Below are 53,963 nucleotides of genomic sequence, written 5' to 3' on the forward strand. Positions count from 1 at the left end.
CTGCCGAGGCATTCACCTCCTTTTCCCTGACATGGGATGAGCATATGGATATGCTCAAGGAAGTAGCCAACATCAACAGTGTTGAAGGGGTAACACATTTGGTTTTTCATACTTACACACATAACCCCAGGACGGATTTTCTGCCGCCCGGGACATCGTTCGGCTCAGGAATCGGTACGCCTTTCCTCCGCGGACAAACATGGTGGAAACACATGCCTGAGTTCAATGCATACCTGTCACGTTGCAGCTATTTGCTCGAACGGGGAAAACCTGTATCTGACGTGCTCTGGTACCTTGGCGATGAGATAAATCATAAGCCAGACCAAAATTATCCGTTTCCCGAAGGATTCAAATATGATTACTGTAACCCGGATGTCCTGTTGAACCGGCTCACAGTAAAGGACGGAATGCTGGTTACCCCCGAAGGCATCAGCTACCGGGTATTATGGATACCCGATGCACCACGCATGTTACCACAAACCCTGGAAAATATATATACGCTCATTAAGGATGGGGCAACAGTGATCGGCAATGCCCCAAAAGGAATCGTCACACTTACCGGTGGGAAAAACGCGCAAAAACGTTTTGATGCAGCGGTGAAAAAAATATGGGGTAAAACAGTTCCAAAAGGTGTACAAAAAATCGGCAAAGGGACCCTAGTGTCCGGAACAACGCTGGATGTTGCGTTAAATGAATTAAAAATAGAACCCGATGTTACTGGAGGTGATGCTTTATGGGTGCATCGTAAGATCGAAGGAGCCGACTGGTATTTCGTATGTGCGCCTCAGGGCAAGGGCTTTAACGGGACACTCGATTTCCGCACACAAGGCAGTGTGGAACTTTGGGATCCTGTAACAGGCAGCATAACGAAAATTGCCGGCAAAAACAACGGTAAAAGAACTTCCATTGCTCTTGATCTACCTAAATCAGGCTCATGTTTTTTGGTTTTCAAACCTTCCGGAGAATCGGGAAAAATTTCTGTTGCAAAGAAATCTGAAGGTATATCTACGGATATTCCGTTTAACCGTCCCTGGACACTGTCCTTCCCTTCCGGATGGGGAGCTCCTTCCTCAATCGATATCCATCAATTACAGGCATGGAAAGATCTTGATATAGCACCTGAAGCCAAGGCTTTTTCCGGTACAGTCACTTATACGACAACATTCGATGCAAAGGATATGGCTCCGGGAACAGTATTTTCACTCGACCTCGGCCGTGTTGAAATGATTGCCGTAGTTTCCCTCAATGGAAAACAACTCCGTACATTATGGGCACCGCCTTATCGCCTTGACCTGACTGAAAATATCCAGTCAGGGATCAATACCCTGTCGATAGAGGTGACCAGTACCTGGTTCAACCGCCTGGTATATGATGCGGGACAACCAGAAGCCACCCGTAAAACATGGACCATCAACGGTCCGTCAAAAGATGCCGGACTAAGGGACAGCGGATTGCTGGGACCTGTTAAACTTTATGTACAAAAATAATATTGAACGGATGGTAAAAATGCCAAATCTATGAGATGTCTGAAAAAATACCTTTGTATTTTCATTCTTTTCTTGAGCTTCAATCTCGTATTATCCGCTAAATTGCAGTTCATCAATAATCGTCCTGAATTTTTATTGGATGAAAAAAACATCATCACAGCTCCAAAAGAAGGATTGTGGTCAGTAGCTACTCAATGGAAAAATGACTGGATGAGCAGTTGGGTACATACAGATCCTTATGAATTATCTATATCGGGCGAATGGACTATATTAAAAGGGAAGATGGTATTTCCCGAAGGTGAATTATGGCTAAGAGATGCCTATCGCCAGGTGAGGACCGGATTAATACAATGTATCCGCCGTTATGAGTGGCAGGGAACAGATACCTTATCACATATTTCACTTTCTGCCAGATGGCAGGTAATGGGAGAAAACCTGAAGCCATTATTACCCGGAATACTGTATTACGGAAATGTAATGGGGGCCCGGGTAAATCCGGATATAATTCCGGTTTACAACAGTGTACCGGGTGAATTTGCCATTTTTGAAGAACACCGCTATCCGATGCCTTTCGCCATGCTTGAAAATGCGGAAAATAAGTATGCGGTTGCCATACATACAACGCCATCTCCCGTAAGAGGAGCTGTTTTAACCGATCAGTGGTGGTCAATGGGAATTGAAGCATACAAAGGATATAGTGAAATGGTATTGTATTCAGGGCCTATCGGATATAACCAGCGAAGAAGCGTAGCAAAAGCATTGCAACAACAACCCATGTTTTACGGGGATACCTATCTCAATCTTGAACCTCAAAGGATCATTGAAAAAGAGTTTTTCATTGAAGTATACCCTATAAACAAGGAAGGTAGCGGATTTCAACCAGCCATCTATACCTCCCTGGACATGCATCAGCCTTACGATGCAGAACGGTTTACCGATTTCAATAATATCATCAAAAGTAAATACCGTTTTGCTCAAAACCGTTGGATCGACACAAAAGAGGCAATAGGGTTCGGAATGTACGATCTGAGGAAAGGGAAGGATATCGTGATGGGATGGTGTGGACAAGCTGATTCTCCTGGTTTTGCCTTACAATTGCTGGAAGAAGATTTGGATGACGCCACTATAAGTAGTAAAATCCAGCAGTCGATGGATTTTCTTACTTCCTATCCTATCCGGGACGACGGAATTTTTTCTGTCGGATACCGGGTTTCCGAAAAGAAATTCCATGGTGGTGACCATGTTTCGTGCGGGCAGGCCATGTACAATTTTGCCAAAGCTATTGAAACCGCACGAAAAAGCAGAAAATACGACACAAGAAAATGGGAAACCTTTTTGAAGACTATTTGTGATCGGCAGGCTACCCGTATACTGGATAAAAATTGGCATCCAAACTCAACAGCTGAAGGTTTTTATGTAGCTCCTTTAGCCATAGCTTCCGAGTTGTTCAAAAACAATAAATACAAGCAGGCAGCCATTAAAGCCGGAGAAGTATTTGCTCAACGACATCTCACCATGAACGGCTGCTACTGGGGAGGAACACTTGATGCTACATGTGAGGATAAGGAAGGGGCATGGGCTGCTTTTCAAGGATTTCTGGAACTCTATGAACGGTTTTATGACCAGAAATATCTTTCCTGGGCAAAACATGCCATGGATGTTTGTCTGAGTTATGTCGTGGTCTGGGATATCCCATTACCTGCCGGACGTATGGCTGACTATAACTTTAAAACCACAGGATGGACAGTTGTTTCCCCTCAAAACCAACATATCGACGTATATGGTGTGTTATTTGCTCCTGAAATATATAAAATGGGCGTTCATCTGAACGACGAAAGATTAAAAAAATTGGCACCGGTGTTATTCCGCAGTTGTTATCAGCTTACCGATCCCTTCGGTAGCCAGGGAGAGCAATTACAGCAAACAAATTTTGCACAACGCGGAGATATGAGTAATGTTCACAAGCTAAGAGGAGGATATTCCGAGAACTGGACTGTATTCTGGATTACAGCACATTTTCTGAATGCAGCTGCCCGGTTCAAAGAAATAGGTGTGATATAAAAATTTCCACATACAACTCATACCTGATTTTATTTTTCGAAAGAATAATTTAAGAACATATTTTTACTGACCGGTTTACAGTAAAGCTCTCAATTTACATTATAAAAGTTCCGGTAAATATTCACACAATACATCTATTACGCCAACTATCTGCTTTTGTAAACATTCGATATACAATCAATTTTCAATACTTAATTATATAATATCTGATCATACAAAAAATTATTATCTTTAACTTTTTGCATTAGTAGATATCTAAAATAACATTCATTATGACCAATCGCCGCGATTTTCTAAAGAATTCAGCCTTAATAGGCGCCGCAGCAACCTTATCCGCAATACCTGTCTTAGGTAAAGATCCTAAAAGAAAAACACCTTCAGTTGCGGCAAAAGTCGATACATATAAAGTGAATCTACGTTCCGCCATGCATATACCCTCTATTCCTCCCCGGAAAATTACGATTCCGGATACCGGAGGATTTAAAGTCCTCAAGGGGGATTTTCATATACACACGCTTTTTTCCGACGGGCGGGTCATGCCGGGTGACCGTGTTGCAGAGGCCGTACAGAACGGACTTGATGTCATCTCCATTACCGATCATATAGAATACCGTCCATTTTTCAGCAAAGTCGGAAAATGGAAGCTGAATGACGAACAGGGGAATGATTATAACCTTTCCTATAATCTGGCCAAACCGGATGCAGACAGTAAAAATCTCCTGTTGGTACACGGCACGGAAATCACCAAACGTACCATGGCACCCGGTCATTTTAACGTACTCTTTGCCCAGGATATAAATCCTATAGCTGCAGCCGTGGATGATTGGCGGGAAATGCTCCGGGTAGCTGCCGGCCAGGGCGGTTTTTTGCTATGGAACCATCCGGGATGGGAAGCCCCTACAAGTGGCGGCCTTGAAAAAGGAGCGCCACTCAGGTTCACCGATGAACATGAAGAAGTATGCCGGCAAGGATTAATGCACGGTATTGAGATCTTCAACGGAACCGAATACTATCCGGTAGTTTCCGACTGGTGCAACGAAAGGAACCTGGCTATATTTGCCAACAGCGACATCCATCCGAGCGAATTGAACCGGTACGGCATTCTGAATCCTTACCGTCCGATCACCCTGGTACTGGCAAAAGAACGGACAGTAGAAAGTGTCCGGGAAGCCATGTTTGCCAGACGAACCATTGGTTGGGCCGCCAATATGCTTTGGGGTCGTGATCCCTGGCTTCCTGAACTGTTCAAAGCATCCGTCCAGATCAAAACTATCACGCCGGGAACGCTGGAACTGACCAATATGAGTTCATTGCCCATCACCGTATCGCTGGGCGGTATGATCTTCGATCTGCCGGAAAATGCCAAACAGCAGGTATACCGGGCGGAAGGAATTAAAACACTCACTGTTGCCAACTGGATGATCGGTATGAACCGGCCTCTGGAAGTACCACTTGGTGAAATATAAGTATATATTTATGTGATCTTTTTATGAAATATCCGACCCAATCATTAATTACCTATACTCCCACCCGATTTAACATATAAGCAAATGAAAAAAATATATTATTTACCGATCCTCCTATGCATATTCATATCTATCTGTTCCTGCAAAAGTGTAAAAAAATCCGGTCAGACTACTGATCAGAAAACAAAGGATGGATGGATCACGATCTTTGACGGAAAAACCTTCAACGGATGGCGCGGATACAACAGAAACGATATCCCTTCACTTTGGACCATCGACCCCGACGGTTCCATGAAAATAAACGGTGCCGGAGGAGGCGAAGGAACAAGCGGAGGCGGTGATATCCTGTATGATAAAAAAGTAAAGGATTTTGAATTCGAACTGGAGTGGAAGGTTGCAAAAGTGGGAGGAAACAGCGGTATCATGTACCTTGCCCAGGAAGTGAAAGGAGAACCCATGTATATTTCCGGGCCCGAATACCAGATCTTAGGAAACAACAATAATGAACCTAATGTGCATAAATCGGCTTCCTTATATGATATGATTGCCGCCAGACCACAAAATGCCAATCCCATAGGCGAATGGAACAAGGCAAAGATCAGGGTACACCATGGGAAAGTAACCCATTATCAGAATGATGTAGCGGTAGTAGAATATACGCTCTGGACACCACAATGGGAAGAATTACTGAGTAAAAGCAAATTCAGTAAAGAAAAGTGGCCGTTGGCTTACCAGTATCAAAGCAATCTGGGGGGAGACAATAAGGAAGGTTATATCGGCTTGCAGGACCATGGTAATGAAGTATGGTTCAGGAATATAAGACTTAAAGAACTTAAATAAATCAATTCCGAATTCAAAATTTAAAATTCAAGATTTAGGATATTTAATAATCTTGAATTCGGAATTTTGAATTTTAAATAAAAATAACATGGGATCAAAAATCACCAGAAGGGATTTCCTTCACAAAAACGCAATGATTGTCGGCGGACTTACGATTGTTCCAAGCAGTATACTGGGAAAAACGGTCGGTAAAACCGCTCCGTCCGATAAACTGAATATAGCAGGTATCGGAGTTGGAGGTAAAGGGTCGGTGAACCTTCGCCAAATGAACGCTGAAAATATTGTGGCCTTATGTGATGTCGACTGGGATTACGCCAGGAAGGTATTCGACACATACCCCAAAGCGGAAAAATTCCAGGATTATAGGGTGATGTTTGACAAGATGGGAAAGGGCATAGACGCCGTTATGATCGCTACTCCGGATCATACCCATGCTATTATTGCCGCAGAAGCCATGGCCATGGGTAAACATGTTTACTTGCAAAAACCTTTGACACATTCCGTTTATGAATCGCGACTACTGACCAGACTTGCTGAAAAATATCAGGTCTGTACCCAAATGGGGGATGAAGGAGCTTCGAGAAACGGATTCCGGCAGGTAGCCGACATCATCTGGTCGGGTATGATTGGTGAGGTAACCAGAGTAGAAACCTATACCAACCGTCCCATCTGGCCGCAAGGCTTACAAAGACCGACAGAAGAACAGGCGGTTCCCGAAACACTTAACTGGGAACTGTTCGTCGGACCGGCCAAAATGCGCCCGTATAACAAAGCCTACCATCCATGGAACTGGCGTGGCTGGTGGGACTTCGGAACTGGAGCATTAGGCGATATGGCGTGCCATATTATTCACCCGGTATTCCATGCGTTAAACCTGGGATCGCCTGACACCATCCAGGCCAGTTCGACAGCTGTTCTCCCCGACAGCGCTCCTCACGCAGAATGGGTACGCTATACATTCCCATCCCGGGGAAGCATAGGTAGCGCCAATGTTGCCCTTCCGGAACTGACGCTGGACTGGTATGACGGAGGTCTGAAACCGCCCCGTCCCAAAGGTTTACCGGAAAACAAAAAATTTGCTGATGGGGGAGTTATCTATTATGGTACCAAAGATACCCTGATAGCTACCGGAGGTATTTACCTGCTATCCGGAAAAGAAATAGATGTTCCCTCTCAACATAGGATCGTTGAAATTTCGCATGAAAAGGATTGGGTAAGAGCCTGTAAAGAAAAAGCCCGAAACCGGGTCAAACCTGTTTCCGATTTCAGCGAAGCAGGACCTTTAAATGAAATGATCGTTGCCGGTGTAGCTGCCGTTCGCCTGCAAAGCCTAGGTAAGGAATTACACTGGGATACTGCCGGTATGCAGTTCAAAAATATAAATCCCGGAGAAACCATAAAAATGGGTAATGAGTCGATTAATGCGCAGGCATTTGCACAGGAACTGATCAGACACACTTACCATAATGGATTCAAATTGATGGATATGCCCTGAGAATTAAGCACTCAGTGCTATTTATTGTTTTCTTAAGTCACATTGATCAAATGGATTACGTTCTGAAAATATGATATTAATTGTTTTATCTTACTTATTATAAGTGTTATAGCTTTTTCAGAAAACATAGGTTATAAAACCATTCAAATATGAACGGTATTAGTCTGGCATTCATTTCATTTTTCTTCCTTCATCAAAATACAGACACAAGATGCAAAGACCTACGGCCGCTTTTTGAAAAGTATGAAATTACGGTCAAAAATCAAGGAGCGCGTGGAACCTGTTCCATCTTCACCATCGTAGGATTGATTGAGTTTGAACGGGCCAATGTATTGGGTGACCCGACACCCCTGTCTGTAGAATACCTCAACTGGGCGGCCAATAAAACCGAAGGAAGGGATGCGGATGGTTCCTTTTTCCATTATGCTATAGACGGCATGTTAAAATATGGCATATGCGCCGACGATTATATGCCTTACGCCACCCGTTTCAGTGAAAAAGCAGAACCATCGGAAGTCGCCAGGAAGGATGCCGGCTCAAGGAAGACGGGACAAACAATCTGGATAAAAACATGGGATCCGAAAAACGGCATTACTGCCGGACAATTGCAGAAAATAAAAAAAGAACTGGATGGCAATCATCCGGTGGCTATTGGATTTCGCTGGCTGAAAGGTGAAGTGGAAAACAAGTACCTGGAAGGCGGTGAACTGGCGATGGTAACTGAAGAACAGGTTTTTGACGGACATAGCGTGTTGATTGTTGGTTATCATAATGACGAAAAAACACCCGGCGGCGGATACCTGATCTTTAAAAATTCCTATGGTGAATCATTTGGTGATAATGGCTACGGCCGTATTCCATACGCTTATGCCCTACTATACGCAAATGATGCCATGGCACTACACCTCAATTAAAAACTAACTTTACATTAAAATGTTCATAAAGTCAAAAAGTCGGAATGTTTATAAAGCTTGAATATCCCACATTACTTTTTAACTTTATAACTTTATGAACTTTTTTGCTTTTCATCTTTTAATTCATTACTCGCTGACGCTCATGAGACCTGCTAACGCCTAAGTTCTCAATTCTCAATTCTCAATTCTCAATTCTCAATTCTCAATTAATTAGTTCTTTGTTTTTACATAGGAAACCGAAAAGTAAAATGTAGTGCCCATACCCGCTTCTGAAGCAACCCATATCTCCCCTCCCATCAGATTGACCAGGTTTTTCGATATAGCCAGTCCCAATCCTGTTCCTCCATATTTTGCCGAAATATCGTCATTTGCCTGCCTGAAACGATCGAAAATAACTTTCAGCTGGTCTTCATTCATACCGACTCCGGTATCTTCCACATAAAAGAGGATTTTATCTTCTTTCCATCGATAACCGTATTTGATATAACCAAATTCCGTAAATTTAATGGCATTGTCGATCAGGTTGGATAATATCTGCTTGAGCCGGAAAGGATCCAGATATGCCGTAAAATCAAGTATAGCATCCGAATCATCGAAAATCAGGACAAGCCGTTTCCGGGAATCCTGTAAAACCGCATCATAAAAAACCCTCAGTTCCTGCATTAACTCGTTCACCCGGCATTCGGACCTCACAATCTGAAGCTGCCCTACTTCCAATTTGGAAATATCCAGGATATCATTAATCAGTTTTAACAAACGCTGGCTATTGCTATTGATAATACCGATGTATTCTTTCTGGCGATCTAGAGGAAGGTCTTTATCTGTAATGATGTTCAGGAGACCTATGATCCCGTTCATGGGTGTACGGATCTCGTGGGACATGTTGGCCAGAAAAGCCGACTTCAGTTTATCCGACTCCTCTGCCTTATCCCTGGCTTTCACTAATTCCGACGTCTTTTCTTCCACCATTGCCTCCAGGTTCTTCTTATAGGATTCCAGTTCATCGTTTACCTGCCGCAATGCTGAAAATGTTTCGTAAAGCTCCTGGTTTTGTGCGGATAATTCCTCATTCTGCGCCTCTATCTCTTCACGCGTTTCTTTCAATTCCTGATTCTGAACGCCTATCTCATCGTTCTTCTTTTGTATCAGAGCCGTACGTTCAGTCACCAGGTTTTCCAACAGTTGGTTCCTTTGCCGTAATATTTTCGTATATGCGTGAATCGCCAGATAAAGCAATATCCCGAAAGCAAGCAGACAGATCAGGTAAAACCACCAGGTCACCCAGAACGGCTTGGGTACAGAAAAATGAACGGATGTATACTCACTCCAAAGATCATTTTTTCCTTTCGTACGGAACATAAAGACATAATTTCCCGGAGGAAGGTTGTTGTATTGCGCTGTATATTCCTTACCTACCATAGGTATGCTGTCTTTGGTAGGGCCTTTCAGAAAATACTCATACAGGTTATCCGACTCATAGGTAAAAGATAAAGCCGTCATTTCGAAATGAATGGAATGATCGAAGGCTGGAAGGTCTTTAGAATCGATCCAAGAAACAGGAACATTATTTACATTGATGATCAAATCATTACGAGGTGGAATGGAATAATGGGGCATATTATGGTAGTCAAAAACGGAAAGCCCCTGATAAGTACCTATCCACAACAGGTTGTCACGGTCCAGCAGTAGTGAACCGATGCTGACCTCATTATGGGACAAACCGTCCTTTTCGGTAATTTCTATCTCAGGCTGACCGGTTGCCAGACAGATATATTTGGCTCCGTCATTTTTCCCTATCCACAAGTGGTCATCATCCATTCCCCGGCAGATGGAATTCACTGTACCCTGGACCAGGAAATGCAAACTATCGTTGCGGTATACGCCTAACCCATTCTCTGTTCCGACCCATAGATCGTCACCTGAAACATACAATCCCCACGCCGAATGATCCAATAGTAACTTCTGTTCAAAGGATTCACCGTTAAAAACACATATTCCGGCATGATTAGCTGCAATCACCTGTTCCTTATATTCGGTAAAAATGAATACCCCGGAGGAGATTTCCGCATCGTATTTCACCTTGGGAGCCTGGTAGTCCTTTAAATAATAAAGGATCCCGTTGTACGAATCAGAGACAAAGATCTCACCTTTCGATGAAATATATACGCATTCCACATACCCGATAGGTTCATTAAAGGTACGGGTATACACGGTAGACAATGTATGGGCGTCAATAATTTTCAGGTAAAGCGGATGGACAATCAGAATATTGCCATTGGATAGCTCCTGTACTGCAATGGATTGGTAATCGAAATGAAACGGAAATAACCGGTCGGATATCCTGACAACCTTACCCTGGTCAATATAACAGACATTACTTTCGGATGCAAACCAGATACGCCCTTTTTTGTCTTCAAATACATTGGATATATATCCGGTATATTCCGAAGGGTCGATCTTCCGGATACTTTTATTGCCCAGCTTCTGCAATCCCCCGACCATTCCGATCCAGGTGTTGTTCTCGTAATCGCAGAACAGGCTGTATAAAGTATAGCCTGCCAGCCCGTTTTCCCGGTTGTAGAGATCGGGAACATCTTTAAATGAATTGATCTGAAAAGCAAATCCGCTGGTGATCCCCCAGATAGATGCATCGGCAGCCTGCGTGATTTTCTTTATCCTGTGGTTCAGGTACGGATAACGTTTTTCTTTATCCAGTTTTACTCCCGGAACTAACTGGTCTGCAGCGATCCTGTACAAGTCATTACCTGCAGCTATCCAGAAAAAATGATCTTTATCCGCATATACATAATAGATCCCCGGAAAAGCGATGATCTCCATACATTCATAGTTCTCCTTCATGTAGTACAATCCACGTTCGGTAGCCAGATATACGGATGAAGAATCAGGATGCTGCGTTACAGAATAAACACGTTGAAAAGATGGGGACAACAAAGATCCGGCGTCCACACATCTTCCCTCGGCTGTCAGTAATCCGAATCCGGTCTCCCCATAAAACCATTTATTATCGGCCCGGTCAACAAAAATCGAATGGAATACGGTATCCGGGAAAATGGTATGTATAGTGTCGTTTTTTAACAGGGATATTCCTCCGTGTGTGGCAAAATAAATAACTCCTTCACGGTCTTGCTGGATATCCAATATCGTGTTGTGCGCCATTCCGTTATCAGTAGCATACAAACGGGTGGTCCTTCCGTTATAACGGACTGCCCCTGATTGGGTACCGGCCCAGATATAGCCCTGTTCATCCTGAAAAACAGACATGACATCTACCTGTGGCAACCCATCCTTAGTACCGTAATATTGAAAATTATAAAGGCCGGTCCCTTCTTTGCTCCAAAGAATGACAACCTGAACAACAAAAACAAGACAAAACAGGATTTTTTTTCCCGACATCCTACCACTTATTTACCTGGATGGATCTTTCCATGAATCACTCTATATGAAAGAATTTAACACAGATTTGAATCCATCATATCACTATAATTCAAAACTGTAAATATAGATATTTTTGATCAGTTACGTTCAAAGGAGGGAATGATTGATGAAACATGAACCATAGCGATCATTCCGGGTATTCCTTGTCCTTCGTTTTATAGGTTCATTTAAAATAATGCGCTACTTTTGCATCAAATTCAATTATCAACCAATAAATTATAAGCATTGATCATGGAAGAATTAAGCATGGAAAAATTATCTACCGTCAACTGGCAGGAGTTATTATCCGGATTTGCCCACAGCCTGATCTCCTTCGGCGGAAAATTACTGATTGCGGTATTGATCTTTGTGGTGGGCCGCTGGATCATCAAAAGGATTAACAAATTCGTAGGTAATATCATGACCAAAAAAGAGGTGGATAAATCCCTTTTTTCCTTTGTCAGGAGTTTGATCAGCATTACATTGAATTTTGTGCTCATCATTATCATCATCAGCATTCTGGGTATAGAAACCAGCTCGTTCATCGCGCTGTTCGCTTCCGCCGGTGTGGCCATAGGTTTGGCCCTCAGCGGTACCCTGCAGAATTTCGCAGGAGGCGTCATGCTCTTGTTGTTCAAACCATTTAAAGTGGGGGATTTTATCGAGGCACAGGGACAGGGCGGAACGGTAAAAGAAATACAGATCTTCAACACCATCCTGACTACCGGGGACAATAAAACGGTGATCATCCCCAACGGCGGATTGTCTACCGGAATGATGACCAACTACTCCACTACCGGCACACGGCGGGTGGAATGGACTTTCGGGATTGCCTACGGCGACAGCTATGATAAAGCCAGGTCCGTAATCGAGCGGTTACTAAAAAGCGACGAACGGATACTGAACGATCCGGCATATTTCATTGCCCTGACCTCACTGGGCGACAGCTCGGTAAATATAGTGGTCCGGGCATGGGTCAATTCCGGAGATTACTGGGGGGTATATTTCAATATGAACGAAAAGATATACGGTACTTTTGCCAAAGAAGGATTATCGATTCCTTTCCCGCAAATGGACGTACATCTATACAGTGAAAAATGATCCTTGTAAAGTAGAAAGGTTCATAAAGTTAGAAAGTAGAGACATTGATTATTGATGATTGTTTATTGATGATTGATTAGCTATTAGTTTATAGTTCATCATTACTCGCTGACGCTAAGTTCATCATTCATCATTCATCATTCATCATTAATTTTTCATTTTCAACTCTCCATTTTCCATTGGTTATTACCAACAATGCTCACTTATGCTACACAGTCATTGTCCCACAAAACAATCCTTTCATCAACAATTTTCATCCGTCCGTAAAAAACCGATCAGATTAGTAAAAAATTATTATGTATATTTGTTTCGATTATCATCTGTCGAGTACTTCGGCACTTAATTATTTTAATCAGAGAAAAAATAAACCATTCATACATTTTTATTCATCACTTAATTGTTAACCCTTATGAAAAATTTTTTATGTTTACTTCTGGCAGTTTTGGCTTTTAACCTGGTATCATGTAACGATGATGACAAAGATTGCCCCGAATGCGAAACGTGTACCGAATGTGCGGAGTGTCCTGAATGCCCGGATTGTCCTAAACCCACCACCGATGAAATCAATGAGCTGGCTTATGCCAATGAGAATGATTGGTACAATTATGACCTGAAAGGAAAGGTAAAACAGAGGACTGAATTATACTATGGTAATGCTACTTTCGATGCCGATGGAAGTCTTTTGGAAAAAGGGGATGTAACCCAACAACAGGTTATTGAGTTCAACAATCTGGGATTTATCACTGCAGAAAAATATTATGAACTGCGCCAGTTTAACGATGTAAATAATACAAAAAAGCTAGTCATATCTAGTGAAGAGACCTCCGCATTTAATGCCAAAGGACAGGTCACGGAAGAAATTTCTACTTCCTATCAATATTCATATAACGATCCTAATGAAGTACCTACCATTAGTTTCATAAATAAAAAAACATATACCTATACCGAAACCCAGGCTACCGAAATTGAATCTGATAGTTCTGACGGGGGGGTAACATGGACCGATCGACAAAAAACCGTTTATGAATTAGACGAATATGGCCGTACTGATTGGAATAACTCGACCAAATATCTACCAAAGTCAACGGAATGGAATGATACACCAAATGAAGGAAGAGAAAATAAAGTGACAAAAGATAACAAAGGGAATATAACTTCTTCTTTACAATATAGTTTTTATCCTGGACCATATCAATACTTTGATTATTATGAATATACTTATCTGTATTATTGATAAATACTGGCTGTTCCAAATGATATTTCATGCGAACAGAACCATCTGATACAAGAATTAATAAATGGCAGCCCGGTGAGGCTGCCATTTATCTTTTACACAATCCGGTCTACCGTTCGACAGACACCTTTCGTATGGTGATTTTTTGCTGATACCATCACCAACATCCTGAAACAAAAAAATAAATCGTATCTTTGCCGTGTAAACTAGGGGTGCCGAATAAAGGCTGAGATCATACCCTTTGACCTGACCGGGATAATGCCTGCGTAGGGAAGTTGGAATCCCCCACCCTTCTTCTGTTCCTCTGGTTTATTAAATGAATTATCAATTTAATCAATCAAAATGGAACAAACCGTATCTGCAGGAATCATCGATTCCTATTTCAAAAAACTCAAAAAAAACCTGGCTGTAGATACAGCCATTGTCGGAGGAGGACCTTCCGGAATAGTAGCCGGATATTATCTGGCCAAAAAAGGCTATCAGGTAGCCCTGTTCGAACAAAAGCTGGCTCCGGGAGGAGGAATGTGGGGCGGCGCCATGATGTTCAATGAAATCGTGGTCCGCAAAGACGCCCTTCATATACTGGATGAATTCGGGATAGCTTACCAGGCATATGAAGACGGCTTTTACACGCTGGATTCCGTACATGCCACCGCATCGTTGATCTACCATGCAACACAGGCCGGAGTTTCCATCTTCAACTGTGTGTCGTTCGAAGATGTGGTCTTTCAGAACGAACAGGTGGCCGGAGTGGTATTGAACTGGGCGCCGGTATCCCGGGAACGCATGCATGTGGATCCGTTGGTGGTCACGGCAAAAACAGTATTGGACGGAACAGGACACGATTGCATGGTTGCCCGCACCCTGGAAAGAAAGAACGATATCCGGCTCTTTACACCGACGGGAAAAGTGGTCGGGGAGCGTTCCCTTTCCGTGGATGAAGCGGAACGTACAACAGTAGAGAATACCAAAGAAATATTTCCCGGATTATTTGTTTCCGGAATGGCTGCAAACGGTGTCAGCGGCGGGTTCCGCATGGGGCCTATTTTCGGGGGAATGTTACTTTCCGGGAAAAAGGTGGCTGACCTCATCGCCGAAAAACTGAAATAACCGTGGAATCATTCGGAGTATATATCATTATGACCCGGCCGGTATTACCGTACACGGTCATTGCTGAAAAATGCGTCGCAAATAAGGTCAAAATGCTTCAATTGCGGGAGAAGCATCTTCCGGACAAGGAGTTATTACGTATCGCCCGGGATATCCGCCGGATCACCAGAGGTACCGGCACCCGGCTGGTGATCAACGACAGGCCGGATATAGCCGTCCTTTGTGATGCGGATTATTTACATCTGGGCCAGGACGACATCAGTATCGAAGATGCCCGGAAGATCGTCGGCGACATGAAAATAGGATTATCGACCCATTCTATCCAACAAGCGAAAAAAGCACTGGCTGAACGTCCTGATTACATAGGGTTCGGACCAGTCTATCCGACCAATGCGAAAGCCATACCCGATCAACCGACAGGTGTGGAACCGCTTAAGGAAGTACTGGGGTTTTCGAATGTTCCCGTTGTGGCCATAGGCGGAATATTTCCTGAAAACATGCAGGAAATACTGGATGCCGGAGCCGCAAATATTGCCATGGTCCGTTATTTCATGCAATCGGAGGATTTTCAAGAAAGGCTCTCCGGAATAAACCAACGACTCCGTCAGGAATAAAATAACCCTGCAATATATTTTTCCCGAAGGAAAAATATATTGCAGGGTTATTTACCACCCACTATCTATTGATTATTTTAAGTCGAAAAGTATGAATGTTCATAAAGTTTGAAAGTAGAACCAGGCAATTTTTTCGACATACTTTTTATTTTTTAATTCATTCATCATTCAAAGTTTTATTGGAGAAGTTAAAACGTTGGAAAGTTCATAAAGTCATAAAGTTGAAAATCAAAAAGTAGGAACGATGAACAATAAATGATGAACTGAAAAATTCATAGTTCAAAGTTCATTTTTCATTACTCGCTGACGCTAAGTTCATTATTCATTATTCATCATTCGTAGTTCATAGTTAATTACTTGCCTACGCTAAGTTTTCCATTTTCAATTCTCAATTCTCAATTCTCAATTATTTAATCCGTATACTGCGCGCAGGACCCAATAATCCGCATCGGAATCAATATCGAAAGGATACTCGACCAACTCATTAAGGTACAGGGACATTTGTCCGTTCTGTTCCCGGTATACGCCGTTTTTAATGCCCGAATGATCGACCATCAAGCCGAAACGGCCTTTGATACGATGGATATTTTCTTTCACTACCCGTTCATAAAATAAGATATCCCCATTCTTGTATTCAAAATTTTCCGGAAGGCTTTCCTGATCCTCTATTTCGAATGCCATTAAGCCGAATCTGGCATTGGAAGGGATCACTATGTGCGGTAATTTCCTGATAAATGCTTCATCACGATAATTATCGATGTAATCGGGAAGATAAGCTGCCGAGACATAGGGGATCCCGGTCATTCGATGGTTTCTTTTCAGATCCTCCGTTTCCAGTACCAATCCGGTATTGTATTTCAATAATTCATTTACTGAAAGGTCTTTTTGGATAAAGTCGTCGAGGGGTATGCCAAAATATTTAGCAATTTCAACCACTACTTCTATCTTTGGATCTGCCCTTAATTCCTCATAGGAAGATACGTTTCCCCGAGACAATTGAAAAATATCAGCAAAGGCTTGCTGGCTCAAACCCTTGACATTCCTGATCTTTTTAATATTTTTTCCAATCCTGCTCATAAAAAATATCTTTTTTATTTGGTATGTAAATTTTTTTAGCTATTTTTGCTAAAAATATGATGCAAATATAAGGCTTTTTATCAAAAAGCAAATATTACATCGAAAGGGTTTTATGAACAACACTTAAAATTTACGCCTATGTATTACAAAAAAATCGAATCATACATATCCCAGCTCGGATATACGATTACGTTCCAGGACGAAAAGGAAGGCATATTTTGTATTGAAAACGAGGCAGACGGTATAAAAAACCTGATCATCGGGGTAGCACCTCCCATCGTCGTAATGGAGCAGTTTATCTTTACTATGAAGAGCAATGATCAGGAGATCATGAAATCATTGCTTCAAAAAAACCGGGACATTGTACATGGTGCCTTTGTCCTCGATGAAACGGGCACCAAAGTTATTTTCCGGTATACCATGCAGGTGGAAAGCCTGGATATTAATGAACTGGAAGGCGCCCTGAATTCGCTGGGACTTTTACTGAGCGAATATTACGAACAGATCATCGAATTTAGCAGGAAGTAGAAAGTATAAAAGTTATAAAGTTGGAAAGTAAAGACAGAAGATTAAATTTTAAAATATAATACCATGAATATTTTTAAGAGGCTTTTAAGGATCGGGCAGGCCGAAATCCATTCGGCAGTAGATAAAATGGAGGACCCCATTAAAATGACCGAACAGGGGATCCGTGAAATGAAGGAAGACCTGGAAAAGACAGTAGAATCACTGGCTAAAGTAAAAGCAATGGCTATCCGGACCAAAAACGAAAAGAACAAAAAAGTGGTCGAAGCGCAGGATTACGAAAACAAGGCCGTTTTATTGTTGTCCAAGGCGCAAAAAGGCGAACTGGATATGGTTCAGGCAGAAAAACTGGCACGTGAAGCGCTGGCCATTAAAGAACGTTTATTCAATGAATGTGCGGATCTGGGCGGGCAACAACAGACACACGAAAAAGCTGTGGATGATATTCAGAAAAATGTGGACATCCTGAAATTCAACATCAATAAATGGGAAAATGAACTGAAAACACTCAGGGCCAGGGTAAAAGTAAGCCGTGCCACCAAAGAAGTCAACAAACAAATGGCCCAGATAGACAGCAACAGTACCATCAGTATGTTGGAGCGGATGAAAGAAAAGGTGGAAGAGGAAGAAGCACTGGCACAGGCTTATGGTGATCTTGCCAAAAATAACAAGTCTGTGGATGATGAAATCAACCATGCCATCGGCAGCGAAGCGGAAAAAGTAAACCAGGACCTGGATGAAATTAAAAAGAAACTGGGCATTATCTCCGGTGTTTAGTGCATCCGCATTTTGTAACTTTAACATATTTTTGTTCGTATCTAATTAAATGTTAATTTAGTATTTCGAAAAGTCAAAGGGGTAATTTGTTACAACCATAATTTAATGAATATGAATTCCAGAACATTGTGGACCATCATTATCAAAGTTTTAGGCATTGTACTGATTGTTCAGTTTATTCCTTATCTGGTACAATTCATCGCTGTATTACCTTTAAGTATAGCAAGACCTTTCTCTGAATTCATCCTGATGGCAGGCATATCTACATTGACTATAGTCGTTTATCTATTCCTGCTATGGCTTTCTTTTTTTAAAACATCATGGATCATTGATCGGCTCAGGTTGGAAAAAGGAATGGAAAACCAGAAAATAGAGTTCCCAACGGATCGAAAAGTAATACTATCCATTGTAATTATGGTTACCGGAGGATTTATCCTGGTCAGAAGTATACCCGGCCTGCTCGGATCGCTTTATCAATTTTCCCAGAATAGTAATGTACTTTTCCAACATAGAGTTTCTGCGAATGGAATCATTATCAAAGTCTCAGAAGCATTGATCGGTCTGTTATTGTTTGTGTACGGAACCCCCATAGGTAACTATATAGATAAAAAAACAAAAAATGAGATTACCGAAGAAGGAAACAACGTAGATACGAATCATGAATAATTTTATTTAACCATAGATATCGATTTTATGACCGAAATCCTGCATACACTTTTTAATCCCTTACCTAATGCGGTCATGACCGTTTTAATGGGGGTAATAGTTGTATATTGGTTGTTTGTGATGCTGGGCGGCGCAGGATTCGGCGATGTAGACCTGGGTATCGGTTTCGGCGATGTAGACGTAGATGCGGATGTGGAAATCCCGGATGTAGATGCAACAGCAGATTCCGACAGTGATGTCCCGTTGGAAAAATCGGAAGGTGCCATGTCCCGATTCCTCAATTACCTGAATATCGGAAAGGTGCCGTTCATGCTGGTACTCTCCACATTCAAATTCCTTACCTGGATGTGTACCCTCATCACGACCCAGTTCATTGCCATGGAATCATGGGGAGCAAAGTCTTTACTGATCCTGGTACCTATGTTTGCTATAGGAATAGTATTCACCAGATATGCCACTAAACCAATGGTTCGATTTTTCAAAAAAATAGGATACCAGGGCGAAGAGGAAATAGATTTTCTCGGACGCTCGGGTAAAATGCTGTCCACGATCAAAGAACAGAAGATCGGGTGTGCCGAATTCATCATCGATCGTAATCCGATGAAATTAAATGTAGTCAGTCATACAGGAGAGGAGATCTCTTATGGCGATACCGTAATGGTGACTGATGAATCGGATGACAGGAAGATTTATTATGTCACTAAGGAAATAACACTTTAGTAGAGTGATAAGTGATCAACATTAGTCGTGAATAATATGGACAAGTTAGTTACTGTTTTTTCCGCTCCCCATCTGCATGAGATCGGTATTCCTCAAAGCCTGCTCGAATCGGAAGGGATCAAATGTTTTATCAAAAACGAAATGATCGGAGCATTATACTCGGGTGTCATCGGCAACATCCAGCTACAGGTTTCTGCGGATGATGCGCCAAAAGCCATTGAGATACTGGCCAATGGAGGATTCAGTTACGAATAATGAATGGTAAATCATAAGATTGGGAACTCATCTGTTGTGGGGGTAGAGTATATGTAAAAAAGATTTTAGGGATATCATTTTGGCAGGGGTAGATAAATGGAAGGACGTAAGGTATCGTTTTCTCCAGGATGGGACAGCTTGTCCTTAAAATCGGGACGGGAAAACATTCCGTGGGAAAGAAATAGATTCCCGAGAAGAAAAATGTATCCGCAACATATTTAGTAAAGGAAAATTAATCACATAGTAAAAATCATAAATCAATAAACCAATAAAGTATGGGAAACATCATTGTCATTTTTGCAGGGAGCTTCTTATTTATTATCCTTGTTTTTCTGGCCATACTGGCCTCATTCTACAAAAAGATCCCCCAGGGGAAATCGATTGTCCGGACCGGGGTCGGCGGAACAAAAATAGCATTCAACAAAGGGATGTATGTGATCCCCATTTTCCATAAGATGGAAATCATGGATATCTCCGTTAAAAAACTGGAGATCGACCGTGCAAACCATGACGGGTTGATCTGTAAAGACAACATACGTGCCGATATCAAGGTGGCATTCTTTATCCGGGTGAATAAATCGGCCAATGATGTGATCAATGTCGCCCAGACCATTGGTTGTGAACGCGCCAGTGATGTGGCTACCCTTAAGAACCTGTTTGAAGCCAAGTTCTCCGAAGCATTGAAGACTGTAGGTAAAAAATTCGATTTCATTGAACTATACGAAGCACGCCGCGAGTTCCGGGATGAAATTATGAATATCATCGGTACCGACCTGAATGGTTATAACCTGGATGACTGTGCTATCGACTATCTGGAACAAACCGACCTGAAATACATGAGCCCTGAAAATATCCTGGACTCGGAAGGTATCAAAAAAATTACGGAACTGACCGCAGCGCAGAACATAAAATCCAATCTTATTCGTCGTGATGAAGAAAAGACCATCAAAAAACAGGATGTAGAAGCCCGTGAAGCCATTCTCGAACTGGAAAGGCAATTAGCTGAAAAAGAAGAGAAGCAAAGACGTGAAATCGACAATGTGAAAGCCCGCGAAGAGGCCGAAATCATCAAGGTACGTGAAGAGGAACGGCTAAAATCACAGACTGTACGTATTTCCACTGAAGAAAGCCTGGCCATACAGGAAGAAAATAAGTTGCGCCAGATCATTATCGCCGAAAAGAACAAGGAACGGACGGAAGCCGTGGAAAAAGAACGCGTAGAAAAAGACCGTGCTTTGGAACAAACGGAACGTGAAAGAATCGTAACATTGGCCGAGATCGATAAAGAAAAGGTCATCGAAATAGAGAAAAAGAACATCCAGGATGTAATCCGCGAAAGAGTAGAACTGGAAAAAGGCGTGGTAGAAGAAAAGCAGAATATGAAGGATATTGAGGCTTTCAGGGAAATAGACCGCCGGAAACAGGTAGGTATTACAGCAGCCAGCCAGGTCGCAGAAGAGCGATTGATAGGTACGGTGAAAGAAGCCGAAGCACAAAAGAAAGCTTCCGAAGAGAAAGCGGAACAAATGCGGATCGATGCTGAAGCCAAAGCCAAACAATTGTTGATCGATGCCGAAGCACGCAAAGAAGCGTCTGTAAAACAGGCCGAAGCCCGGAAGATACTCGCGGAAGCACAAGCCCGTGAAGAAGCGACCATGGGATTATCCGAAGCCGAAGTCATGCATGCCAAAGCGGAAGCAACTGAAAGACAAGGTCTGGTAGATGCTACCATCATTGAAAAGAAAGCAAAAGCAGAAGCCACAGGTATCGAAGCAAAAGCCGATGCTAAAAAGAAAGAAGGACTGGCAGAAGCACAGGTGATCAAGGAAAAAGCACTGGCAGAAGCCGCCGGTATCGAAGAAAAGGCCGAAGCCATGAAAAAACTGGACGGTGTCGGAAAAGACCACGAAGAATATAAGTTATTGCTCCAGAAAGAAAAAGAAGTGGAGCTGGCACAAATCCATGTACAGAAAGATATTGCGGAAGCACAGGCAGAAGTACTGGCAGAAGCCATGAAATCCGCGAAAATCGACATTGTTGGCGGCGAAACCATGTTCTTCGACAACATCATCAACCAGATTTCCAATGCCAAAGGATTTGACCGCCTGATCAATGAAAGCTCGAATGCCACACAGCTCAAAGATGCTTTACTGGGTGACGGCTCTGAAGGCAGCGATATATATGCCCGGATCAGGGGATTGGCTGAAAAACTCAATATTTCATCCGAAGATATCAAGAACTTAAGCGTTGCAGGTTTGATCCTGAAAATGCAGCAAAACTCGGACGAAGAAGATCAGGGTATACTCAGCAACCTGATGGGATTGGCCAAAAATTTAGGTATTTCAGGTAAGAAGTTGCCTAAATAATTAAAATTTACCCTGAAAGGAGCATAACTGTTCCCTTCAGGGTCTTAAAATTTATTAAGCTGTTTTTGTTATTAGCAAGTTGACGAATACATGCAAGACATAAAAAATAAACAACCGGCTGACAATCTGGATGCCGGCACCTATGAAATCATCCGTAAGCGGCTTTTTACACAAAGGGATGAGCTGACCAAACGGTTGAACCTATTGAATGACGCCCGTAAGGAAGTGTTTCGTTCCATTGAGTTTACTTTACTGGCCAACCAGCGGATCACCACGGAAAACAACTGCGTAGCACGGGGGATCATGGCTTTCGGCAATCTCTGTATCTTCGGTTATAACGTACATTTCGGCCTGCGGTCGGATATCCAGTTAAGCGATGTATTCAGCATTTATCAGTTTGAAAATAACCAGTTCATACCACAGTCGCTGGACCTGATCAACGACAAGGCCTTTATCAATGACTACCAGAACCTGTATAAATATTACCGGGATTCGATATTCTCCCGCTTCAGGAAAACTGAAAACTACCTGTATATGGTCTTCCAGACCAGTAAAAATACGGGGGACCTGAAAGCATTCAAATGGCTGATCAAAGGTAATCAACTGATATACCAGGATGACAGAAGTATTCATGAGGTAAAAAAAGCACAGCAGCATGAATGCCAATGGCAGAAAACGACCCTCGATGACCGCCGTTTAGGCGTCCACCCCCATATCTCCATTATGGATAAGGTATTTATCGAAGCGTTAGGTGGCGATATTACCTTTAAAATAGAAGACAATACACAGAGTGGAAAAGGCGTATATGAAGAAAAGGTAGAAAATAAGGACCAGCAGATCGACGATGCCGAATATTATTATGCCGACCTGGGAAATCTTATTTTACTGAGAATTAAACCCTATCAGGAGGAATTCCGGGCCTATGTGTTCAATACCAGGACAAAAGAGGTACTGAATATCCCTGCATTGAATGATGCCGGCGTACTTCTTCCCGATAATCACGGTATTATCTTTCCTAACGGTTATTATTTACAGAACGGGGAATACAAAATATTTGAAAATGAGCTGAACGGACTGGAATTTTTCCGTAAAGTAGCCTCTCCCAACGGAGAAGATTTTCTGTATATTTTTTACCAGAATGAACGGAATACCTACGTGGTCATGTCGTATAACATCATCCGGCAGCAGGTGGAAACCCCGATCATATGTAACGGGTTTACCCTGTTTGGTGACGGTACGCTCATCTATTTCCGCTCGGAAGCAGAGGCTACCCGGCATCATCAGGTGCAGATCTGGCAAACCCCTTATCAGGTCAGGCTAACGGAAAATCAGGAAAAAAAAGAAAACCAGCTGTACAAAATCGGGAATAAAGACATTGTAAAGGCAATGGCCGAATGCCAGGAAGTCATTCATCTGATCAATAAGGAAGATTCCTATGAAGACCTGTATGAAGATATCGTAAAAAAATCCAATGATATCATCGATGCCTATTTCTGGGTATCGGATAAAGGAACGTTTGCTCTTTCCGAACCGTTGCGGCAGATCAGGGAAATAGCAGATACAGCCATTGACGAGTTCGAAAAGGTACAGGCCCAGAAAAAGCATGCTACCCAGATATTGTCTGCAACTGAAGAAAAGGTAGAGGCCTTGCTATCGGATATCAAGCACGCCAAATCCAATACCTTGGAATCATTGGTCAAATCGTTGGCTGAAACCAGAAAGCTGCAAGGTGAGGTCATCGAGCTCCAACAGGTAAAATACATCGATCTACCCAAAACCGAGGCCTTAAAGGAAGAACTCGGAACGACCAATACCCGCCTTTCTGAAAAGACGGTCGAGTTCCTTCTCAGGGATGAAGCCCTGGTGCCTTATGAGGAGAAAGTCAGGAATGAGAAAAAGCAGGTAGAACAGGTAAAAAAAGTCATCGATGCCAACAAAATTGACGAAAACTGTAAGCTGATCTCGTCCGAACTGGAATTACTGATCGATATCCTGAACAGCCTGAAGATCGAAGACGCCACACAGACAACACGGATTATCGAAAAGATCTCATTGATTTTTTCTTCGCTCAACGAAGTACGGGCGCAACTCAAAAGGCAGACCGATGCATTAAAAAGCAGTGAAGCGGTAGCCGGATTCCATGCCCAACTGACATTGCTGGAGCAAACAGTGGTTAATTTCCTGGAACTCTCCTCTTCCCCTGAAAAATGCGATGAATATTTCTCCAAGATCAGTATCCAGGTAGAAGAACTGGAAAGCAAATATGCCGACTTCGATGATTTTATCATCAAAATATCGGATAAGCGCAATGAGATCACCAAGGCTTTTGACGGACGTAAAGCCCAGTTGATAGAACAGATCAACCGGCGTACTTCCTCATTGGAACAGATAGGGCTCAGGGTATTGAAAAATGTTGAAAATAAAGCCCAGTCATTCAAGACCCGGGAAGAGATACAGGCGTTTTTCTCCACCGACCTGATGATCGATAAGGTCAGGAAACTGGTGGAAGAGTTAAAAAGCCTGGGAGATGTATCAAAGGCCGAGAACCTCGAAAACAGCCTGAAAACATCATTGGAAGATGCATTACGTATACTCAGGGACCGCAATGAACTGTTTGCCGATGGAGAGCAGATCATCAGCCTGGGTAGTTACAAATTTTCCGTCAACCGCCAGCCACTCGATCTCACCATCGTAAGACGGGAGGATCGATTATTTTTCCATCTGATCGGAACCAGTTTCTACCATGAATTACCGGATGAAGATATCAGCCATTACCGTGAATTCTGGGAACAGGAGGTTATTTCGGAAAACCGTGAAGTATACCGTGCCGAATACCTGGCTTTTGAAGCTTTCCTCGAGAAACAGCAGTCGAAAAACTTCGATCTGAAAGGCTATATCACCCGGAAAGTGGAGCAAAGCTATTCGGAATCATACATGAAAGGTGTACATGATTTCGATGCCATGCGCATCTTTGAAGCGCTGGATCATGCCAGTCACCAATTAGGTGTTTTATCATACAGCCCCCAGTTGCGTGTTGCTGCGCAACTTTTCTGGAACAACCTGGAAAAAGAGGAAAAAGATAAGCTGATCAAACTGATCACCTCTGCCGGTAAGGTATTAAAAGCTTTTCCGGATTCAGGCAATTATCAGTATGTCATCAATCATATCAGTAGTTTATTTGCGGAATGGGACAACGGATTTGCTATAGATATTTCTGCCGATGAAGCAGCCAGGTATCTTTTCAGTGAGTTTTCCGGCTCCACTCTCTTTTCAAAAAGTGAACAGGCTGATCAGTTATATAAAGATTTTCTGCAATACTTAAAAAAGAACAAATTCCTACCGGATTTTGAAGCTGATATACATGATGTATCATTTGACCTGATCGAAAGGTTTTATCTGGTCCGCAACTGGCTGGCATCCTTTCTCGATATTTCTCCGGAACACGGCATTTACCGGAAGTATGCGGATGAAACCTCCTGTCTGCTTCTGTTCGAAGGAAAAGGATACCAGATACACAGCGGGCCGGACCAACTCATCATCCATGACCTGAAAGGCAACCATCCTGTCATTGAAAACGGCGAATACAATCAGGATTACCATGATTTTATCCGGAAACTGACCCGGTTCAAAAACATCAGTGTGCCCTCTTTCAGTAATTATACCCGGCTAAAGGAATCCATGATCGACCGGTTTCGGAAAGCGTTGAAGATTGATGAGTTGAAACCGCGGGTATTGACATCTTTCGTGCGAAATAAACTGATCAATGAAGTATACCTTCCGCTGATCGGCGCTAATTTAGCGAAGCAATTAGGCGTAGCTGGCGAAAATAAGCGCACGGCGCGCATGGGAATGTTGTTGCTGGTATCACCTCCGGGTTATGGTAAAACAACTTTAATGGAATATCTGGCCAAAACCATGGGATTGACTTTTGTAAAGATAAATGGTCCCACCATCGGGCATTCCATTACATCGATCGACCCTGTCGAAGCGAAAACTTCAGGTGCACGAGAGGAATTGAAAAAAATCAACCTCTCCTTTGAAATGGCTGATAATGTGATGTTGTATATCGATGATATCCAGCATTGTAATCCTGAGTTTTTGCAGAAATTCATTTCCCTTGCCGACGGACAACGAAAAATGGACGGTATCTTCGAAGGTGAAAGTAAAACCTATGACCTGCGTGGAAAGCGTTTCTGTGTCATCATGGCCGGAAACCCATATACCGAAAGCGGCGAAAAATTCAGGATTCCCGATATGCTGGCCAACCGCGCCGATGTATATAACCTTGGGGATGTCATCGGCGACTCCGAAAATTTATTCAAATTGAGCCTGCTGGAAAACTCGATCATTGAAAATCAATACCTGCAGAAGATCACCAATAAAAATTTCCCGGATTTTTATCAGTTGATGGAATATGTGGAAACAGGAAATGAAGCATTACTCAATCTGGAAGGTAATCATACCCAGCAGGATGTGGATGATTTTATTGCTGTGGCAAAAAGTTGCCTGCAGGTAAGGGAGATCGTACTACAGGTAAACCAGAACTATATTGGCAGTGCCGCCATGCAGGATGCCTACCGTACCGAACCATCATTCAAATTGCAGGGCTCGTACCGCGACATGAATAAAATGGTTAGCCGGATCATCCCCCTGATGAATCAGGAAGAGATCAACACGCTTATCCTGAATCATTATGAAAGCGAAGCTCAGACACTGACCTCAGATAGTGAGGCGAACCTGTTGAAATTAAAGGAAATTGCAGGTTTGTTGACTCCAAAGGAAAGTGAACGTTGGGAAAGTATCAGGGAAATATTCCGGAAAAACAATAAGTTGTCCGGCATTGGGCAGGATAATCCGATCGGACAGGTGGTAGCACAGCTGGCTCAATTCAACGAAGGATTGGATGGAATCAAAAACGTACTGAATTCAGAGAAAAAACGTTAAGTTTGAAAAAATCCATGTTCAAAGTTCCGGGCTCAAAGTTGAAACTTACATCCGGAACTTTGAACTTTTTAAATCAATACTTTAAATATTGCATAAACCGGTGTGGAAACAAAAGATATAATTCAATATATCCTTTACATGCTGACACTACTAACATAAATGTACCTACTGATTTTTTCATGGCAAATAAAATTTAAGTTAAAATGTATATGGTATATCAATTCCTGTGACCTAATTTTGTTTCATACATTATATATTATCTATTAACTCTTTATTTAGATATAACATAGTAAATGTAATTTTGTTTATTTTTCACACGGTTTTTTCCAGTCTTTGAAATAGCTATATTCGGCTTATATTATCCCCGACGGGAATTATAGTAGTTATTTATATTCAGGAAGCCACAGCGGTGGTGGTTGAGGGTATGTCCGGCTTGTATAAAATTCGAACAAGATAAACGGCTGGCTAAGAATGCTAAAGCTATCCCCAAAGTATTTTGAAGGTTTATTTCTTCGGGTACTTACCGATATTCATTTCAAATATTTGATCTCCCAAAAGATACACCGGCTTTTGAGAGGTTTAGTTGTCCGACCGGATATCATAAGTTCCGGCAGGAACTTCAAAACTGAAATAATCTGCTCCCTGTTCGATTATTTTTACAGATTTATGTTTTTTGAGTTTTTCGCCGTTAATCACAGTTGATTTAAGTGTCGATTTCCGAATTACGATTAACGCGACACTGTTGGGCGGCACAACTGCGTGAAGTGTAAACCGCCCCTCATCGGAAGACCATTGAGAAACAATACGTCCGTATGGTGATTCATATTCGCCTTTAGCAAAGGTCAGCCTGTTATCCGGATAGGGAGCGATCCTGATCTTCTTATATCCGGGAAGCAAAGGTGAAATTCCTGCTATGCGTTCATACATCCACTGTCCAATAGCCCCGTACGCGTAATGGTTGAATGAGTTCATACCCGCATCCCCGAACCCTTTGTCTCTGCTATAGCTGTTCCAGCGCTCCCACATGGTAGTGGCACCCTGATTTATTGAATAGAACCATGAAGGGTAGCTTTCCTGAAAAAGTATGGTATACATCAGATCGGCACGGCCTATCTGATCGAGAACCGGAGCGAGTAATGGAGTTCCCAGGAATCCGGTCCTGAGATGGTTGTCGGCTTTTTCGATCAACCCGACCAGATTTTGTTCGGCACCCTTCCGGATTAACGGATCGGTCAAAAGATCAAAACCTAAAGCCATAAGGTATCCGGTTTGCGTTTCTGATACAACAATCTTACCTGCAGCGTCGAAAAAATGCGATTCGAATGCCGAACGTAGCTTCCTGTATGTCCGGCCAAGCTCTTCATGATCTGCCTTATATCCGAGAACTTCAGCCGCCTGCATGGTCAATCGCATCGAATATGCGCAAAAAGCCGTAGCGATCATATCGAGAGGTGTTTCTCCAAAATTCCCCAGCGAAGAAAAAGGCTGAAGCCAGTCCCCAAATCCTTTCAGTTCGATAATTTCTCCTTTCTGATGGGCCAGATAGAAGTCCACCCAACGTTTCATGGCTTCATAATTCTCTTCAAGAACTTTCACCTCTCCTGTCCGTATATAAGTTTCCCATGGAATAATGGCAATCGCATCGCCCCATCCAGGACTTACGCGATCTTTAGCCACATTCGGAACTACGATCGGGATCCTTCCGTCAGAAGCCTGCTCTTCCCTGACACTTTGCAGCCAGCTTGTCCAGAACGAATGAACATCGGCAAGAAAATATGATGTCGGAGCAAATATCTGTGCATCGCCCGTCCATCCCATACGCTCATCACGTTGCGGACAATCGGTTGGGATGTCGAAAAAGTTACCCCGCAAACCCCATTCAATATTTCTTTGCAATTGGTTGAGTTGGGCATCGGATGAGCTAAAGTCCCCGTTCTTATTGAAATCGGAATATTGTACAAGACCTGTCACCCAATCATTTCCAGGAGTCGAACCAGACGCGAAACCTGTCAGTTCCACATATCTGAATCCATGAAATGTAAATTTCGGAATATATTCAATCCAGCCATCTTTTGAAGCAATATAATAGTCCGTGGAGTGAGCCGAACGATAGCTTTCCGTATAAAGCTCACCGTTGTCCTGAAGCATCTCGGCAAAACGTATGATGAGTGTATCTCCCTTTTTCATAGGCGCTTTGACTTTTGGTACGCCGACCATATTCTGTCCGACATCGAATATTATTCCCATGCCGGATTTTGTGATCTTCTGTGCAGGCAATTCATGCTTTACCTTCACCTGATGATGACGCTTGGGTTGAAGTGCTACGGACGCATCGACAGACTCAACAACTACATTTTTCCACATAGTGTCGTCAAAACCGGCTCTGCTCCAGCCGTCAAATTCCAGTGCCTGATCATATATTTCCCCATCATAGATCTCCGAAGAACGTATAGGCCCTCTGTTGGTCGATTTCCACATGCCGTCGGAACAGATCATCTTCTTCAGTCCGTTGTTTAACGTAACTTCCAGTTGACAGATCATTTTAGGAGGTTGTTTTTCAATATACTGAGATTTCGACCAACCAATACGTGTAGTATTCCATCCGGGAGCTACTATTATTCCGATCGCATTCCGCCCCTTATCAAGCATTCCGGTCACATCGTATGTAAGCGTCTCAATCCTTTTTAAATATGGCGTATAGCCAGGAGCCATGACTGCCTCGCCTACTTTTTGACCATTGATCTGCGCTTCGAAAACGCCTTTGGCTGTTATATGTAGCCGGGCAGAAATGACTTCAGAATCGAAACCAACTTCCCGGCGGATATACTGAGCCGGATATATTTTTGTGCCGAATTTTGTGGTATCAGGCGCATTGTCGAACGGGTCGCCTATCCACCGGGCCTCCCAGTAGTCATTATTGAGCAACCCCATCTCAAAATGTGCGACTTCGCTCCATGATGAGACATTTCCCGCCTGATCCCAATACCGCACCTGCCAGTATATCCGTTGTCGCGAATTGAGAGGTTTGCCTGCATAGGTAATCCATACAGAACGATCCGATTTAACTTTCTGCGTACTCCACAAGTCCGGGTTATTGGGTAACAATGTAGCCTCGCTTGCCGCAACGATCTCATAAGCAGATTGTGCTTTGACTTCCTTACAAACCGGTAATTTCCATGAAAATCCAGGACGTGCATCGTAGAACCCTATCGGGTTTTCAAAGCCCTCTCCTATTCTAAGAGAATGCGCTGAAGGAAGGGGTTCCGAGCCAAAAACGGAGTTCAATGGATATAGAAATACCATTATCACCACAATTCTTATGATCGTTTTTGCAGATTTCATTGAGTTTTAGAATTAGTTCAATCTCCAAAGATATAAATTTACTGCTCTCAGAAGTTGTTTCGGTTAACCAGAAACATATAAAATGACCTTAAATGAATATTTCGTCAATAATCAAATAACTTCTGAGCAATTATAAGATAATATAGTTCAATATTCGCTTTTGTATCAAATCTGAATCTAGAACTCTGAAAACTAAATAGTTCACAAAAGACAATGACTCAACTAGGTTAATCTTGAATCTTGAATTACGAATTTCTATTCATGACCGGATCATCGTATTGTATCTGTAACTTGATTAACTCTTCTTTCATCTTTCTGATAATACTTTCTTTCCCGGGCTGGTGGTAAAGATTGTTCATTTCATGCGGATCCTCCTGCAGGTCATATAATTCCCATTCATCAATATCATCATAAAAATGGATCAGCTTGTAACGGCTGTCCCTTACCCCGTAATGGCGTTTCACTGCATGTTCCGAAGGAAATTCATAGTAATGGTAATACAATGAATTACGCCATTCAGGTTGCTTTCCTTTAAGCAGTGGAAGAAGCGAAATCCCCTGTATATCTTCAGGTATCTCTATTCCTGCCAGTTCCAAAAATGTCGGGGCATAATCGATATTCTGTACCATCTGTTCTATTTTTCCTTTCTTACCACCAGGCAAACGCATCATCAAAGGGGTACGAAATGATTCTTCATACATGAAGCGTTTGTCAAACCAACCATGTTCTCCCATGTAAAATCCCTGGTCCGAAGTATATACGATCAATGTATTTTCAAGTAACCCGTTTTCCTCCAGATAATCGAGCATACGTCCTATGTTCCTGTCAACAGATGTGATCACACTCAGGTAATCTTTCATATATCGCTGGTATTTCCATTCAGCCAGTTCTTTTCCTTCCGGTTTCCGGTCTTTGAAATCACTGATAATAGGATCATAATATCTGTCCCAGGCAGCTTTTTGTTTTTCATTCATCCGCCCCGGACCCGTTTTCGACGGATGGTACATATTCCTACCGGCAGCTTCCAGGCCGGATGAAGTATGTATCTCATGCTCCTTATCTGCCATTTTCAGGTCGTATATCACGTCCATATCGTTAAAAATACTCATCTTTTGCTCTGCCGCGGCAACACGCCCATCATAGCTATCATAGAAATTATCCGGCACAGGAAAAACGATGTCGTCGAATCTGCCCAGATCGCAGGTGTCCGGCATCCAGGTACGGTGTGGTGCTTTATGGTGAAGCAACAGGCAAAAAGGTTGCTCCTTATTTCTTTTGTTGTCGAGCCATTCAATGGCAATATCAGTAGTGATATTGGTAGCATAACCATCCATTTGTATCTTTTCACCATGATCGATAAAAACAGGATTATAATAATCTCCCTGTCCCGGAAGGATCTTCCAATAATCAAAGCCGACAGGATCGGAAGACAGGTGCCATTTCCCAATCATGGCAGTCTGGTATCCGTTCTTCTGTAACAATTTAGGAAAAGTCTGCTGACTTCCGTCAAATCGATGCCGGTTATCGATAAAACCGTTTTTATGGCTGTGTTTCCCGGTAAGCATACATGCCCGGCTGGGTCCACTGATGGAATTAGCTACAAAGCTGTTGGTAAATACAACCCCTTCCTTCCCTATACGATCAATATGAGGCGTATTTATAAAACGTTGATCATAAGCACTGATGGTTTGATAAGAATGGTCATCTGTCATGATATACAGAATATTTAAGGGTTTTGCCGCTTTTTTATCCTGTACACAAGATGTTGCCAGAGCTGATAATCCAGCAAAAAATAATATTTTCTCCTTCATGTTTTTTAATAATCTCATGTAAATGTAAAATAAATCATTCAAGATTTAAAATTCAAGATTCAAAATTGAGTAAAAGCGGAATCTTAAATAGTGTACAGCTAAATCAGGTACTTATTATTTATCATTCTTTTATCTATCCGATTGTTTTTATATTTTTGCCCGAAATTTAACAAGAAATAATGTCTACATTTTTCCAACAATTCAAAAACGAAGACTGGATCTCCACTATTATGGGACTTTTACTGGTATTACTGATCATTCTCCTACCAGGCTACATTCCCAAGTTTCCAAAAACTTTACTTTCCGGGACATCATGGCTCTCATTGGGTGGATTATTCCTGATATCCATCCTGTTTTCTGCCGTAGGGATCAAATTGCTGGGCGAAAGCCTGAAAGGGTTTATCGTGGCATTTATCGGAATTTTTGCCATAGCAGCTTTCTCCCAATTCATATGCAGTCTGGAACCATTCAAAACAGCGGGTCTTGAGTCTGTTTTCTTTTCGGTTGCTTTTGGCTTACTGATACGGAATACGATCGGATTACCCAAATGGTTGTCACCGGCTGTTAGAAGCGAGTACTATATAAAGATCGGGCTGGTGCTGCTGGGAACATCGGTACTTTTTGCCGAGATCTTAAAAGCCGGCGCCCTGGGAATCATACAGGGAACAGTAGTGGTCTTCACTGTCTGGTATTTCACTTTCTGGCTGGCCAGGAAACTAAAGGTAGACAAGGAAATGGGCGTAATGCTGGCCAGTGCGGTTTCCATCTGCGGGGTTTCCGCCGCCATCGCTACCTGCGGAGCGATCAAAGGAGACAGTAAAAAGTTATCGTTTGTGGTATCTATTGTCCTGGTAGTAGCCATTCCCATGATGTACCTGATGCCGATCCTTGCCAAATGGATGGGACTATCCCAGGAAGTTGCAGGAGCCTGGCTGGGTGGTACTATCGATACAACGGGAGCTGTGGTGGCATCGGGCAAATTCCTGGGCGAAGTAGCGGAAACTTATAGCGTGATCATCAAATCCTCCCAGAATGTTTTGTTGGGAGTGGCCGCTTTTATTATCTCCATATACTGGTCATTACGCGGCACCAATCAGAAAGAGCGTCCTACACCTAAAGTGCTTTGGGACCGTTTTCCTAAATTTGTGATCGGATTTGTCCTGGCATCCCTTATTTTTAGTTTCTTTTTCCCGGTGGAACAGGCAAAAGAATTAGGTTCACTGGCAAAAGGGATGAGAGAGGTGATGTTTTCCATCGCTTTCGTGTGCATCGGCCTTGAAACCGATTTCCGGTTCATTTTTAAACGGGAAAACTATAAGAACATCAAAACATTCCTGATTGCGCAAGGATTTAATATCATTGTTACATTGATCATGGCCATGATACTGTTCGGCTGGATTGCCGGGTAAATAATAAATAATCAGTAATACAAACTGATCAATGTAAATATAAAAATCAAAAATCGTTGAAAGTACACGATTATAGGCTTTATTGAATTAACATATTATCTACTTACCGGATTTAATTAAAAAACCATCACTAAGAAGTACAGCATTGCTATTAATATAATATAATCCAATACCATTGATGTATTGGAATTACAAAGGGATTGAATAAGATTTTACCGAAATAGATCCTTAATGAAAGTTTTATTATTAAATTCCATTTCATTTTTATATTTTTGGGGCAGCATCATTAATATAATAAAAATGAAATACTCATGTATTTCATCAATACTTATGGCATATTACGTGCTGCCTCTTAAAGGTAACAATCCATAATAGAAGAAAAGTTGTGTCCTGTAAAATCCGGAGGTTTAGATATACAATAAAAAGAAAAGCTTTTTCTTTCTTTATACGTCTTTACTTTCACCTGTAAATGTTGAATATTATCATATCTGACAATCATAAAAATAATTGCATACAGATGAATAAATATTGGTACCTGATCATTTTGATAATAATTTTATACCCATTGCGCATAAACGGGCAGAAGACCTATTTTATATCGAACAGCGGAATGAGATTCGAAGCTGAAATAATTAATGCCGGAGATATTTCAAATGGAAAATTTTGTAGAGTTAAATCTGGAGAAAAAACAATCATGGAATATACGCCATATCAGGTAAATGAATATATGTTAGAATATGGTCAAATATATAAATCATATCCAATTGTATTAAAAGATACCGCTTCAAGATATTTCATAGAAATATTGTCCCAGGGTAAAATCAATCTATATTATTTGAAAATCAAAAGAGGAGTAACGAAATTTTACATAAATGAGAATGACAGTTCAGAGTTAACCGAAATACCTCAAAAAGATATTCACACTTTTTTAAGTGATTATATTAATATTAAGGATTGTCCACAAGCACTTGATAATTCCTCGTATCTTAAATATAAAAAGGGAAACCTTGAGAGATTTTTCCAAGATTATAATAATTGCAATATTCGTCCGTTTCCAAAATTCCATTATGGTATAATGGTCGGTGTAGCAGCAACTCGCCTATCGACCATAAAAGTGAGTGGCAATTATTCAACACCAAAATATAATGATTGGAGTATTTCCGTTGGCATTTTTATAGATGCTCCAATGGGTTTCACTAATTTCTCTTTTCACCCTGAAATATATTATAAACGAACAAGTATTTCAAAAATATTCGAAAATGAAAATACAAAAAATGATATTGTAATTGATTATTCTTCAATAAATATCCCATTATTATTCAGGTATAGTTTTTTGAATAACAAAACGTTCCCATATATTCAAGTTGGCCCAATTTATTCCCGCACGATAAAAAATAAAAGTATTTTATATGAATATGCACAAACTAGCGATGAGACCTTTACGAATTCTGTAAAGTTAAAACAAGAAAATTTAGGTGGTTTTTCAATAGGCTGTGGAATAATTTCAAATATAGGCTCTAAATACAAATGGTTTGGTGAAATGCGCTACAGTAAACTTTATAATTTGAATGTAAAAGATGGAAGCAAAATAACACTTTTCGATCAACTCAATCAACTCAATAATTTTAATGAAATTATTATGGGTATAGGCTTTATGTTTTAAGTAATGTAAATGAATCATTTACATTAGTATTATATATCTCGTAAAGAGAACAAATTTCCAGAATAATTCTTATTGATACGACACCAAAAGTGATGATAGATAAAAAACAACCTGAATAAAAACATACAATAATCATTTATCAAATTGCCAAATATTATGTTGCGTAAAATTTTAAACTACGCAACATAATATTTTAATTTTCGACTTCAGGTTAAGCTATCTGACAGATCTAAAACTCAAATTCTGCTACCTTGACCAATCCGCTTGCGGATCTTTTCATTTCTTTTGACATCTGGAGGCATACCACTTTTCTTTCTTCCCGGTTACCCGAGTAATGGGTAAATATCTCCAGCATAATGGTAGAAGGTCCTTCCGCCTTTACCTGACTATCGCCGAAATAGTTGACAAACACTTCATATGTTCCTTTCACTGCCTTTTTCAGCAGGAATTGTTCCGGTCCGTATCCCTGTGTGATATCCTGGCTGATACGTCCGCCAATGGCTGTTTGCCGGTGGCTGTAATAGCAGGTTTCCCCGTTCGGGTCTTTCACATGCAGGTCAATATCCGTATTGTTCATGTTCCAGTTCATCACTACCCGTATGTCAACAGGCATTGCCTTGATCAGCCGGCCATCTATGCCGGATATATCCAACCGGTTTTTTGCTGCCAGCCGGTTCAGTTCGGTCACCACCACTTCTTCTATCCCTGCGCTACGTGTATTGATATTTCTGTTATAGGATTGCGTCAATACGGAATATAATGCTTCCAGCGCTTCCTGGTTTTTTCCGCCATCAGCCAGGGCAAGGGCATGATCACGATAGCTTTGCGGTTCCATGGGACGCCATTGGATCACCTTTTTACAAACAAAGGCCTCGAGGTCATATGCTCCGTATTCTTTAAAACGATAACCCAGCAACCGGAACAATGATGCATTCTCTATATCCAGGTCAGCAATGGAGGTCAATATCCTGAATGCTTTTTCACGGTCATTCAGGCTGAAAAACCAGTCTGCCATATCAAAATAAAAAGTGGGCGTATGGATGTATTCCGGACGGATCTTTAGATATATCGCATAATCAGCCTCAACTTTTCCGGTCAGTGTTTTTGTGTATTCCTTGTCCTGTTTGAGCGGCACCAGACGGATCTGCGGCTGTGAAAATTTTGATTCCCGGGTCAACTCCTTCTCTTTTTTATCTGCACGTCTTTCGGATTGCATGACAGATGCAGCCTGTACACTGCGTTGTCTGGCAAGAACAGGTGCTGACACCTCTTCCATTGCTTCATATTCAACCACGTCCAATATCAACATATCATCTGATACACTCATCACAACAGGAGGTGATGACGGTGGGGCAATATTTTTATCCGGCTGCGGATATTTCGGTTTTTGTTGTGTGAAATCTTTCTCCCACCACTGTTTCAGGTTTTCCGCCGCATTAACGGCCGCACTGAGAAGGCTTCCTTCCCTTGCGGATATTTCATCGTCCTGCATTTTCTTCCAACGCAGATATTCACTATGTAATTCTGCAGGAGGGACAATATTATAGGTAATATAATCCTGTAATGTTTCCAGAACAATTAATGATGTATTCCGCGTCACGATCCCGAATTGCTGTCCGATCGCCGTCAGTTCCTCTTTATTCTTTTCATAACACAGATCCAGTTCATTGATCTTTTTCTGTGCCCAGACACGGTATACATTACCCTGTGTCAATGCATCCCCGGATTGAAGTTTGACCTTCATCCTTGTTTCCACCTTACTCCCATAACCAAATAATAGTGTGATCTCGGCCTGACGGGCATCCAAAATTCCGGCTACGGAAAAATGGCCATGAACAGGTGTAGCTACAGACGGATAAACTTCCCTTACGGAAGCAGGTTTCTCAATTCCAAGGAAATGAAGGGTCTCATTTATGACAGCATTTCTCATTTCCTCCTGCGACAGTGCATTCAGGTTGATAAATTTCCCCCTGGTCTGTGCGGCAATCCATTTCAAGGTGCTGTAATCCGCTTTCGGAGAAGATACAATGCAATGAATAGGACGGCCGGTATTGGATCTTCTTAAGTCGAGTTCCATCGGGCGTTCAGGCTGGATCTTACGCCTGGTGAATCCAGGGATAAGGAAATCCCCATCACTAAGTGTAGACAGGCCGTCTGAAAACAACAAAAATTCGCCGGAAGAGATCTTATCCAGGTCAATTGCGCTGTAATCTGTTCCTCCGTCATAATCCAATGATTCTATTTTTTTCTGCAATCCGGACCAATCCCCATTACTGATCTTATAGGTTCCTCCATCAATAAAACGGTTGTTCAGTAAAAAAAGGGAGATCGTCAGATCCTTTTTTTCCCGGATAATGAGGTCCAACAATTCCAGTTCACTCTGGATATCCCTCTGTAATCCGCTCAATGAAGCATCCCAGACGATACCCAGATGATCACTCCATACTTTTTTCCTGATCTCCGTTTTGGGGAATCCTGAGGCCATGAAGTAATAACTGCCCGATGCGGATTGCATGACTACCTGCGGGATATCCGACATAACAGGCAATGAAAAAGCAAGGGACCGTGAAGGCTGGTAATTTTTCCTGCTGAAAGTAGCGACAAAGTTATTGCCCTGCTCATCAAAAACCAAACCGCCGGACAATCCCCCATCCGTCTTTGGCTTTGCCTTGCTCTGCCATACGATCGCTTTCAGAGAGAACTGATCAATCGCTTCCCGGTAATCCATAGGCAAACGATAGTGTAATGAACCGTTTTCCACAGCCAGTTCCTGCTCATAAGCAATGGAGATCGTCCGTATACCGTTGGAGGGGATCGGATAGATACGGGTCCGGAAATTATTCCCTTCCACCCGCTCAAGTAATCCGGGATCTACACGCCTCTGCTCTATTTCTTCAAATACCTGAGTCGCTTTAGCTTTTTCTACCGGAACGGCCTCCCTCATCTTTCCGTTGATATCAAGGGCATAATGACTCACTGTAACACCATCCGGAAGAGGGAACAACAATTCACCCTCCAGGATTTTCCCTGTCCGGTTTTTAAAGGTCATGGTAAACTTTGTGGAAGCAATGTTACCGGTAACATCCACCCGGACATCCAGTGACTGCAGGTAAACTTCCTTGTTCTCCTTTTTCCCGTTTACATTCAATATGGGCATCTGTGCGTTTATAGACGATGTGGCCATCAAAGCGCCTATCATCAGTCCGAAAAAATAATGGTTCATGGCTTTCATTTTATGGTTTATCTTATAGATTCATTTAAAGATAGAATTCCATAAATCTGTCTGATTTTTTATATTTTTCCTCAAATAGCGCTTTTTATAGCTGATTGTTTGTATTTATAAATGGTAAAACATACTTTTGCATACTGATCAGTATGTTTTATTGAAATAAAAAACATGACTTCTAAAAGTGAAGATACACGCGAACATATACTGACCGTTGCTTTTGATATGTTCATGCAGAAGGGCTATAAGGGAGTAACCATGAGTGATCTGGAAAGAATGACCGGTTTGACCAAAGGGGCTTTTTATCACTATTTTAAAGATAAAGCGAAAATATTTTCCGCTGCCCTCTCGGAGAAATTCGGAAAAATGGAATTCCGTCCTGATAGTCAATGGTTGAAGGACGTTTCTTTGCATGACTTTATAGAAGCCTATGTTACCTATCTCGGAAAAGTGATCCATTATTTTCATCATCTGCAGATCAATTACGCCGACCTGCAGTTTTCCAATATTGTTTTGGATGCCATCAGATTTATTCCTGATTTTAAAGAAAACGTAAAAAGGCGTTCCTCGGAAGAAATCACGATGTGGGAACGTGTTATTTTCAGGGCAAAGGAGAATAATGAGATCAAAAGCGATCTGGAAACCACAGTGTTATCATATACTTTCTTAAGTCTTTCCCATTCCGTACAAAAGAGCATTCAGACCGGAAAATCGGGAGAGCATGCCCTGAGTATTATCCGTCTGCAATTTGAACAATTGTACCACCTGATAAAAACATCCTGAACAAACATACCATTTAGCATGTTAATGCTTATATCTATCTGAATAAAGTCAACATTAAAACATATAGTATATCACCTATTCGCCAATCACACCACATGAAATGTTCATGCACTGAGGTGCACCAACCATATTGATGATGTATGAACATTCCATCTGACCTTAAAAATAAAATTATAAACAGATGAAAATATCCCGCGTCGCATTTTTCCTGATATTCATTTCAACCGTTGCCTATCCCTGGGAAATATCATCCCCCGAAAATGATACATATCCGAATGAAAAGCGCCTGTTCCATGTAGAAAGAAGCCTGAACAGGAATATCGTCTGTTATGATATCAATATTAGTGAAAGCGGGGAACTGAATACATTGGAACCTATGACGGTTTACTGGATCGACCGGGAAAAATATCCGGGTCAGTCGACCGGATTAAATTATATCCAAAAAAAACTGGCTTTTGGATATGAAATAGACCTGAATTCGGAAAACGGGGTAACTATCAAGTTAAATGCGATAAAAAACAGGAAAGTTTATATCGAAAAGGATGAATTTTCCAAATATTACTGTAAAACGAACATCAATAACCAATTATCCATTTTAAACAAAATATACGTCAAAGTACGTCCTTCTAATTCCCTGGACGTCGAATACATCGATTTATCCGGGATCAATCCGGATAATGGAAGCTCTGTGTCGGAGCGAATTTATAAAAAATGAGATCGTTGAAACATTGGTTATTTCTCTTAGGTGTATTCTGGATACCTATTTTATCGGCACAGGTAACTAACCGTATTCAAGGTGTGGTTACTGATGCTGTTACCGGTGAAGTATTACCCTATGCCAATGTAGCCGTACTACCGGGAGATCTTTTCCTGGGAACCATTACCGGAAAAAACGGATCGTACCTGCTCGAATATACCGCCCAGGCAGAAAGTATTGTTTTTTCCTTTGTCGGTTATGAATCACAGACTGTAAAAATAGCTTCCATCCAAACCGGAAAACTGAATATCCAATTGAAACCGTTATCCACTGAAATTGAGGAAGCGGTGGTCTCTGCCAGACGGATACGTTACAAGAGAAGAGGAAATCCGGCTGTAGAACTAATGCGCAAAGTTGTTGCCAACAAAGATAACAACCGCATGGAATCACGTGACCATTATGCGTATGAGCGGTATGAAAAAGTTCAATTATCGCTCAATGAACTGAATGACAGCATTAAAAATGGAATGTTATTCAGGAAATTTCCATTCCTGACCAGCTACCTGGATACTTCAAAAACAGGACTCCTTTCATTACCTGTATTTTTGAGGGAAAATATTTCCGAACATTATTTCCGGAAATCACCCAGATCCTCCAAAGAAATCCTGAAGGGTTCCCGTATGGCTGACTTTAATGAACTGATCGAAAAAGAATCCATTGGTGTTTTTCTGGATGGCCTGGTTGGAAAATCGAATATCTATGATTCTAAGATCATGATCCTGGAAAATGAATATATCAGTCCGGTATCCTCATTAGCGATCACTTTTTATCATTTCCATATTTTGGATACGGTAGCTATTGGCGGTACATCCTGTATCAATTTGTCTGTTTATCCGAGTAATCCCCAGGATTTCGGTTTCAGGGGCAATCTTTATATCACCAATGACAGCATGTATGCGTTGAAACGGGCCGAACTGGCATTCACAAAAAATGCCACAGTCAATTTTGTCAATGACTTCTCACTGATACAGGAATATACGCTGATCGACAGTACATGGTGCCTGACCCTGGATGAAGCGGTAATTGATTTCGGCCTTACCAAAAACAGGAGTCTTGTGCTGGGAAAACGAAGCAATACATATACCAATTACCGTTTCGATTCCCACATTCCGGAAACGGTTCTTTCGGGAATCAATAATATAGAAAAAGCCATCGGTTATGATATACTGGATGACGGGTACTGGAAAGAAAATCGTCCGATAGCACTGAGTCGCTCCGAACAGGGCGTATACGACATGGTCGCGGATATGAAGAAAGACCGGTTGTTCAAACATGCACTCAATCTTACCGGGATCATTTATTCCGGATATATCAGTGTGGGTCCGGTAGACCTGGGCCCCATAGAAACCTTCCTCAGTTTCAATGACGTGGAAGGAGCACGTGTCCGCCTGGGAGGAAAAACCAATACCAACTTCAACCGCCATCTTTTCCTGGAAGGATTTGCCGCCTATGGGTTTAAAGACCAACGGTTCAAATATCGTTTAGGTGCGATGTATTCATTCAATGAACGAAAGATCCATCCCTGGGAATACCCGATGGATCTCCTTCATATATCCTATGAAGACAATATCATGACACCCGGCCAGTTTTTCATGTTCGGCAGCGGAGACCGTCTTCTCCTGTCGTTTTACCGGGGAAATGCACAAAAAATGGTATATCACAGGACATTCAACATCAAATACGATAAAGAATATGCCAGCGGATTCTCCTTTCAGCCTTCGTTTACACGACGGGAAGAAAAACCTGCCGGAGACCTGGCTTTCACCAACGAATCCGGAACTGTCAAGAGCGTCATTACTTCCCAGTTAGGGCTCAAATTGAGGTTTGCTCCTAATGAAAGGTTTTATCAGGTACAACAGAACAGGTATTCGCTGAACCATACCAACCCTGTCTTTACCGTTAATTACTCCTATGGTATGAAAGGAGTCTGGGATGGAGACTATGAATTTCACCGGCTGGAATTAGGCATAGACAAACGCAGCTGGTTCTCAAGTTTCGGCTTTGCAGACACCTGGATCAAAGCAGGTAAAATATGGGGAACGGTACCCTTCCCCCTCCTGGTGATCCATCAGGCCAACCAGAATTATTCCTATCAGGACAGGGCTTTCAATATGATGAATTACATGGAATTTGTGAGTGATACCTATGCGCAGATCAACTTTTCATACTGTTTCAACGGCTGGATATTTAACCGGATACCCCTCATCAAAAAACTGAAATGGCGGGAATTTATTTCATTCAATGCTCTGTGGGGAAATTTATCGGACCGGAACCATCCGGATCATCATCCCGAATTATTACATTTTTCAGTGAATGAATCGGGCATACCTACCATGTACTCGTTGGAAAATAAACCGTATATGGAAGCCGGTATCGCTATCGATAATATTTTTAAAATCATACGGATCGACCTGATCAAACGTCTGAATTACCTGAATCACCCGGATATTCCGGAATGGGGTATCAGGTTCAGGTTGCGGTTTTTATTTTAGGATGGTATATCCACCGAATGATATTCCGGGAGATTAGAAATAAAATATTATCTTTGAAAAGAATTTTTATATACAATAAGCTATGATAGGATATATTATTTTAGGAGTGGTGGTACTGTTGGTGATAGTGATTATATCCAAGTACAACACCTTAGTTAAGTTAAGAAACAATCGTGAAAATGCTTTTGCCGACATAGATGTCCAACTGAAACAGAGACACGATCTGATCCCCCAGCTGGTATCCACAGTAAAAGGATATGCCTCCCATGAAAAAGAAACCCTTGACAGGGTGATCAGCGCCCGTAACGGAGCCATCAATGCCAAAACCATTGATGACAAGATCGCTGCAGAAGGCGTCCTGACCTCTGCCCTTTCCGGTTTAAAGGTAACACTGGAAGCATACCCCGACCTGAAAGCAAACACTAATTTTCTCCAGCTACAGGAGGAAATCTCAGATATTGAAAATAAACTGGCTTCCGTAAGGCGTTATTTCAATTCGGCCACCAAGGAACTGAACAATGCGGTGGAAAGTTTCCCATCCAATATTGTTGCAGGTATGTTCGGATTCCATAAAGAGATCATGTTTGACCTGGGAACAGAACGTGCTAATCTTGAACAGGCTCCCCAGATAAATTTTTAAACTATGCAATATGTCGGGATACAAACACAACAGACCCGGAATAATATTCGATCCATTGTGTTACTGGTTCTTTTTCCCTGTCTGGTCGTAGTACTTACTTTCCTGTTTTCATACCTGGTGAACCTGGTGTCTTATTCCGGTAATGAAAATTACAATATCTGGGACCAGACATGGGCCATCACCCTGCATTACATTCCGTATGTGATCGGAGGTGTCCTGATTTGGTTCCTTATCGCCTATTTTGCGAATACCAGTATCATCAATTCGGCTACCGGGGCGCATTCACTGGAGCGCAAGGACAACAAACGGGTGTATAACCTGGTGGAAAACCTTTGTATATCGAAAGGAATGAAAATGCCCCAAGTACAGGTAATCGAGGATGATTCACTAAATGCATACGCCAGTGGTATCAATGATAAAACCTATACGGTCACCTTATCCCGGGGTATCATCAATAAGCTCGATGATGACGAACTGGAAGCCGTTATCGCGCATGAACTTTCGCACATACGTAACAGGGATGTCCGGTTATTGATCGTTTCCATCGTCTTCGTGGGGATTTTTGCCATGTTGTCCGAACTGGCTATCCGGATCGCTTTCACATCCGGCCGCAGGAGCAGCAACAACAAAAATAACGGGGCCATCTTTTTCCTGATCGCATTCCTGGTGGCCATTGTCGGTTATTTCTTTGCGAGCCTGATGCGTTTTGCCATTTCCCGCAAACGTGAATATCTGGCTGATGCCGGGGCGGCAGAAATGACAAGAAATCCGAAAGCACTGGCCAATGCCCTCCGGAAAATATCCAATGATCCGGATATCGAAGGGATCACACGCGATGATGTGGCACAACTGTTCATTGAGCATCCGAAGAAAAAAGCAAAGAATGCATTCAGCGGACTGACCGGCTTATTTGCGACACATCCCCCCATCCAGAAAAGAATACAGGTACTCGAACAGTTCTGATCCTCCAACCGGACCAAAATACTTATTCGTAAAATAACGAATTTCTATATTGAAACGCGTTATTTTATGAATCTTATCTTCAAAAGATCGTCTAACTAGCTTTACTCCTGTAATCATTCATATTGGTCATTTCCGCTAATATTTCGGATATAAACAAGATAATTGTATTTTGAACCAGATGGGTTGTACATCCAGTCACTATTTACTGTTTCCCTCTTTGTTGCGTATTTTACTCACGACTATTCCCGAAAAAACAGCTCTGGTAAAAAGACAGGAATATCCTACCATAATAAGCTATTTTTCAACATCTTGTATGAAAAAGACTTCTCTGTAATACTATAATAATTACTTTTTCATATAAATGTATTCTTTATGGGAACTCAATTCCAGGTTATTATCTGAATCGATTATCTGATTTTTTCAAACAGGCAATATCATTCAGACTGATAATTCACTATATGTTTAAAAGCAGCGTCTTCTCCGAATACATATACATCATCTGTGTAGATTTCAAAAGGTTCCTCTCCTTTCCACGGATCTCCCTTATATGCCCCTACTTTAAAGTAGGGACCTTTTCCTTCATCCGCCCAGTATGTTGCCTGCTTTTTTATATCCACTGTTTTTTTCCCATTCCACCATATTTTTACAAATCCGTCATTTTCTTCAGTCCATTTTACATGAACAATAATTGTATGCCATTTCTTCGGCTCCATCATTCCTATTAAATGATGTGTGCAGGTAATGTCTGCATCTTTGGTTGGCCTTTGAAAAGTAAACATGACAGAGCCGTCTCCTTCGAGCCTGATATCAGAGCCAACACCACGGCATCCTTTACGGAAATCCCGTTTTGTCGGATATGTCGGAAATTGTGCGATAAGACAACCATTCCCCCTGTTCTCCGGCCAATAGTAACTAACTTTATACCACCTAGTATCTCCAATCTCAGCACGTCCCGTGCTATTGACTTTTAATTCGGCACGTTCGTCACAATTCCACAATACATGGTGTAGGGATTTACCACTCTTTCCGGGACTGTCTTTGAATACGATCTTCTCACTGGCACAATCATGACACTCTTTACTGTGACATTCCCGTTGCGAACCTTTCATATCACCTTCATCAAATGTATTGAAATAGAGAGGGGAAACATTTTGTGAATGAATTATTCCAAGACTGAACGAACAAAATATAACAAACAAACAGAAATATTTGATTTTCATAATCTTCATTATTAATTTATTATACAATTTATTCCACTAATCGGAACTCTTTTGCCTGTACGGTTTTCCGGGTTCCGGATATTTGCATTTTGCATCATCCAGCACCAATATCCAGTCGGTCAGTTCTCCCGGCTCGGGGGAAATATATTTCCGTTCTTTCCGGTCATTGTTAAATGTCTCTATTTTTGTAGCTTTTCCGTTACGCGGATTATACCACCAGGCATTTATTTTTTCTCCTTTGATCACCTCTGTCTGTACAGTAAATTCACGTCCTACCGGGACATAAATCATAGCATAAGTTCCGGCTTCATCCCGTGTGGCAACAAAACGGTAACGTCCCTCTCCGGGAACAGAAGTAGCCACCTTGTCGGTCACAATAATATTGGGATCGGGTATTCTTGTTAAAAATGGCCTTGATTCTATTAACAAACGGCCATACACCATTTGTACTGCTCCCGGTTGGTGAATGGCTTTTTGCCACGGCAGGAGCGGATTATTAACCGGATTGCGTTTCTTTTCAGGATCATACATTTGCCATACGGAATGGTGACCATAAGTATGCCCGAACGCACCGCTAAACAGGTTCCAGTATAACGGGCGCCGTACGTCTGCAGCGACAGAATGTCCCAAACGGGCCGCATTAAAAGACAAGGGATGATCTTCATACAGAGGTTCTCCGTCAATGACCGGTTTAACAGGCTGTTTTCCGTAATCATTATAAGTATTTACATAAACATTGGTAAAATCCGTATTATGTCCATTCTGACGCATATTGAAATCTAACCAGGAGTCATTGTGAAACCATTGGGAAGAACCTCTACCGCCGCTTGGATGAAAAGTTATCAGGTGTATTCCGCTATCCCCTTCTTTTATTCCCTTTGCCATTGCCTGTATGATCTCACGTTGCCGGTCATTATCAATGTTCCGGTCACCTCCCAGGATCCATATAATTCGCTTGTCTTTATATCTCTCCCCGAGAAATTTTCCGTAAGTAAAAGCATTTTGCGGATTGAAGAGGATTACTTTTTCATCATGCCAGTAACGTCCCCAGGTAGGCAGGAAACCAATGTACATTCCAAGCTCATTTGCTTTATTTACGATATAATCGACATGATCCCAATAGTCATTATCCGCTCCCTCTTTAATGGCAGGTCGTGAAGGGTCTATATCAATAAAAGGGAGATACCCATAAGGATTGGGCTCTTTATGTCCATCCAACTCGGCCAATGCTACCGCCTGAATTACCGTGTATCCTTTTTTTGCACGGTCTTCCAGATAAACACCGGCATCTTCCCTATCCAGACGATGAAATAACTCCCAGGCCGTATCACCCAGATAAAAAAACGGGACTCCGCTTTCATGTTGCAGAAAACGCCTGTTGTCAGACACTTTAAGCATCCCCTGTGAAAAATCTACAGGTTTCCCTTTCCATTGTCCATAACTAGTATACACTGTCATTACAAGTACACTGACTAAAAAAATGTTTTTTCTATTCATAGCAATTAATTTTAATAATTATAATGATTTACGGTATGCTACATAAGAAGGGTTGGGAATTTGTTGTATTCTCCTCTGTTTTATCAGTTTGGCTGCCTGTACTCCCATGAGGGCGAAATCAGTGGAGATCGTGGTGATTCCCCCTGCCAATACTTCTTTTAAAGGTGTATCATCAAAACTCAGTAAACCAATATCTTTTCCTATTTTGAGTTTTTTATGGTCTGCTGATTTGATCACTTCGGCCAGATCCCTGTCGGAAATAGCCATATAGCAGGTTCCCTTTGATAAATCCGAGAAAATAAAATTCTGTGAAATTTGTAAGGGTATTTTAAAATCATATGCGAAACGCCTGATTCCATCAATAAGGGAATCAGGCATAAACTGGAACCGGTCATTATAGATAACTGTAAGCGAGGTATATTTTTTTAAACTTTTCAATAATGAATGCAATCCTTTATAAACATCATCATTAAAGTCCTGATATACTGCTGCATATTCCTTTCCTAATGAGTTAGGAAAAGCATCAAGCAACAGTAATTTATGAGGAGGGATCATTTTTATACAATCCGTTACATCCTTATTAAAATGAGGCATCAACACAAAAAAACCATAATCTTTTTCATAGGTTTCTATCAGGGAACGAAAGAGTTGTTCATTATAATAATGGAAAGCAATATCTGTTTCGTAGTTTTTCCCTAACCCGGATAACAAAGAACGATAAAGTGTTTCTTTATATTGATTCATTGCATCGAAAAATATAAAAATCTTTAACTTATTATTCGTTTTGTAAGAGGTTATATAATATCCTTTCCCAGGTTGCGAACTTATAATACCTTTATCCTGTAATGAACGATAAGTAGCTAAAACAGTATCACGGGAAACGGAAAACATCTTATTGGCCTCACTGACAGATGGTAACCGCGATCCAAGTGTACATTCTCTTTTTTGAATAATATCAATCAGATATTCCTCCAACTGAATCCATTTTAATTTCCTGGATTTATCATTAACGATAAAATTGAATTTAAACATTTACTAATGAGTAATTTAATAAAAAACCATTATGATGCGTTATGATACAAATCTACAATAAAATATTAATTATAAAGCCCCGAATCATCATTTTTTTGATTTCTTAAAATGAAAAAATCAGCTGCCAGAAATATACTTCTTGAAAGCGATTGTTCATTTTTCCGGCTGAAATAATAAAGATGGGAAAACGTCTTTCAAAAGAATTAAGGCGGCATCAATTAAAAAGTAATAGTTAATTCAGATGGATTTTCCGTTCCGGCTTTGGCATAAAGCTAAAAGCGTCCACATAGTTATTATGGACACTTTTCTGTATGATATTGGATCACTTCTTTATCTAACAGGTTCAATCCTGAAGGAATAATTCAATGGTGTATTGACAGGGATCATATATTCAGGCAATGTACGCGGGCCGCAACTGGCGTTTCCCACTCCTTCCTGAATACAGTCCAGATTCAGATAAACCTCCGGTTTACGGATCTCATCCAGCATGAAATCATGCCGGGCATCCCAAAGTTCCTGATCGGTAAAATGTAATGCACTGAAATTCAACCTGTCTTTTGATGTAATTTTAATGCCTGCTCCATAATTGTCTGTCAAGGTGATCCACCGCACATCTTCCCTGTTTCCCATACTCTGGGAGCGGACATAATGTTCTTCTTCCATCTCTTTTACGGTCTTAGAATACCGGCCCAGCAAGGCGCCCGTTTTCCTGTCAGAATAATTTTCATGCGGGCCGCGACCATACCAGGTTATATTTTCCAGAAACGGATTCAAAGCCATCTGTAATCCCAGCCGGTGTATGGTAATACTACTGAAAGGGGCCGTCTCAAATTCAGTATCTACATCTATAACACCATTGGCATAGATCGTGTATTTGACCTTACAACTGACCGACGGCGCATTTTCTTTCTGTGGCCTTCCATGAAATCCATAAGATATTTCAACAAACTTCTTGTTTTCATCCAACCTATAGCCAAATAAAAGCGAAGGCCGATCATCAAAAGTAAACGGATAATATTTCTGATCGGCATATTTATCATTATTGATGCTTCGGTACCAGTTCAATGCCAATCCCTGTCCATCATGGATCAATTCCCTGTCACTGTATTTCAATGAAGTCATTATCTTGGCTTCTGTGTCAAAAACGATGCTGAAGCCCCTTCCGTTGATCTGCAGGTCTTTCCCCTGTGTGGTCAAATTAATGGAAGGTACATTATGTAAAGATACAGGGGCGATAGCAGGCCTTCTAGTTAAAGCCAACTGTTCCGAAGCAACGATATGCCCCTTTTCGGCCCACCGGGTATCTTCTTTCAATGAAAAATAAAGATTCAGGAAATATTCTTTAGATTCCTTCAACTCCCGGTTGATGGGAAGAGTAAGCACAGTCTTCTGATTGGGCAACAGATCCAGTGGGGCTTCCTCTCCTTTCGCAAATAATATTCCATCTTCCAGAATTTCCCAGGAAATATTGAATTCGTTCAGGTTCAGGAAATCATAACGGTTCTCTATCTCAATCTTTCCTTCTGCCAGATCTGCCGGACGGATTTTAATATATTGGTATACTTTTTTGACTTCTTTCAGCTTTGCCGTGATTCTTCTGTCGGGTGTCGTAAGTCCGTTACAGACAAAATCCAGATCATTCGGCTGGTCTCCGAAATCCCCGCCATAATAATAACGGTCCTGGGGTCCGCCATACTTGTTAATGGCCTGATCCACCCAATCCCAGATACATCCCCCGATCATCCTCTGTGAATGATTTTCAATGTAATCCCAGTATTCGGCAAGGTTTCCCACTGCATTACCCATAGCATGCGCATATTCGCACAGGAAGTAGGGCTTATCGGATTCCTGTTGGTCAAACCGGGACATCCCTTCTACCGAAGGATACATATGCGAGTCGATATCGACCACCCTGTTTTTCCCTTCATAATGTACAGGACGTGTCGGATCCAGCTCCTTAGCCCGCTGGTACATTACATCAAAGTTATCCCCACTGCCTCCTTCGTTCCCTAAAGACCAGAAAATAACCGAAGGATGGTTTTTATCACGTTCGACCACCCGTTCGATACGGTCCACAAATGCAGGTATCCAGGTAGGATTATTAGAAATGGAATGGTTCCCATGATTCTCCAGATCGGCTTCATCCATGACATATAGGCCATAATAATCGAACATGGCATACATTTTCGGACTGTTCGGATAATGACTGGTACGAATGGTATTGATATTGAATTGCTTCATCATCAATACATCCTGGAGCATCGATGCCACATCCACGGCACGTCCCAGTTGAGGATGTGTATCATGCCGGTTGGTGCCTTTGAAAAATATCTGTTCATTATTGATATAGACCCGTTTATTTTTTATCTCGATCTTACGGAACCCGAATTTGGATGACATGGCTTCCGTTACTTTTCCGTTCCGGTCTTTTAAAGACACGATCACGCTGTACAAATACGGTTGTTCCGCTGACCATAAGAAAGGTTGTTTGATATTCGCCTGCAGCTCAAAAGCCTGTTCCAGTTTTCCTTTGATAGACGGAATAGCTTGTGCCATTGTAGTAACCTCCTTTCCATCCTGATCCAGCAACACGACATCCAGTGTCGCTGCCTGTGCTGCTTTTTTATCATTGTTTCGTACTGATGCTTTGACAGAGAACAGTGCCGAAGAATAATCATTCCCTTTAAAGTCGGATTGCAATTGAAAATCACGAACATACAGCTTAGGAACTGCATAAAGGTATACATCCCGGTGTATTCCGCTCAGGCGGAACATATCCTGGTCTTCGATATAGCTGCCGTCTGTCCACCTGTAGACTTCCACCGCCAGCACATTCTCCCCTTTTTTAATATATGGTGTGATATTGAATTCCGCATCATTATTGGCTCCCTGGCTATACCCGACTTTCTTACCATTCACCCACACATACATTCCGCTGTATACCCCGTCAAAATGAAGCATGATCTCTTTTCCGTCCCAATTTTCAGGTATGCTGAAATTCCTTCTGTATGAACCAACAGGGTTAGGCTCTTTTTCATTGGTAAAACCTTTTTCTGGTTGGATCAGCGGCGGATTATTTTTAAACGGATACCTGATATTGGTATATATCGGAGTACCGTACCCGTGCATTTCCCAGTTTGAAGGAACCGGTATCTCCTTCCATGAAGACACGTCATAATTGGCTTTGAAGAAGTTAACAGGTCGCTCGGAGGGCTGTTTTACCCAATGAAATTTCCACATTCCGTTTAATGAGCGGTAAAAGTCGGAAGCCGGCGTTTCCCAAGGCCGGGTGAAATGTTTATCTGCCTTCAGGACTTCAACGGATGGATAAGGAATATATGTGGCATGTCCGGGTTCCTTGTTTACAGCAAAAATCGTTTCATTCTCCCACTCTGCCTTACCGCGTAAAGCCACTTCTTTAGGCACCTTAACCGAAGTTTTTACCAATTGCCATTTTTGCATCGTATCGGGCAACTGGTACACTTTGGCACCTGCCTCATCCTGCTGTACAGCAAGAGTCATCTTACTATTCCGTTGAACAACAGTAAAGTTTCCATCAGCATCTGTCTCCAACTTCCATAACTGGTTGTTGTTATCGGCATTACTTTCCCATTGTATCACAGGATTTCCTTTACCGCGTGCTATATTGGCATTATCAATGCTTTTTTTTACATATGGATTGGAAATAGTATAATACCCATTATCCAGCAATGTAATTTTCCACAGTTGTCCCTTATTTTTCTTGTCCCTGGCTGATATAACGATATTAGCGTCATTATCATTACTTTCCAGATTATCAATAGCCAATCCGGACGGGGTCAATATCTGATACAATACATCCGGATTGATGGATTGTGCTACAGCTTTTAAACTAAAACACAGACTTAATATACATAAAATGCTTTTCAGGTTTAGTATGCTCATTCTGGTTAAATTTATCGGGTTGAAATATTGATTTAATGAAGCGAATTTAATCATTTTACTTTTATTCATAAAAGTCGAATGGTATTTTTTCGAAAAACTGCACTTAAAGAGCAATGGAAAATTAACAATGAATGATGAACTATGAACTTAGCGTCAGCGAGTAATGATGAACTAATCAATAATCAATAAATAATGAACCTCACTTTCTAACTTTATAAACATTCAGACTTTATGAACATTTCTACTTTTTGACTTCTTCAATAAAACTTTGAACTCAGGCGATAACCAGTCTCATGAGCGTCAGCAAGTAATGAAAATCGGATCAATCGTTATTAGTAAAGTAATTAAAATAAGATACAACATTCATTACTCATATTAGTTTTTAGCAGGCTGTATAAAAAACGCACGCCTGCTAAAAAAGCAAACGTGTGTTTTATCAAAAGTAAGCGTACATTTTGTCGCTCGCTCCTAGAGATGTGTATTATAAAAATGAAATTTTGAACTTTGAATTTTGAACTTTGAATTTTAAACTTTAATATGTATTTTGGCATATACTTAGTGCTAATTAAGCAACTGATGCATTTTTACAAGGTATTCCGCACTTAAAATAGCGGTATCTGTAAATACCGACGAACAAACAATATCAATTTTATCGAACGGTGCCCAGCCATAATGGCTGATTTTTTCTTTTATGTACGGGAGAATTATGTCAGCGCTCTGCATGATACCTCCCGACATGACAATTCTTTCGGGATCATATGCATAAATCAGATTGACAATGGTTTCTGCCCAAACATCCATACAATGGTTCCGGACTTTTACCGCCATAGCGTCTCCGGCGCCGGCTTTTTCAAAGATCACTCGGAAATCGACACCTGAGTTTACCCATTCGGCTTTATCGGCTCCTACATATTTGAGTATTTCCTTTAGGTTCCAGGTAGATGACTGGGCCTCGGCACACCCCCTGTTACCACAGTTACATGAGAGTCCGTTCCTGTCGATGATAAAATGTCCGCCCAAGATACCTGCTATGTGGTGGCTTCCTCGTATCACACGACCATCCACAACGGCGGCGGTTCCTAACCCTGTGCCCAGGGTTACCGCTACCAGATTGTCGCAACCTTTTCCGGCACCGTATTGCCACTCCCCGATAAGGGCGCACCGTGCATCATTATCCATCGTCAACGGAAGATTGAAAACGGATTTTGCCCAATGGGTCATATCCATTCCTATCACATCATTGAATTTATCATTAATGACCATGACTTTTTTCGCATCACAATCGACAATCCCGGGGATAGACATCCCAATACCCGATAATTGCGAAACCGTAATATTATGCTCCGATATAAGTTTCATTATGGCCACTTCTATCGGTTTTAATTGCGGTTGGAGTCCCTGTTGCGACATTGCATCAATAGTACATTTCCCGATAACTTTACCATCGTGTACCAATCCTATTTTTATGTTGGTACCGCCAATATCCATTCCTATAGTCAACATACTCATCTTTTTATAATTTTAATTTGATGAATTTATTTTCGAAAGGTTTAAAGTTGGTTTCTTTCAATCCTTTTTGTATCGGTTCTTCAATAGCATTGACGATAAGAAATTCCAATGTTTCTCCTGTACCGTCAACTATTTGCAGTGGTGTTGATTTCCCGTCCAATTCCCTGACATTAATGAGGATATATCCTTCATCCTTTGAAGGTGTCGCCGAGGTCATCAATAAATTGTCACTGTTAAAGCGGAAAGCAGAATAAACTGCCGGTTGATTGTTGGGTTTTCCTTCGGGCATTACCCGTGCATAAAAAGGAATACGCGATGCCCACCCGAATCTGGTTGCCAATGTATTTGAAGTATCATCATCCGAAGTCAGGTAATAATTCCAGCGCAATTCGCCTTCCTGTGAAGCCCGGAAATTGGTAGTCCAGTAATTGTTGGTCACCCATGAATAGACATGCGGAACTTCGTATGTTTTTTTACGTTGGTATTGCCCGGTACAAATTCCTCCCATTTGAAATAAGGGAATCAGGTTACTGCCGACTACAAACTGGGCTTTATTGGTGCGGGCAGCCACAAAGTTCTGTACCGTATTCCAATCAGAGGCAGTACCT

At 41.7% G+C, this 53,963-nt stretch carries 35 protein-coding genes and 1 riboswitch; of the genes, 24 read left to right on the forward strand and 11 right to left on the reverse strand.

Features of this window, described 5'->3' with window-relative positions; genetic code table 11:
• The 6 genes from LBQ60_15310 to LBQ60_15335 all read left to right on the forward strand — a co-directional run.
• Window positions 1-1,487, forward strand: a 1,487-nt coding sequence (locus LBQ60_15310) for a hypothetical protein (GenBank protein ID MDR2039290.1), incomplete at its 5' end; no start/stop codon positions are given.
• A gap of 30 nt (window positions 1,488-1,517) precedes the next feature.
• Entirely contained in the window at window positions 1,518-3,548 is a 2,031-nt protein-coding gene (locus LBQ60_15315) for a hypothetical protein (GenBank protein ID MDR2039291.1), read from the forward strand.
• Between the two features lie 272 nt (window positions 3,549-3,820).
• Window positions 3,821-5,014 (forward strand): twin-arginine translocation signal domain-containing protein, encoded by a 1,194-nt coding sequence (locus LBQ60_15320; protein MDR2039292.1) that lies wholly within the window; start codon window positions 3,821-3,823, stop codon window positions 5,012-5,014.
• An 84-nt stretch (window positions 5,015-5,098) separates the two neighbouring features.
• Window positions 5,099-5,854, forward strand: a complete 756-nt coding sequence (locus LBQ60_15325; GenBank protein ID MDR2039293.1) for a DUF1080 domain-containing protein — start codon at window positions 5,099-5,101, stop codon at window positions 5,852-5,854.
• An 88-nt stretch (window positions 5,855-5,942) separates the two neighbouring features.
• Window positions 5,943-7,349, forward strand: coding sequence for a Gfo/Idh/MocA family oxidoreductase (locus LBQ60_15330; GenBank protein ID MDR2039294.1), 1,407 nt, complete (start codon window positions 5,943-5,945; stop codon window positions 7,347-7,349).
• 149 nt (window positions 7,350-7,498) lie between these two features.
• Window positions 7,499-8,263, forward strand: coding sequence for a C1 family peptidase (locus tag LBQ60_15335; protein MDR2039295.1), 765 nt, complete (start codon window positions 7,499-7,501; stop codon window positions 8,261-8,263).
• A 210-nt stretch (window positions 8,264-8,473) separates the two neighbouring features.
• Here LBQ60_15335 and LBQ60_15340 read toward each other — a convergent pair whose 3' ends face one another.
• Window positions 8,474-11,677, reverse strand: coding sequence for a hypothetical protein (locus LBQ60_15340; GenBank protein ID MDR2039296.1), 3,204 nt, complete (start codon window positions 11,675-11,677; stop codon window positions 8,474-8,476).
• A gap of 273 nt (window positions 11,678-11,950) precedes the next feature.
• On the opposite strand from LBQ60_15340, the gene LBQ60_15345 reads away from it, so the two are divergent.
• The 4 genes from LBQ60_15345 to thiE all read left to right on the forward strand — a co-directional run bounded on the left by LBQ60_15345 (window position 11,951) and on the right by thiE (window position 15,757).
• A complete protein-coding gene (locus LBQ60_15345; protein ID MDR2039297.1) occupies window positions 11,951-12,799 on the forward strand; it encodes a mechanosensitive ion channel in 849 nt (282 codons plus the stop codon).
• 409 nt (window positions 12,800-13,208) lie between these two features.
• Window positions 13,209-14,033: a hypothetical protein gene (locus LBQ60_15350; protein MDR2039298.1), complete on the forward strand. Its 825-nt coding sequence runs from the start codon at window positions 13,209-13,211 to the stop codon at window positions 14,031-14,033.
• Window positions 14,034-14,231: 198 nt separating this feature from the next.
• A riboswitch (TPP riboswitch) is annotated at window positions 14,232-14,323 on the forward strand.
• Between the two features lie 52 nt (window positions 14,324-14,375).
• Window positions 14,376-15,143: a sulfide-dependent adenosine diphosphate thiazole synthase gene (locus LBQ60_15355; protein ID MDR2039299.1), complete on the forward strand. Its 768-nt coding sequence runs from the start codon at window positions 14,376-14,378 to the stop codon at window positions 15,141-15,143.
• 2 nt (window positions 15,144-15,145) lie between these two features.
• Window positions 15,146-15,757, forward strand: a complete 612-nt coding sequence (thiE, locus tag LBQ60_15360) for a thiamine phosphate synthase (protein ID MDR2039300.1) — start codon at window positions 15,146-15,148, stop codon at window positions 15,755-15,757.
• Between the two features lie 402 nt (window positions 15,758-16,159).
• On the opposite strand, the gene LBQ60_15365 is transcribed toward thiE, so the two are convergent.
• Window positions 16,160-16,834, reverse strand: a complete 675-nt coding sequence (locus LBQ60_15365) for a helix-turn-helix domain-containing protein (protein ID MDR2039301.1) — start codon at window positions 16,832-16,834, stop codon at window positions 16,160-16,162.
• A 138-nt stretch (window positions 16,835-16,972) separates the two neighbouring features.
• Here LBQ60_15365 and LBQ60_15370 point away from each other — a divergent pair, with 138 nt between their 5' ends.
• The 7 genes from LBQ60_15370 to LBQ60_15400 all read left to right on the forward strand — a co-directional run bounded on the left by LBQ60_15370 (window position 16,973) and on the right by LBQ60_15400 (window position 27,087).
• The gene (locus tag LBQ60_15370) at window positions 16,973-17,362 is read left to right on the forward strand and encodes a YbjN domain-containing protein (protein ID MDR2039302.1); all 390 of its coding nucleotides are present in this window, start codon (window positions 16,973-16,975) and stop codon (window positions 17,360-17,362) included.
• Window positions 17,363-17,425: 63 nt separating this feature from the next.
• On the forward strand, window positions 17,426-18,136 hold the full coding sequence (locus tag LBQ60_15375; protein ID MDR2039303.1) for a PspA/IM30 family protein: 711 nt from the start codon (window positions 17,426-17,428) through the stop codon (window positions 18,134-18,136).
• A gap of 111 nt (window positions 18,137-18,247) precedes the next feature.
• Window positions 18,248-18,802 carry a hypothetical protein gene (locus tag LBQ60_15380; protein MDR2039304.1) on the forward strand — a complete coding sequence of 185 codons (555 nt, stop codon included), beginning with the start codon at window positions 18,248-18,250 and terminating at the stop codon, window positions 18,800-18,802.
• 27 nt (window positions 18,803-18,829) lie between these two features.
• Entirely contained in the window at window positions 18,830-19,522 is a 693-nt protein-coding gene (locus LBQ60_15385; GenBank protein ID MDR2039305.1) for a YqiJ family protein, read from the forward strand.
• Between the two features lie 36 nt (window positions 19,523-19,558).
• Complete coding sequence (locus LBQ60_15390; GenBank protein MDR2039306.1) at window positions 19,559-19,777, forward strand: DUF2007 domain-containing protein; 219 nt, start codon at window positions 19,559-19,561, stop codon at window positions 19,775-19,777.
• Window positions 19,778-20,052: 275 nt separating this feature from the next.
• Entirely contained in the window at window positions 20,053-22,143 is a 2,091-nt protein-coding gene (locus LBQ60_15395; GenBank protein ID MDR2039307.1) for a hypothetical protein, read from the forward strand.
• 90 nt (window positions 22,144-22,233) lie between these two features.
• Window positions 22,234-27,087, forward strand: a complete 4,854-nt coding sequence (locus LBQ60_15400) for a DNA repair ATPase (protein ID MDR2039308.1) — start codon at window positions 22,234-22,236, stop codon at window positions 27,085-27,087.
• A gap of 579 nt (window positions 27,088-27,666) precedes the next feature.
• Here the strand turns inward: LBQ60_15400 and LBQ60_15405 are convergent.
• Window positions 27,667-30,429, reverse strand: coding sequence for a glycoside hydrolase family 78 protein (locus LBQ60_15405; GenBank protein MDR2039309.1), 2,763 nt, complete (start codon window positions 30,427-30,429; stop codon window positions 27,667-27,669).
• A gap of 245 nt (window positions 30,430-30,674) precedes the next feature.
• Window positions 30,675-32,240 carry a sulfatase gene (locus tag LBQ60_15410; protein MDR2039310.1) on the reverse strand — a complete coding sequence of 522 codons (1,566 nt, stop codon included), beginning with the start codon at window positions 32,238-32,240 and terminating at the stop codon, window positions 30,675-30,677.
• Between the two features lie 179 nt (window positions 32,241-32,419).
• Between LBQ60_15410 and LBQ60_15415 the strand changes: the two genes are divergently transcribed.
• Window positions 32,420-33,649 (forward strand): putative sulfate exporter family transporter, encoded by a 1,230-nt coding sequence (locus LBQ60_15415; protein MDR2039311.1) that lies wholly within the window; start codon window positions 32,420-32,422, stop codon window positions 33,647-33,649.
• Between the two features lie 517 nt (window positions 33,650-34,166).
• On the forward strand, window positions 34,167-35,312 hold the full coding sequence (locus LBQ60_15420) for a PorT family protein (protein ID MDR2039312.1): 1,146 nt from the start codon (window positions 34,167-34,169) through the stop codon (window positions 35,310-35,312).
• 229 nt (window positions 35,313-35,541) lie between these two features.
• Here LBQ60_15420 and LBQ60_15425 read toward each other — a convergent pair whose 3' ends face one another.
• On the reverse strand, window positions 35,542-38,535 hold the full coding sequence (locus tag LBQ60_15425; protein MDR2039313.1) for a DUF2135 domain-containing protein: 2,994 nt from the start codon (window positions 38,533-38,535) through the stop codon (window positions 35,542-35,544).
• A gap of 174 nt (window positions 38,536-38,709) precedes the next feature.
• Here LBQ60_15425 and LBQ60_15430 point away from each other — a divergent pair, with 174 nt between their 5' ends.
• The 5 genes from LBQ60_15430 (at window position 38,710) to LBQ60_15450 (ending at window position 44,173) form a co-directional block, all read left to right on the forward strand.
• Complete coding sequence (locus LBQ60_15430) at window positions 38,710-39,321, forward strand: TetR/AcrR family transcriptional regulator (GenBank protein MDR2039314.1); 612 nt, start codon at window positions 38,710-38,712, stop codon at window positions 39,319-39,321.
• A 181-nt stretch (window positions 39,322-39,502) separates the two neighbouring features.
• On the forward strand, window positions 39,503-40,036 hold the full coding sequence (locus tag LBQ60_15435; protein MDR2039315.1) for a DUF4833 domain-containing protein: 534 nt from the start codon (window positions 39,503-39,505) through the stop codon (window positions 40,034-40,036).
• Window positions 40,033-42,570, forward strand: coding sequence for a DUF5686 and carboxypeptidase regulatory-like domain-containing protein (locus tag LBQ60_15440; protein ID MDR2039316.1), 2,538 nt, complete (start codon window positions 40,033-40,035; stop codon window positions 42,568-42,570). The genes LBQ60_15435 and LBQ60_15440 overlap by 4 nt, the downstream gene beginning before the upstream one ends.
• Window positions 42,571-42,652: 82 nt before the next feature.
• The gene (locus LBQ60_15445; protein ID MDR2039317.1) at window positions 42,653-43,210 is read left to right on the forward strand and encodes a LemA family protein; all 558 of its coding nucleotides are present in this window, start codon (window positions 42,653-42,655) and stop codon (window positions 43,208-43,210) included.
• 3 nt (window positions 43,211-43,213) lie between these two features.
• Complete coding sequence (locus LBQ60_15450; protein MDR2039318.1) at window positions 43,214-44,173, forward strand: M48 family metallopeptidase; 960 nt, start codon at window positions 43,214-43,216, stop codon at window positions 44,171-44,173.
• A 434-nt stretch (window positions 44,174-44,607) separates the two neighbouring features.
• Here the strand turns inward: LBQ60_15450 and LBQ60_15455 are convergent, their stop codons facing one another.
• From LBQ60_15455 to LBQ60_15480, 6 genes are all read right to left on the reverse strand, one after another.
• Entirely contained in the window at window positions 44,608-45,393 is a 786-nt protein-coding gene (locus LBQ60_15455) for a polysaccharide lyase (protein MDR2039319.1), read from the reverse strand.
• A gap of 36 nt (window positions 45,394-45,429) precedes the next feature.
• Entirely contained in the window at window positions 45,430-46,890 is a 1,461-nt protein-coding gene (locus LBQ60_15460; protein ID MDR2039320.1) for a glycoside hydrolase family 140 protein, read from the reverse strand.
• Between the two features lie 18 nt (window positions 46,891-46,908).
• Window positions 46,909-47,922, reverse strand: coding sequence for a GntR family transcriptional regulator (locus tag LBQ60_15465; protein ID MDR2039321.1), 1,014 nt, complete (start codon window positions 47,920-47,922; stop codon window positions 46,909-46,911).
• Window positions 47,923-48,252: 330 nt separating this feature from the next.
• Window positions 48,253-51,846, reverse strand: coding sequence for a DUF4981 domain-containing protein (locus LBQ60_15470; protein MDR2039322.1), 3,594 nt, complete (start codon window positions 51,844-51,846; stop codon window positions 48,253-48,255).
• A 561-nt stretch (window positions 51,847-52,407) separates the two neighbouring features.
• Window positions 52,408-53,355, reverse strand: coding sequence for an ROK family protein (locus tag LBQ60_15475; GenBank protein MDR2039323.1), 948 nt, complete (start codon window positions 53,353-53,355; stop codon window positions 52,408-52,410).
• A 4-nt stretch (window positions 53,356-53,359) separates the two neighbouring features.
• Window positions 53,360-53,963 (reverse strand): hypothetical protein (locus tag LBQ60_15480; protein MDR2039324.1); only part of this gene is annotated, 604 nt, incomplete at its 5' end.

It is taken from the genome of Bacteroidales bacterium (assembly GCA_031275285.1).
In the GTDB taxonomy this organism is placed as follows: Bacteria; Bacteroidota; Bacteroidia; order Bacteroidales; family UBA4181; genus JAIRLS01.

Bases quoted from the DNA above. Each gene is read 5' to 3' on its own strand.
- LBQ60_15315 (MDR2039291.1), top strand. From the start codon at position 1,518: ATGAGATGTCTGAAAAAATACCTTTGTATTTTCATTCTTTTCTTGAGC.
- LBQ60_15320 (MDR2039292.1), top strand. From the start codon at position 3,821: ATGACCAATCGCCGCGATTTTCTAAAGAATTCAGCCTTAATAGGCGCC.
- LBQ60_15325 (MDR2039293.1), top strand. From the start codon at position 5,099: ATGAAAAAAATATATTATTTACCGATCCTCCTATGCATATTCATATCT.
- LBQ60_15330 (MDR2039294.1), top strand. From the start codon at position 5,943: ATGGGATCAAAAATCACCAGAAGGGATTTCCTTCACAAAAACGCAATG.
- LBQ60_15335 (MDR2039295.1), top strand. From the start codon at position 7,499: ATGAACGGTATTAGTCTGGCATTCATTTCATTTTTCTTCCTTCATCAA.
- LBQ60_15340 (MDR2039296.1), bottom strand. From the start codon at position 11,677: ATGTCGGGAAAAAAAATCCTGTTTTGTCTTGTTTTTGTTGTTCAGGTT.
- LBQ60_15345 (MDR2039297.1), top strand. From the start codon at position 11,951: ATGGAAGAATTAAGCATGGAAAAATTATCTACCGTCAACTGGCAGGAG.
- LBQ60_15350 (MDR2039298.1), top strand. From the start codon at position 13,209: ATGAAAAATTTTTTATGTTTACTTCTGGCAGTTTTGGCTTTTAACCTG.
- LBQ60_15355 (MDR2039299.1), top strand. From the start codon at position 14,376: ATGGAACAAACCGTATCTGCAGGAATCATCGATTCCTATTTCAAAAAA.
- LBQ60_15365 (MDR2039301.1), bottom strand. From the start codon at position 16,834: ATGAGCAGGATTGGAAAAAATATTAAAAAGATCAGGAATGTCAAGGGT.
- LBQ60_15370 (MDR2039302.1), top strand. From the start codon at position 16,973: ATGTATTACAAAAAAATCGAATCATACATATCCCAGCTCGGATATACG.
- LBQ60_15375 (MDR2039303.1), top strand. From the start codon at position 17,426: ATGAATATTTTTAAGAGGCTTTTAAGGATCGGGCAGGCCGAAATCCAT.
- LBQ60_15380 (MDR2039304.1), top strand. From the start codon at position 18,248: ATGAATTCCAGAACATTGTGGACCATCATTATCAAAGTTTTAGGCATT.
- LBQ60_15385 (MDR2039305.1), top strand. From the start codon at position 18,830: ATGACCGAAATCCTGCATACACTTTTTAATCCCTTACCTAATGCGGTC.
- LBQ60_15390 (MDR2039306.1), top strand. From the start codon at position 19,559: ATGGACAAGTTAGTTACTGTTTTTTCCGCTCCCCATCTGCATGAGATC.
- LBQ60_15395 (MDR2039307.1), top strand. From the start codon at position 20,053: ATGGGAAACATCATTGTCATTTTTGCAGGGAGCTTCTTATTTATTATC.
- LBQ60_15400 (MDR2039308.1), top strand. From the start codon at position 22,234: ATGCAAGACATAAAAAATAAACAACCGGCTGACAATCTGGATGCCGGC.
- LBQ60_15405 (MDR2039309.1), bottom strand. From the start codon at position 30,429: ATGAAATCTGCAAAAACGATCATAAGAATTGTGGTGATAATGGTATTT.
- LBQ60_15410 (MDR2039310.1), bottom strand. From the start codon at position 32,240: ATGAAGGAGAAAATATTATTTTTTGCTGGATTATCAGCTCTGGCAACA.
- LBQ60_15415 (MDR2039311.1), top strand. From the start codon at position 32,420: ATGTCTACATTTTTCCAACAATTCAAAAACGAAGACTGGATCTCCACT.
- LBQ60_15420 (MDR2039312.1), top strand. From the start codon at position 34,167: ATGAATAAATATTGGTACCTGATCATTTTGATAATAATTTTATACCCA.
- LBQ60_15425 (MDR2039313.1), bottom strand. From the start codon at position 38,535: ATGAACCATTATTTTTTCGGACTGATGATAGGCGCTTTGATGGCCACA.
- LBQ60_15430 (MDR2039314.1), top strand. From the start codon at position 38,710: ATGACTTCTAAAAGTGAAGATACACGCGAACATATACTGACCGTTGCT.
- LBQ60_15435 (MDR2039315.1), top strand. From the start codon at position 39,503: ATGAAAATATCCCGCGTCGCATTTTTCCTGATATTCATTTCAACCGTT.
- LBQ60_15440 (MDR2039316.1), top strand. From the start codon at position 40,033: ATGAGATCGTTGAAACATTGGTTATTTCTCTTAGGTGTATTCTGGATA.
- LBQ60_15445 (MDR2039317.1), top strand. From the start codon at position 42,653: ATGATAGGATATATTATTTTAGGAGTGGTGGTACTGTTGGTGATAGTG.
- LBQ60_15450 (MDR2039318.1), top strand. From the start codon at position 43,214: ATGCAATATGTCGGGATACAAACACAACAGACCCGGAATAATATTCGA.
- LBQ60_15455 (MDR2039319.1), bottom strand. From the start codon at position 45,393: ATGAAAATCAAATATTTCTGTTTGTTTGTTATATTTTGTTCGTTCAGT.
- LBQ60_15460 (MDR2039320.1), bottom strand. From the start codon at position 46,890: ATGAATAGAAAAAACATTTTTTTAGTCAGTGTACTTGTAATGACAGTG.
- LBQ60_15465 (MDR2039321.1), bottom strand. From the start codon at position 47,922: ATGTTTAAATTCAATTTTATCGTTAATGATAAATCCAGGAAATTAAAA.
- LBQ60_15470 (MDR2039322.1), bottom strand. From the start codon at position 51,846: ATGAGCATACTAAACCTGAAAAGCATTTTATGTATATTAAGTCTGTGT.
- LBQ60_15475 (MDR2039323.1), bottom strand. From the start codon at position 53,355: ATGAGTATGTTGACTATAGGAATGGATATTGGCGGTACCAACATAAAA.